Here is a 57,671-nt window from a genome sequence, read left to right on the forward strand (position 1 = left end):
ACTGTGGTAGCTCGCGGTCTTGATCTCCAGGATGCCCTGCCCCCGTTCCGGACAACGCACCTCGCGATCGAGGTTGGCCAGCATATGCCGGTGTTCGGCATGCTGAAGTACTGCGTTGACCCGGCGCACTCGCCGGCCGGTCTGTTCGGCATAGACATTGGCCAACACCGGTTCCAGCACCGTGCCCCACAGCACCGCCTGCTTGCCGGACAGGTCTTCCGGTTCGCGGCGACCAGTCTTCTCCAGCCACAATGTCAGCGCGCTCTTGTACGGTGACAGCCCTACGGCAGAGGCGGCATCAGACGAACCAATGCCCAGCCCGCGAATTGCCAGCCATTGCTGACGGGACAGCTCTAAAGTGGATGCCAGGCGCAGGGCCTGGCCGTAACGTTCTCGCATCTCACACCTCCAGAACGGCATAAGGCCCGGCGGGTTACCCCGACCGGGCCTTGCATAGTGGGAAAGTAAAATCAGATAGCGGAAGCTGACAGCGCTTCACGCCAGCAAGAGCATGGCCTGCTGCAGCGCCTTGTCTTTCAGCTGCGCCCCCTGGCCGAACCAGGCGGAATCCAGCCGGTAGTCCTGGCTACGGGCGCGACGGCGATGATCCACATACTCGGTGACGGCATTCACCAAGCCCCAGGCGGTGTTTCGGCTACTGGACAGCAGCGAACCCATACCACCGCCGGCATACAGTACCGACAGCTGCTGCATGGCACGGGAGGTGACCATGTCCTCGCCCTCCTCCTGCAGAGGTTCCTCCAATACCTCGGCAAAGTAACGGCGCACTTCTTCCGGTGATACTGGCCGGCGACTGAGGGCCTTGATGTTGCCAATGAAGCGATCCCATGCCGACAGCCCAAGACCCAGTGACTCTTTCACCGCCTGCGGGTCGAACACCGTTGAGTGCGGCACCTTCACCGCTCCCCGGCTTTCGCCGACCGCCATCTGCAGGGTGTTGTTGCACACCACGCGGATGGAGGTGAACTGGGCAGTGGTACACAGCGTGCCGTCGCAGCTGGTGGCCAGTAACAGATAGGCTTTGACCCGGTCGCCCCCCTTGAGCAGCGTTTCCTGCCCGGTACGCGCCAGTGCCCACAGCTTGCGTCCACCCTTCAACACCCCGGCGGTTTCCAGCTCGAAGCCACCGGCATGTACCAGGTCGTTATAGAAATGCAGCACCTCGTGCGGCTGCACCACCTTGTACCGTGGTGACACCACCGACAACGGCGCCAGCGTATCGGAGCGATACAGCACCTTGGCATCACGGTGCAGCCGGATGTGCATGCCATCCCTGGACACATTGAACAGCACATCGCCCTGCTCGATGGTCCAGTCCATCCCTGCCTCGTGCTGCCACACGTCCAGCGGTTGTTGTTCGGTCAGTTGATTGCCCAACCCATGCCAGGGTGTGCCTCCCACATAGGCCATGGTTTCTACCAGATGTGACATATCACCTTCTCCATGAAAAATGCCCCGGACAGTGTCGGGGCAGATCGAGATTGCCGAGCGTCATCACAGACTTCGACATAGTTCATGGGTGTGATATGTGACTGAATATTTCTAGGTTTCTATTGCCCTATTGCCTACGTATGAAAAATATCAACTTTGGTCTCTAGGCACTTACGTAGGCTGAGATCATTCGCCCCCACCTCAAACCAGCCACCTGGCTTTTGGTAAAAATCCAGACCTCGTCCGATTTTGATGACCCAACCATTGTCCAGGCGGATTTCCCGATCGTGCATGTTCGGGTTGAGTTTTACCTCAAGCTCCACGTCCATCTCGAGCAGACTTTGCTTTAATTCTTCCAGCTTTTCTGCAATATCGGCCAACTGCGTGTTGTCATCGTATCCGGTTATGAGGTTAATTTTCTTCACCGTTCCGGCCTTTAAGACACACTCACAAAAGCGAACGAAATTCTGGATCTGGTGCTGAAGGCGAATGTACGGGTCTTCTATGACAACCGTCTTTGCTCCTCGCAGGTAGGGACCAATGATCGACTCGTAACTGTAACCGACATCACCGTACATGATTGTGAAGTGCCGCTCTACCAACTCATCTTGCACAACAACAGGGGTGACGATAGGGGTCGTTGCTTCGATCCTGCTTGGAGCCTCAGGTACTCGTGGCTCTTGAATGCCCTCTGCCGCAACGTCACGTTCAGGTGCAAGCTTGTCGTTGAGCTGTCGCCTCAACGGTTGCTGTGTGGCGGGAGCATCCTTGGACTCAGGGCAATAGACAACAACCTCTTGCCCCTGCGCATTTAGGAATGACAGATCAATGCGCGCAAACTCATCATCGGGTTTGCGTTTATTCATCTGCTCCTTCACACGTCGACGGCACTCGACTGCGTAGGCAACATATTCTTCGAACTCTTCATCGGTCGGAGAACCTGTGGGGTGAAGAATCTTTAGGAAGGCACAGACGGTCTTCTTAATACCTTTTTCATCACGGCCCTCAACGCTCTTGCCAAGTCGGATGCGTTTGCTGACTTCTTCGTACCGATTGGTGTGCTTGAACTGGTAGTGGAATGCTTCCGCCAGGTAGTCAGTGATGAACCCGTAGCTACTGGTTAGAAATTCACTGCTGTTTTTTGGCATTTCCCAGCCAGGTATGTAGGCTGCGAATCGATCCATGATCGCTAGGTCAAATTCAGCGGGCAATGGCTGGAAAAGATCATGCTCAACCGAGTTGACTACTTGGCTGATGGATAGATCGAAGTTGCCAACAAAGCTCAGACTGGCATCAGCGATAACCTCTGCGCCACGTGAGAAGCGACCATTTGCCATGAAATCCTTCATGATCTGAATGGTGTCCGGATCTTTAACTTTGATGCCACCTATCTCATCGAAAGCCACGGTATCCCAAAATCCAACCAGGCCAACCTTACGCCGTGCGTTGTTGTAGAACAGCGCCGATTTGGTCGCTTGCCCACCTGAAATCAACGTGGCGTAGGGCGAAAATTCACTGAAGAAATACGACTTCCCGGTGCCTCGTGGCCCAAGCTCAATGTAGTTGTAATTGGGTTCTACGAGGGCGGCCAGGCGCGCAATAAAGTGCATCTGTACCCGCTTCGACAGCTTTGTTGGCTCCAAGCCAACGGTGCGCAGAATGGCCGCGACCCACTCGTCGCGAGTGAATTGAGTGCGACCTTCGCAGTAGCGGTCAAAATCAAAGCGGCTGATCTGGATGGGGCGCAGGTCTTCAATGTAAAACGCGTAGTCGTCTTCTTCGATCGCGTTATGTGCCAACGTCACTTCAGCCCAGATTCCGCCCTCCAATAGGCGGTCATTGTCTCGGTAGAACTTCTCGCCAATAGCGATGCGCTGTGAATTGAAGTTCTCCAACGATGCCCAGTGGCGTTTTTCCTTCTCGACATACCTAACATGGACCTTGTCAATAAAGCGGTGCTTGCCTTTGGTTGCCACCTTTGACTGCGCGGCATTGGCCTCGTCAGGCTTTACATAGTTGTCTTGCAGGCTGGCGAGCACCGCCTCCATTCCTGAATCCATCTCGGCCTGATCATCACTCGCACAAAAGCGCGCAAGCAAAAACTCCAGCACGAAAGTCGGGACGTTGGTTCCCTTCTTAATCCGATGGAGTAAATCCTTGCGCAGCACCTTGCCATCAAAGGTGGCTGTCAGCTTTTGGTCGAGTTCATTCATAGTTTTTACACCGCATAATCGGTTACCAGGTCAAGTTGGCAGTACACCGTATAAGTCGTTGGATGCAAAGCCTTTATCTTGAATTTCCCCTCGAAATCCATTTGCATCTTGATCGTGACTTGAACCTTGTCACCTGGCTTCAAAGACAAAGTCCCCGTTGCCGGATTCACCACTCCTCCGGCCTTCGCTTCGCCCACAACTTCGCCCTTGCTGTCGTGTGCCTCCAGCAAAATCTCGAACTCGTTTTCAGTTGAGAACATGTCTGCCGTCTCAACCGCAAGGTCAATCACCGGCATACGTGTGGTGATGGCCTTGGCACCGTTCTTGTAGATCATCGCCACAGATGCTTTATGCAATGTCGGTTGATTGGAAGCTTTCAACTGCATCGTTATCACCGGCACTACGCATTCCTGCAAAGAAATGCCGCCGTGGTAATAGAGCAAGCCACTGCGATAGGCCGCCAGCGACTGGGGCGCAGCGAACTTGGCAAAGTCACCGCGAATGCCCATCTTCTCTGCTGAAACGACCAGGTGATTGCCGTCGCCAGCACCATCGCCCAGCGCGCATCGGTCATGAATGCCAATCCAGTTGCCAGCGGGTTTGCTGCAGACATCGCCCGCACCCGCGTGGGTGTTCATGAAAAAGCCGTGATCGGTCGCGATCACCACCTCGTGAAAGCCACGCTCTTTCAGCTTCTGGATTGCGACGCGAATGCGTTTGAGTGCATTGGTAATCTCTGCGGGGGCGGTGTCGGGATGGTTCTCAAAGTGGCTATCAATTTCCACCGCACGCAGCACCAACAAATCGGTTTCAGGCGAGAAATCGAAACGCCCGCGAACGAAGTCTTCCAGACGCCCCTCTTCAAAGCGTTGGCCGTACTTCTTCCGAAACACATCCATGCGCTGCGCAACCGTATCCACCACCTGCTCACCCAGCATTGGCACCAGGCTCTGTGCGTCATTCTTGATGCGAAGCTGCTGGCCAGCCCCGGGCAACAAGCTGGCCATGCCTACTGGAGTGATGCTTGGTAGCTGCGCCATGGCAGCTTGCACTTCAACCTGTCCGTCTTCCGTCAGCTGCCGTTCTAGCGCCACGCCCAATTCATAGCGAAGCGCATCGATCATGAAGTACGCAACCTTGTGGCCGTTCTTTTGCAGCTTGGGCGCGACGATGCGGTCGAACACATCAGCATTCGATAGCTGGCCAGCCAGCGGCCATCCGCTTTGTTCCACATGGCGAGTAAAGATCAACTGCACCTTCTCGACCAGCTTGCCGTACTGCTTACGCACCTGCTGCTTGACCGGCGTCATGACACCTTGCGCGTCTTGCCAGTCGTAATCGCTAACGGCCTGTTCGAACTCGCGATGCAAGCGATCAGCTTCACGCAGGCTGCTCACGTAAAAGGCCAGCAGCACATCAAGATTGCGTGCGTTGTCTGAGAGTTGCCGCTCCATGTCATCGCAGGTTTGCAGCAGTTCTGTGGCCGATCGAATCAAATCCCACTGGGCGCGGCTCTCGCCTTTGCCTGTCCACACCGATTGCTGATGACGCTCTGAGATGCTCCGCACACGGTCGATGTCATCACGCAAGATGCCTTCGATCGCCCGGCTCAAAAACGTGCGTTCCTCAAATGGGAAGGTGTCGCGATCACCCAAGTCAGACCACCCGCCAAAAAGGCTAGCCAGATTGAGATCCTTCTGAATCTCTTCGGCTCGGTCGATATAGATACTCTGCGTGCGGCGGTCATTCCGAAGGCGATCGCACAAGTCTTCAACCAAGGGCTTGGCCACTGCCTCAGCACGAGGCACATCGGCCAAACTGGTCGGCAATGCACCCGGCAGATCAAACACAAACTCGCTGAACAAGACAAAGCGCCACAGCTCATTGGCAACCGAGTCCCATGTTTTACCCCGGGTCTTCAATGACAAGCCCATGCTGTTGCGGAGCAAATCACGCGCCTCTGTCACCCAGCTATCGCTGTTTTTCAAAGCCGCTTGCTGCGCATCGCTTGGCACAAGCAGCGCAAACAGAATGTCCCGGGCAGACTCGACTGCCAGTAACGCACGCAAGTTGGGCCAGCCCAAGCCGCCGCCAATTGCATCCACCACTGCAAAACTAGGTGAAGCATCCTGCTCAAAGATGGCCCGTATGGCCGTTGTGTGATCTGGCTTCGCCTTTAGGCACAAGCTCTCAAAGCTGTCACCATCCCCTTCGGGGAAAATTGCCCCGGCGGCGGCAATAGACGCGAATGGATCAGATTGCCGTTCTTCATCGCTTTCTGGCGGATTGGTTGGTATATAGACCAACAAGCCATCAAGTTGCTGTTCGATCACGGCCTTAAGCCCCTGCATTGCAGCAACCCGACTCTCAATGCTGCTCTTCGATGCATCCACAACCAGCAGCTTTTCGTCAGCCAAGCTGTTGCAGACATCCTGGTAATGCCCGGCAGGGTCGTACACCACCAGACTGCCCATCTTTTGTAAACGGGGGCGGAGGATCTTGTTCTGGATAAATTCAGCAATGCTCACTCGTTTGCTCCTGCTTTCTTTTTCCCGCGCGTTTTCTTAGGTGCCGCCTCCGGCTCCACGTACAGATCTTCAACCCCATGCGCGATGGCCAGGGATTTATCGGTCTTGCATTTCTCCCGCACGCGCTCTGGCCAGTAGGTCATGGCCAGGTGCGCCCAGTCATAGTCGCCTTTTTCCAGTTTGGCCCAGGTATCTTTCAATACCTTTTGCCAGGGCTTGTGGCGGAATAGCGGCCACAGGGGTGCGGCGCTGATTTGCACCCCGTCGTCGTGGTTGGGCTGGTAGGTTGGTGCGATCTTGAGCAAGGTATCGCGCAGGTCAGTCAGCTCTTGTTCGAAGGTTTGCAACGTTTCGTACTGTTTTTCCTCATCTCGAGAGCGACCGCTGCCTTTAGCACGCAACTCCGCGCACTCACGGCTGACTTGCGTCAGTTTCCCGTTGGGGCCGTCGAGGAAATCATTGACTGCTGTAAACAGCGTCTGATTATTCAATGATGGGTAATAGACCCAGAGTGTGTAGCTACCGGAGCCAGTGGATAGCGGCCAGTAGATAGGCGCTTTGCGGCGGCTCTTTGAATAGCCCTGCAGATGGAAGGCAAAAAAATCCTTCTGCAACCAACGACGTACATCGCCCGACAAAGTCACACCAACTCGATCCAATACCGACTCAAGCAGACGCGGCAAATCATGCGAATGGCCAAGATCGTCTACTAGTATGCCGGTATTTTCGTGGAATGGTGAGGCACCATCAGGCAACATGCCTTGACTTTTAGCTGGCAAGGGATCAAACGGGGCAGGCTCAGATTGAAGCTCCCTCTCCCCAGTGCAAAAGCGCCAATCGAATCGCCCGAAAGACACCCCGACTGCCCACGACAAGCGAGAACTATCATCATCAAGGTCCGCAACGCTTTCTTCTGGGTCATCCTCATCCTCATCTGGGTCATCCGCACCGATTTCGCCAGTGACTCGAACCAATGCCTCATTGTGATCTCGCTGCAGTACTTTGAATTCAGATGGAGTCAAACCAAATAAACTAGCTATTCGCTGATCAAGCTCTGCGCCAATAAGCGTTTCCCGATTGATTGGCTGCAGTACTTCGGTTGTGCCACCGAGCGACGGCATGACAAACAAAATTTCCGTCTCATCACGCTTAAACCGCTCCGCCATTTTTTCTCGCACTGAAGCAATGACGCTATCGGCATTTACAATGTCACTAGCCCCAGGCTTGACATAGGGAATTGCGGAAACCATGGAATTTTGGAATTTTGGCTGCCAAAACGCCTCTCCTCGAAATCGAGCGACTGCCGTTGCAAAGTTGGATGACAAAAGCGCGGCCAACCAAGTTTCTTCTCCCTGCTTTGGATAGACCTGGCTTCTGCCTGCTGTCGGAATAACTCCTGACGGGACTAGGTACGGAACAAGTCGACTTGACCGCAACATGTAGCTAAAGGCAGGAAGAAAATAGAACGCTTCGGAACGAACATACTTAGACGGTGAGTCTCCCTTGCCCACGTGGAAAGCCTTTATTTCGCTTCCATCATTTAGCCAGTTCACACACATGTGAATTGACGAAAGCATTGGAGAAGCCGCTTCAGTCTTTGAATACCATGCCCACTTCGTAGGAATGCAAAGCGTCAAACACTGCTGACGTACCTCATCCAGTTCGCTCGACTTATCTGGAACGACGATATCCTTTGACTTTACTTCCCACCATAGTCGTAAAAAACGAAAATCGTCCCCTGTTTGTAGGCCAACTCTTATTGAGCTCGCCAGTGGATCGACTGTTGGATGAGCGGCAATTTTCCTGGCTATCGAATCATCAATCCAATAGACATATGGTGCATCATTGAATGCGAGGAACTGCGATGCTTGCCTTTTGAAATAATTGACTCCTGGAATTCCTTTTTTTACAAGTTCTATTGAATCAAGCAGGCCGTCGTTTTTATTGGTTCTATTGAGCTCTCTGAAAAAGATAGCGTCATTTGTGTGGCTCCCACCTCTCTCCCAGGTAACCGCAGCGGTTTCTACCATCGCGTCAAGCACTCCCTGTCCCAGATCGGCAAAGCTTTCGAGTGAAAGTTCGTTTGCGAGCACCGATGTGCGGAACTCTGAAAAGCTCTGTAGAAAGAAACATGTTCTGCTGACAATTGCTCCGATGCGCCCGCCAGGCCTAACAATTTCGGTAGCTCTCTCAATGAAATTTGCGAGAATGTTCCCCTTAGACCTAGGCAAACTTTCTTCAAGATATGACTTGGTTGATCTTGCAGGCTCCCCAAAAGGTGGATTCATGACTAGCACGTCAAATTTTTCACGTGATAAATCAATTAGGCGCAATCCATCCAATGCATCTTGCGCAAAGAGTCGCCCTTGGTAGGTTGCTTTAGTGGCGTGCGAAAAGTTAGAAAGTGCCTTACGCAGACGTATTTCGGCCCCTTGCCAGTTCTCTTGCTCCTGGTCGGCAAACAAGCCTGTGTCCTTACCTACATAAACTTGACGGATAAGGGACCGCAACTCCTTTTCCACCTGAAGTAACACCCCCAACTCGGGCAAGTGTTTCAGCATTTGCAGTGTTTTCTCGAACAACTCAGCATCGTGTTGATCAAGCTGGGCAGCAAACTGCAAGCGCAGTTCGCGCTCGGCGGGTGGGGCGACTGCGGCCACCACATGGCCTTGACCAATACGCGGACGCTCTTTGGCCTTTACGTTTGTGTCGTGCCAGGCACGCTGCGCACGCAACCACAGCGCCAGCGTGGCGATCTGTGCAGCGCGCGGGTCGATATCAACGCCATAGATGTTGTGTTCGATGACAAGTCGAGGTACATCGAGGAGGAATGCGTCGTAGTTAGAATAGGTCTGACTGAGCGGTTTAAAGCCCGACTGGGGATGCGTAGACCCATCCAAAGAACCTGGACCGTTCTGCTGCTCCCATGCCCAGGCTTCGCGGTAAATCTCCAGAAACAGATCGAAGGAGTACAGACCAAAGTGCATGGAACCACAGGCCGGGTCCAGCAGCTTCAGGGTGCGCGGGTCGCGCAGTTTGACGGCTGACTGTGGTTGCTCATCGGGCTTGACCAGCAAGTATTGGCAGCGGTCGCGTAGATCCGTTTGCCCGGCAGTGGCGTTAAACCAGAGACGCCCCAGTGTGTTATCGACCAAAAACTCCACCACGTAGCGTGGCGTGAAGAACTGGTTGCGCACGGCCAGCTCGCGACTATTGCGTGGAGCCTGGCTGGCATCACGCATGGCTTTGCGCTCTTCTTTGGAATTGAAATATTGGTAGATCCAACCGATGGTTTCGTCCGCAGCCCAAAGCGGTTCAATCTCAAAGTGGTTGAGCTCGTCCAGCAGCGCACGTAGGGCGGTCTCGCGTGGGAACAGCAAGCCATTGGCGGCATAGCGATCAAACAGAGCGGACAGCTCTTGTGCCAGCTCATCAAACACGCTGAACAGATACACCTGGTACGCCTGGCCGGTTTCACCCAGGGCAGTACCAGCGATCTTGCTGTACAGCTGGTAGCCACGCGATTGATAGCCTTTGCTGACCGACTCGATCAGTTGTCCACGTGCTTCCATCATCAACAGTGCAGCCAAACGATTGAGCACGGTAAAAGCTTGCTCGCGCACCATACGGTCGAGCACCGCGATGCGATGATCGGTGTCGTCGGCATCTGCGCCTAGATAGTGCGCCAGGGTTTGGCGCAGCACTTCAGCCGTGTGGCGTTGCCGATCATCCAGATGAGTGAGTCGGGCCATGGGCGTGACTTCACCGGTCTTGGGGTCTAGGCCATAGGTCTGCTGAAGCTGGATGCTGAATTCATCGGACAGCAGGCCGCGACAACTGTTAACCAGCTTTTGCAGGCGGCCCCGTGTGGATTGATCGAAAGCCATTTATTCGTCCTGCAGTTCGAGGTTGACGGCAAAAGCGTGGGCATATTTCAGTTCGCCACGCAGTTGTTGCAGTTGCGTGATCAGCGCATCCAAGTCGTCCATCGAGGTGATCTTGGTGCGCGCTTTGATGCTGCGCGCGACGGGCTGCTTGATCTCGGGTGTCTCACCGGGCGGCACTTCAGCCTGAGCGCGTTCCAGCTCTTCCTTGATGCGCTGCTGCCCCAAGCGCTCAATGCGGTGTTTGAGCGATTGCACCTGCGACTGCAGCTCGTAGTCTTTGTTGAGCATGGTGGTGAGGCCCGCCAGGTCGGGGGCCACCTCCACAATCAGGCGCTCAAGGTTGCCCAGTAGCTCGGTCTGCTCTTGCTGGGTGAGCTTGATCCATTCCGGCACGCGCTTGAGGTCAACCTCGGCCTCTTTGATGCGTGTTTTGAGCAGGTCTTGCATCGCAATCACCGTATCGCGAATGCGGGCGCGAATGGTGGTGAGGCTGGTGCTGAAGTCGGCCGCAAAGCGATAGAAGTCGGCCTGCTGCAGGCGTTCCTCGATAAGGCTAAGCGCCTCGGCCAACTCGTCTTTCAGCGTGGCCAGCAAGGCCACGTTCGGCAGGTTGGCAATGGCCGTGCAGTGCTGGCGCAGATCGCGCAGCGTTTGCTCCAGGCCTTGCTCCAACTTGAGTTTGATTTCGGCAGCCCATTTGAGACTTTCGAAGAGCTCGGATTGCTCGTTGCCCAAGCGGCGCGGCGCATCGGAAGCATCAGTGAGCAACACGTCGTTAATTTCGTGCGTGAGATTTTGCAGACGGTCTACACCTGGCAGGTTCAGGCCGCGCAGCTTTTCCGTGAGCGGGCCGTATTGGTGCTGCAGTTGTGGAAAGAGCTTGGTGGTGACCTTGCTAATGTCGTCTTCTAGCGGAACAACGGTATCGCCAGTGAGTTCGGTCAACCGAGTTGCAGCGCGTGCCAATACATCGTTGGACGGACGATCTCCACCACGCAACGAAATACCGATGCTCTTGAAGGTGTTGTTGGTCTTGATGGCGTCGATAGCTTGCTGGCCGTTGACGGTGACTTCGCGTCCCGCCACCTTGAGCTTGATCTCACCAGCCAGCAGCATGGCCGCCACCAGGTAGCGCAGAGTGTCTGCTGACCAACCAAAGGGCGCATCGGCAAAGACGTCGGTGAGGCGTTTGCCATCTACAGTGCCGTTGCGGTCAATGTAGTCACGGATGCTCACCATGGCCAGATGGTCGGTGCGAATGCTGTGCCGTCCACTTTGGGTTTGTACAAGGTTCAGCGGATCGAGCACGCTGGTGATGCCCGACAAATTGCCGACCCGAAGGAATTTCTCAGCAAGTTCGGTTCCGGCGCGCACTGGGGCTTCTGCGTAGCGATCGAAAACTTGTTCAGCGACTTCGCTCAGGTGCTTGCGTGCTGCATCCAGCAATTCGGTCGCCAGCGTATCGACCGCAACAACCTGGCCCCGGAAGATGAACGAGCCTTGCAACAGGCTGCGCTGAATCTGCGCCCGCAGTTTGGTGCAAAGGTGTTCAGCTCGGTCGGCCTGGCCGTTGCAGTATTCGCGGATTTCTTGGTCTGGATCGCTGCGGTAGCGGTTGGCGATTTCTCGGCAGCGGTAGATGTCGGCCGTCAGTTCATCCATTTCCGGCGTGGTGCGGCCCACCAGGTAGATGTTGAACTTGGACGAGTTGTGACGCGACTCGTCAGTGAGGCGAGTACGTGCGTTGTCGATTTCTTTGGGGTCGACCAGCTCCACAATGGTTTGGATCTGGTTGCGCTCACCCGCCAACGATGCGGGCACGTTGCCTGCCGATTGTGCCTTGAGTCCGGTAGATACGGCGTAGGAGCCGTGCAATTGTGTCGCAGGCAATGGCGCGTAGACACTGGTTAATACTTCGTTAACGATGCGACGCAGCTCAACGCCGCGCAGTGCGACTTGGCTGCGCTCCTGCTCAATGTCGTTGAGCTTTTCGCTGAAGAAGCAAAGGTTGCCGTCTTGTTCGCCAAAGGGAACGATGGGGTCGTTAATCAGGTCTTCGACCGCCTTGGACACGGCATCCGCTTGAGAAGCCCCGGCGATGCTGACATGCATCAGGCTGGTGACGTTTTGCCGCGTGATGGGCAGGTTTCCCAGAATTTGCAGAACAGCGACTGTCTTGGCAATGTTTTGATGCAGCTCGGAATGCGAGAAGCGGATCTTGGTGGCTTTCTCCACCGATACGTGCAACGAGGCGAAGGCGCGTTTAATGTCTTTGTCCAGTGCATCAAACAGCGTGACCGTGGTCGCCAGCCATCCAACGGCTTGCTCTGCCACAGCGGGCTTGCCTTCAGAGCCGTCAATCAGAATGTCTTGCACCACCTTGATCGCCGAGCGCAGGCCGATGCCACCCGTGGACTTCGCCAGTGCACCGAGCAAGTGCAGCAGGATGTCGAAGTGCGCAGGCAGGAACGGGTAGAGATCGACAAAGGTCTTGCGATCGAAATCGACGCCATAGACGCGCGCGTCGACAAGCTTGGTGTTCTGACGCAGCTGCTGGCCATACTGGTCAAACAACCCGCCCAATTCGGCTTCCGCTGCTGACGACTTGCCCAACAGCCGCGTGTAGCAAATTTCCTTGATGTCGTTGGATTCAAGAGCAATTTGAATCGGAAAGCGGTCATTGAGCTTGAAGAGCTCCGGCGAGTTGAGGGCGGCCTTCGCGTCATCAGCGGTAAGCGTTTGCTGCGCCGTACCAACGATCCAGACCTTGCCGTCACCGATGTTTTTCAGGTTCTTGGCCAGACCATCGAGGTTAAGAATCAGGTTGGGCCGTGGGCCAACGTACTGACCCACTTCATCGATGATGAAGATGATGTATTCCTTGCCCGATGCCTCGCGGGCAATCTCCAGCATTTCACGCACACGGTCGTTTTCGAAAACGACGATCTCACTGGATTCGGTGGTGAACGAGGTGGGCGTCTTGAAAAGCGTTGGGTACAGCTTATGTGCAATCTCAGGGATGAGGCTGTCTACCACCAACTCGTCATTGCGGTAGTTGTTCCAGTCTTCACCGCCCGCAGCTTCTTTGAATGCGTCCAGGAATTCGTTGTAGCGGCCTTCCTTCTTAAGCCTACGTTCCAGCGCAGCAACCTTTAGATTGCGCGAGTAGCCCGCCCATTGCAGAACCTTGTAGAACAGGACCGTCGACACCTCTTCCATAGTCGCACCGGCGACCTGTTCGCTGGCCAGGTCCAACATCAGCACTGCAGCTGGAAAGCGCTTGGCTACGTTCGACAGCAATGATTTGGTTTGCTGGCGCTTGAGACGATCTTGAAGGTGCTGGATGAATGGGACGCCGTCAATGGTGATGCGATCGTCAAATGCCAAGCCCAGATACTTGGTGAACGAGCTCTTACCGGAGCCATAGAAGCCTGACACCCAGACACCGACTTCATTTTCACCACCAATATCCATGGCGGCTTCCATCTTGAGCAGGAGATTCTCGAACTGCTGATCGATGCTGTCGGTGACCACATATTCGGAGATTTCCGATTTCAGGCGCGCTTCTTGTGACACGCCATAGGTGATGACCTTTTCAATGCTGCGATTGATATTCTTGCCGGGGTCGAAGAGTTTTTTGATCGTCATGTTTTGCCTCAATGATTAGCCGCCGACGTGGACAGAGCGGTAGTTACCATCGTCGGGGTAGAACCCCAGGAATTTGAGTCGGGTCTTGCCGGTGCGCACGCCAGGGTAGAAGAACACCGTGGGCACATGGAATTTGCCTTGCAACTTGCCTTCGATCACACCGATACGTGTGTAGGGATGCAGCGCCTCAAGATCGGTGACCAGCAAAATGGCCTTCGGCTTGCCTTCAAGCTCAGCCAGCTTGGCTTCGATGCGTGCCTGCAACGCGCCATTACTGATGGCATTGGCGAGCGACGCATTGGTCTTGTCCCAAGCCAGCGGCGCTTTCTGATCGGCTGCGAGCCAGATCTTGCGAAGCGGTGCTTTCTCGATAATGTCTGCAACATGCTCGGCGATCGAAAAGGTTTCGACTTCCCAGCCTTCGTTGCGCAAGCGGTGCATCCACGCGGGTGTTTCGCGTTTCACATTGAGGATCTGATTCGGCGGGAAAACCAAGTAGAAAATAGGCTCGAAGCTGGCATGGCCAAACTCGCGCCCCTGCTTGATTCGCTCCATCAACTCATTGAAATCAGCTTTGAGCGATGACATCGATCAGTTCCTCCATGCTTTTATAGGTCCACCCGATATGCACGACATCGGAGGCGGCCTGGAATATGAGCAGGCCTTGTAATGACAAACGTTTCAGTTGGTCTCGGACGTCGGAACGTTCCAGCCCGAAGAGATCCCAGTCGGAGCTTGAAACAATTTGGTTGTCGCCTAGACCACTGAACTTCAAGTCGTAGGCCAAGTAGGCGGCGACCTTTGGCAAGATGCGATACACCGAAATCGAGCGCTGGTTGCGGCCTGTGGTGGTGAGCAATCCATAGTCGGCGCAGCATCCCATCAAATACGATGAGATGCGCTTGATCGTGGTCTCAGACCATGGCTTTTGCGTTTTTCCTTCGCGCACGCTGTTGGCAACGAAAATGCGTGCGTCTTCCAGTTGAAGGTCATTTCGCCCGGCTGCATAGCGAGCCCAGTAAACCTCTCGGACAAAGTCTGCCAACACAAGATTGGCGCGCGTCGTATAGATAAAGAGCAGCTGATTGAGCTCGGCGGTCGTGAAACGATCAACCAGGGACTTGAGGCGCGCGGCAACCTGCGGGTCGCGCATGAAGCGTGGGGCAAAGCACTCGGCAACAATATTACGTAGGCGTCTTGCCGTTACCAAAGGGAAGCGACCCGAAGCCAGCGCCGCCTCATAGAGCTGTGACGCACTCATACCAGGCTGATAAACCTGGAGCAGTTGCCTTGTTTCTTCTAGGAGACCCAGCCCGGCTTGTAGCTGAGTGGTGTAGTAGCGCTGCTGACTCACTCAACCTCCCGAACGTAGGGGAACGTCTGAATTCCGGAGGTGAAGGCGGCACAATAAAAGCCCGCGGCACGTTGTAGTTCGGCTTTGAAGTCTTGACTCATCTGCCCCATCGAAACGGGACCCGGCGATTTGAATTCCGCTTTTCCCGCCAGTTCAGCCAGGCGCGCCAGCGCCAAATCACGATTCGCCAATCTGGCTTGCACTGTTTGAACAAACGCGGCGTCGTTAAGCGCATCGGCCGATGCTTGCTCAAGTCCGATGGGCAAGCGGAAGAGATGGTAGATACGACCAACACCAATGGCTTCGTCATGGACCTTTGCCGCCGCTGCCGTTGCCCCTTGGTATTGGGCCAGGAACAAAGAGCGATTGAATATCGGTGCCAAAAAAGCAGTGGCTGTGGCGCTAAAGAACTCGCTGCCCCACCAATTGGCTTGGCTTTTCTCTCCCAGGTAGCCTACTAGCACTCTAAGTTCAGCAATTGTTTTTGCAGCAGAATTCATCCAATTGTCCTAAATCTCAAGATTGTCTACATTGGAATTGGGCTTGGCTCCAATGGATGTAACATCACTCATGCCTATAGATCCGTAGCCAGGCGCCAACTGCGCACTTTCTGTGCCTTCAAGCACAGAGTAATTTTTAAGCCACAGCCTAAATTGATGCCCGCGCATTGAGTGATTCGCTGAAACGTCGACATTCCAGCGCTGAAGAATGTACCCGGCAAGAGCCGCACGAACAGACAGCGTTAAGCGATCCCCTTGCATCTGGTAATCCATCTGAACAATTTCAGTCTGTCCCTGACATGGATGTGCAACTAGCTCGAGTGCTAGCACTTTGTTCCATTGAACATCTTCAGCAGGGGCTTCATGCTTTTCTGGCCTGTCATTAAGCAGTGAGAATGATTTAATACGAGTTATTACAAAGTCCCTGAAGTCTCCTCGCAATCTGTCGTATGCGCGTACATGTAAGCGGAGGCCACTATCAACTAATGCATGTGGGGCGATCACACGCTCCAGTTCACCACTGCTGGTGCTATGGTAGTGCACCCGCAGACAGCGCTGCTGGTGAATGGCACGACTAACGGCGGCAAGGATCGGCATCGCCGGGCGGTTGAGCAAGGCGGGGGAATCACCCGGTAGCAAGGGACAGCCGAGGGTTTCGATGCTGTAGGGCTCACCCTGCATCAGTGCGGCCATGACCTGCTCCAGCCGGTGCTCGAACAGCGGCACAAACCCTGGGAGGATCTGGTAAGCCTTGCTGGAAGGGTCTAGTTCCAGATTGGCCGGTGCCAACTGGCGGTACAGTGCGATATCGCGGGTGACCACTGCCGGCGCGCAGTCAAACCGAGCCATCATGTCGGCTCGGCGCACCTCACCCAGAAAGTACAGACAGAACTCCAGAAAGCTCAGGCGTTGGCGCTGGTTATAGGTGAGCCGGTACAGCTCGTCAGGCGATTGGGGCATGGGTCACACAGCAAGTTTCAATACATGCGCATGATGCCACAGACAACAAATAACATCATCTTTTTGATTACAATATACCGATGCACTGTGTGCATAGCGTAATCCAAGCAGCCCACAACCACACATTGGTGATCAACGATTGCCAGCAATTCACCGCCAGATTCACCTGTCTTGGCGTCAAGTAATGTCACCGATACACCGCCTCAGTTGCAACGCTGTATCAGCTCTGCTTGGTGCACTTCAGCTCTACTAACTTGGCAATGCTGGCACGACTATCCAGGAGAAAAGTCTCTCTGACTACACCTTATTTCAAGCCGCCTACTTGTCCAACGCCACTATGCGAACGATACCGTCAAACTCGCCCAATACATCGGGGCAGCGCCTCGTCAAATAGCGCAAAATGGCTTCGTTGGCCATGAGCTTGGCGAGATAACCCTTGGCCAACACTAGGTTGAGAATGTCCTGGCCATAAGTCTGCTCGGCCAGCTTGAACTGCTCTTGGAGATTCCCCATTTCCCGTTCCATCTTGGCCATCTGATCGGCGCTGACGCCGGTCATTTTCTTGGGCTTGGTCTCACCGACTAGCAGGTTGCCGGGGGTCGCTGCGACCAAAGCCTGTGCGTAGGCCACAGTGATGTTGTTGGCACTGACCATCAGTTCGACGCATTCGACCTGCCGTGTTGGTTTGAGCTTGCGCAATACCGCACCAAGGTTGGCCGAGAAGGTTTGGTCACGCAGCAGCTCCGCCGCCTCCGGACAAATACCATCGAGTAGGTTCAGTTTTTTGATGATGTGGCTGATGTCCACGTCCAAAGCCTTCGCGAGCTTTTCAGGAGAAACGCCACGCTCGACGGCACGGCGGATCATCAGGTGTTCCTGAATACTGGAGAGACGATTGATCCGATTGTTGTAGGTGTAGCTTTCATCATCCTTGGCCACGAGGCATGGAGCCTTATCGAAGCCCAATTGTTTCAACGCCACCAGTCGCGTGTGGCCATCCAGCAGGATGTGCTGCCCCTCGCGATCAGCCTTTCCCACCGACAAGGGTTCGATCAAGCCGACCGCTTCAATAGATGCGGTGATCTGTTTAAATTTCCGGGAGGCAAACAGCCCGTCCGGTATTTTGCGCGATGGCAAAACCACCGAGAGTGAGAGAATCAATGGTTCCAGAACAAAGCCCAACGCAGCTTGGCTCATGTTCCGCCTCCTCGTGACCAGACCCTATCTGCCAAATACTGCGGCAGCGTATCCAGCCCCTCAGCACGCAGCAGGTTGGTGAAATTTTCGTCTGTAAGCAACTGTCGCAGCGCACCAACGATGAACAGCAGATTGCGTTGAGCAGTTTCAGCCTTTCTGACAAGCAGCTTCTGCCGCTCGACTTCACGCTGGTAGTTGCGCACAAGGCTCGATGTGGTTACGTCCGCATTAGGTTTGCGTGATGGCATTTTGCCGCCGACAGCCCTACCTTGTGTGCGGCGACGCTCGATGACCCGCCGTGCCTGGATCAGTTGACTGCCGCGCAACTTGCCGGATTCATAGGCCTCCTGCAGGGCAGCCTGGATCGCCCTATCATCCGAGCCCGCGCCAGCAATGGTGATCGCCGCATTGAGCGGGATGCGTCCACTGCCAACCGCAATTAACAGGCGCTCTTCACCATTCTGGAGCAGGTACAGGATAGCGTGGACATACTCCGGGCTCAGGCCCGTCTTCAGGGCGATGTCCTTCTTGTCGTAGCCCTGATCCCTCAGTTGCTCGATACCAACCAGCAGCTCCAGAGGACTGAATTTGCGCCGTGCAATGTTTTCCGTCAGGCTCATGATGAAAGCCGACTCATCGTCGACGTTCACCACCATCGCCGGAATTTCCTGGTGGCCAAGCGTCTTGAAAGCCCTGAAACGCCCCTCACCACAGATAAGCAGGTAATACTCACCTGCACTGCCTGGACGCGGCGTCACAATGATGGGTTTTTTCAGACCGATGCTCTGGATGTTGCCAACGATCTGCTCAAAAACACGGTTGTTGCGTTCGCGCGGATTGAGAACCTCGATCCGGTTCAACGGGATCATCCGCAACTCCGCATGCCTATGTTCTTTTCCCTGACTCATGCGGTCCTCCGTATGCGAATGCGCCGGGCCATACCGTACAGGTAGTCCAGGCTGTCGAAGCGGTAACACTCGAACTCGATGCCATTGTGGTCTGCCAGATGAATGCGGGGTTGGCCGAAGTCCAGTCGAGGCAAGAGGTAGTAATCCAGCGCAGTCTGATTGCCGTCGTCCAGACGCACTGCCACCGTGATGTCGGGCGCAAGGCTGGTGTCGAAGCGCACTTTCCAACGGCGTCGTCCGTTGTCGAGTAATTGGCAACGTGCCAACACCAGCGAGACGGTGAACTCATGGTTGACGGTGAGGAGATCGTTTGCCGGATCACGTTCGACCATGCCTCCGACTTCGGAGATCATTCGTTCGGTCTGCCCGACGATTTCCGGATGCAGTCGACGTAGAAACTGATTCACCTCCAGATACTGGTAGTCTCGATCCGGAGTGAAGCCGACAGTCTTGTACGCGCGGATCAGGCTGCCGAAACGATGCGCGTAGGCCGCCGACGAGGGCATCCCTTCAGCCTCGTCGATGATCAGGCCCGATAGATAGCCGTGGCGCTGGTACAGGTTTCGCAGCTTTTCGATGAGCTCCTCGTCGCTGTAACGGTGTGACCGTGCGCGCAGGATGCCTTGTGCGGTGTAGAAGAGCTCCGGCGCCACGATCCCTTCGAAGGCGCCTTCCTTCTTGATCCACATTTCTGGGCTGTTGACCACCCGATGCTTCTTGAGTTTGAAGGAGCGCCTGTTGTAAACGTTGTTGCCGATGTATTTTTCGTTGGACAACACCTCGCGAATGGTCGCCCGCGTCCAGGCCCGCCCAAGATCTGTGCGGATATTTTGCTTGTTGAGCCGTTCGGCAATCTCCAACTCAGCCAGGTTGCCGGTGACGAACCAGCGGTATATCTGGTTGACGGTGGCGACCTCATCATCCGGCCCCGGCTGCAGGATGACACGGTCGGTTTGCAGGCTCTTGTGTTCACCACGAGCCAGTTCACCTTTGAGCGTGCCAGCCTGATCGATCAGTACACGTCGCAAACCATAGCCAGCAGGCCCACCTTGCCGAAAGCCCAACTCGATCAGGCGGCACTGCCCGGCAAAGACCTTCGCCGACAACTCCCGGCTGTATTCTCCAGCCATCGCACGCTTGACGCCCTTGACGATGGTGGAAACGGGCGAGCCGTCGTTCTCGAACTGCTCGGCACAGTAAGCGACCTGGATTCCAGCACGGCGGCAGATGTATTCGTAATAGGCGCTTTCATCGGCATCCTGAAACCGCCCCCAGCGGCTGACGTCGTAGACCAAGATGATCTCGAAATCTGCCGTGCCTGCCTCGACATCCTTGAGCAACTGCTGCAGGGCCTGACGTCCATCAATGCGCAGGCCACTCTTACCCTCGTCGGCATAAGTGCGAACGATCTCGATGTTGCGTCGGGCTGCGTACTCGTTGATCTTGTCTGCTTGGTTTTCCGTCGAGTATTGCTGATGCTCGGTGGACATGCGCACATACTGTGCTGCTCGATATGCCGGTGCCTGACCAGCCCCTTCCAATGAGAATTGTTCTACTTGCATAGACCTGATCTCTCATGTTGTAGGCAATTGCTCTCGGGTCCGCCTTTCCCCTGATTAACCTTGCTACGCCTGACGTGATGCCGGTCAGGGCAAACGTGGATTAATTTGTTGCCATCCAGGATGATCGAAAGCCCACTTAAAATTGAACTTACCCAACGGCTAGTCGAGTGACCATCACGTCCTATCTTTGCAAGCGTCCTTTTTGCACAAACAACCGATACACATGGGAGTGATTTCAACAAGCACTCGCCCATCCGGATCGGCAACCGTCCCCGGTATAAGCGAGATTTGGTAAAGGCCAGGCAACAGTCCAAGTGGCGCTGACGCATCCATCTTTGCAAGATCCGCTTCCCGCCCTAGTGCATCTCTCCCCCGTTGACGAGCCCTGTTGCGTTCCACGTATTCCGGATTGATGTCGCGGTAGTGGCGCCAGTAGTCCGGGTGCCGTTCAAGCCATGCACGCTGGCTGCGTAGCTGATTTTCCCGGTAGTCTGGATCGGTCTGCATTTTGTCCCGTTGCCAGCGCTGTCGACGTGCCTGCTGACAAACACGGGAAGAGCAGTAAGACTGATTGGGCACTTGGGGACGGGACTCAAAGGCGTGGCCACAGCACGCACAAATCTTTGTTGCCATCAGTTGTCTCCATACGAAAAGTCATATGAAAAACTGACTGACAGCAGAATGTCGCGCCTGGCTCTCCAATCTTGCCCCCCTCGACGAGCAGGAAGCCGGCGGTTACTGGGCACCGTGACGGGGTCTGTTCGACTCTGACAATTGGCAGCGCACTGGTGCACGGGCACAGAACAATCACGCCAGGTCCTACCCGACGCTTGCTGGCTCGTGTGTGCGACCGGCAACCAGTTTCTGGATGATAGACGGCTCCTGCGACCCCAGCTTCACCGGGATCAGCCCTCGCGGATCACCGACCAGATCAGCGCATAGGGCAGTTTTATATTGCCTGAACTAGGCAGCATGAGCGTGCCGCGGCGTCAGTGCCAGCTTAAGATCAAGTGCGTTGAATACCGCCAGCAGCGTGGTCAGCGTTGGATTGCCGCGTGGCGACAGCGCTCGGTACAGTGCCTCACGGCGCATGCCGGTTTGCTCGGCAAGTTGGGTCATCCCACCGTGTGCTTCAGTGAGTTGACGAAGTGCCAGTAGTAGCGCTTCACGGCCGCCAGGCTCCTCCGCTTCATCCAGTGCCGCAGCCAGGTAGGCGCTGGCAAAATCCGGGGCGTCGCGCAGTTCTTGAATCAGCTTGTCGTGATGGCTGACAGAGACATGGTGTGTCATGCGTTGCTTGTCATCTGATGGAGTAGGAAGAGATGGCTGCTAGCATGAGTGTGAACAGCACCAAAACTCACGACTTAGCTGCGAATCAGCACCTCTGCTGGGATATGCAGGCCATCGTGCAATCGGCGGATCATGGCGAGACTGAGTGGCCGTTTCCGATTCAATACCTCGTATACGCGGTTGCGGTTTCCCAGGTACGCCTGCATGTCGGCGATGGTCAACCCCCCCTGCTCCATGCGGAATTTGATGGCTTCGATTGGGTCAGGCAAATCAATCGGGAAGTGCTTAGCCTCATAGGCCTCGGCCAGCGTTGCCAGTACATCCAGCCGCTCTCCCTCAGGAGATTCCAGCGCCGGATCGAGATCGACCAAGGCAGAGATTTCTTTGAGTACCGCCTGATAGTCCGCTTCTGACCGGATTGGACGAATTTCCATGATTACTCCATTTCCACTGTGGCAGCATCGATAGCGTCGTACTGCGCATGGGTGCCGATAAATTTGATGTACACGATGCCCACGCGATAGGCGATGGCCACGATCAAGCGATAGTCATTGCCCTTGATGTTGAACACCACCCGGTTATTTTTGATGAAGCTCGCGCTACGGTAGCGGTCCTTGATGTCCTGCGGACTCGACCAAGTCGCCTTATTGGCTTCATCCACCCATGCTTTTAGCGGCTGTTCCGCGTTAGGGTGCTGTTCCCAGAACAACTTGAGGGTACGCGTGGCAATGATTTTCATGAGCGCATAGTAGTCCCAAATTGGGATCAAAACAAGTTAGCCATCATTGCCACCAATAACGTTCATAGGTCTGGCAATGGCGGACGAAAGAAGTAGTACAGCGCAAGCGGTCACCTAGCAGCACGCCGATACACCCTAGTCACCATCCTGTTTACGACATGGCACGCCAGCAATAATCAGCGGATGTGCCGCACTCCCCATCGATAGCAGCAGACTGTGACACTTCCAGCGCATGGTCGTCAGGCTGATGACACCACAACCACTGCTCAGGTCCATCTGCCGGTAACGGTTGTAATTGACGTAGCGTCCCTGTCCTTCCGTAATGATGTTGGCCCAGTAGCGGCCAACCTCGTCGCCACACTGGATATCACGCCGTACCTGCTCACCGTCAAAGAGCAGTACACACTGGATACGGTACTGGCCCTCTTCCTGGATCGGTGGCGTCCTGATGAGCCCCAGGCAATGTGCAAAGACCCCCTGCTGCCAACGAGCCTCCAAGCGCAGATGCGTCAAACATGCATCGACTTGCTCTCTCGTCGCCATCCCCTCTACCAGCAAATCCAGACGGAGACAGGCTACCTTGCTTGTTCCTCTCTCACGCAATACATCAATAAAGCCCATTGCAGCCAGCAGTGAATCACTTAATGCAAGGATTCCCGCTTCTTTCAGTTCAGCCAAGTCCATTTCATGTTCTTTCTCAGCAGAATCTCATCTTTAGTCAAAGGCGAAATTATTTGAATAGCCAAAGGTACGTATATGGCTGACATCAAAGCCGAGTGCGGCCCCATCACGTTGCATAGCAGCACGTATCAGCAGATCTTCCTTGGCTAGGTACGGGATGACATAGTGCTGCAGATTGGCTAGCTTTTCAGCATCGTTGACATGCACCTTACCAATACCGTTATAACGGTAATCATCTTTATACCGGTTGCAGTTGTGATAACAGCCCTTCCCTTGGGTAATCGTGTTCACCCAGTAATTACCGATCAGATCGCCATAGGTAATGTCCTGTTGTACCGCCCTGCCATTGAAAATAAAAAGGCAATGCAGGTGATAACCACAATCCATCGTCCATTCCAATCCCCATATCCAGCCTAAGCAATGCTGAAAAATAGAGGACTTACTCCGACGGTTATTCCATAACCGGGCACGATACGCATGAATGTCAAAGATGGATGTCTGCTGTTGATATTCCTCACGCATCAAGAAATCTACACGTACGATCATCAGCTGCCTGTAGAGCTGCTGCAGTTGATGAATCAAGCCGTTTGCTCCTAGTACGAGTGGACTAGGTAGCACTGCGGTGCTCATGGCATGCATGGTCTTTTCCTCTGGTGGAGATGTCCTCATGAGATTGTGGTCAGTGATAAAAAATGTTGTTACCCTCTACGGATTTCGATTACCCAGCTGTCAGTGCTTGCTACTCCACTGCATCCGGTTTAGCTACCTTTGTCAAAATAGCCTCCCTCTCGCTCTACTTAATCGATTGCAGAGAAGATATTGGCACTACACAGTTTGTAGGTAAGGATTTAATTGATCAGGTTGATAGCGATAATGATCCTTTACTGAGTAAGGCTTGAGTATATCTATTTGGATGGATAGCGTTATCAGCCAGTTAGCACTGATTGATACAACAATTTCCCTTATTGATTAGAAAGACAGTTAGATCAATCTCCAGTATCAAATACTGTTAGATACTAAGATTGAATAATGATAATAAACAATACCCTACGCTACCCTCGCACAATACAGGTTAATCCTAAGCAGAATGCCAGGCATAAAGCCAGAAATGGCATACAGCCCCACTGTTATATGGCATATCGGACATACGGAGTTATTTCCGTTGCCTTACAGAAAGCACGTAACACAGACGATTTTATTTACCATGCTAGGGACCGTCAAACCAGAAATTGGCGCACAGAACGGGCATGGAGTCCAAATCAACGTATTTAATCTATGAATCGCCTTTAATCGCGGTGTGTGTTTTTTGTCACTCGTCGCGTTAAACCCCATGGCAGTAAGCTTGGCGCTAGCTAAGAGCTACAGAGCACTCAGGAAGCCACCACATGCATAACTCTGAAATAGAGGGTCCCTAGTGCATCTGAAGCAGCAGCATGAAACATCGCTTAATGGAGGGCCCCACCAACCAGCCTCTGGTCAAAGTGGCTAGGGACAGCCACGAATCAGCAGCACCAACCAATGGCCCAACCTGATGCAGACAGCGTCGATCCCCCAGCGCTACTTGCGCCACCTGCTACGAATAGCAATTGCCGCAGAAATAGCTACCGATTGAATCGACCAGTCCGGTATATCCAGTGTGCAAACTACCGACGGATGCAACCACATGGGAGAAACAGATGGTGGCGACAGGGCGCGCGCAGCTCACGCAAATATCGGGCAAGCCGGGGGCGGACGGCTGAAACCCATATGAGCAGCTAGGTACTGCTTCCCACCAGTAGTCCTGCGGAGTACGCTAATTGAATATCCATTCTTGCTGGCAAGGAGAAGAACCTGATTGATTCCTGACCAAATTGGGATTAGAGACGGACCTATCGACCCTCCCTCCCACACTCCCCGGCATGTGCTCATGCCCAAACCAGCCCAAGATGAGAAAGGGCCACATCACGAAGATATGGCCCACAAACGCACCTCGGTTCTTGCAATTGGTGCAGGTATTTTTACTGCCTGAAAGACGTTTTTTTCATGCGGTACTGGTTAATGGCAACTTCGAGCGCATACTGATCAGCAGGAAGCGATGGAAACAGGTCGAGGAACTGCATCTTCCCCTGGTACAGGAAATGCCAACCAACCCGCCCCTGTTGCTGCAGCACCTGCAATGCCTCCTCTAACCGTTGCTTGTTACGCAGTGCACTAGGCGCATGCTTGAGCACATCGTTTTTCATCACGTAGCGTGGCGTACGGGTTTGGCTGAAATTGTGCAACCAAGCGCACAGCAGATTGGCGTCGACGAATGGCTGGGGCAATTCAGCCGGCTTGGCAAAGACAAGGCGATACTCATCCGCATGCCAATAGATCAACCGAGTAGCGCGCTGCAACATGTCCAGGCTGATGACATAGCTATCATTCACCACAATTTCCATGATGGCAGCCAACTTGGCCACATGCCTGCCTGCCTTGGCAGCAAAGTCTTTGATATGCTCGGCAGCACCGCCCGGCATTTGCTGTTGTTCAATGTATTGGCGCACCCCCACGTAAGCCTCCGCAGCCTCAGGACTGAACACCACAACTTTCTTCTGCCTGATAGGTTCACCATCGGGAGCAATGCCCTGTTGCAGCAGTGATGTTACCCGTTCGTGCAACGCGGCAAGGAATTGTGGATCAACATCAACTGGCTGAACGTTGCGCGTCCCAGGTAGCACAAGTGGTTTGCATACCAGCATCCGAGCCATGAAACCGATATCAAGAGCATCATCACCCGTACGCTTGAAGTACTTTTCGAGCTGTCCTGGCTGCAGGGCAAGCACTGCGGTCAACCGAGGATGCTGCACAATAATGGGGTCGGGCTCCCCTTTGCGTTCCATGCTGACCTTTGCGCCATCCAGCATGGAATTTAGCAAAGCCAGCACTTGTGTCACGCGCCCATTGAGGATTGCAGAAGCTTCGTCACTAACCAACGCCGCATTTTGCCAGTAGTTGGCCAGCCCATTCACCAATGCCTCAATCGTTGGGTTCGCATAAGTCAAAATTGGGTGCCGTGGTTTTTTCGGCTTAGCCTGCTGGTGCGCAAGCAAACGATTTTGCACGTCAGTAAGATCAAGCGATTTCGCTACTGCTTTACGCAATGCCTTCTCATACTCAGCGTTAGTTAGCTGCCAAATTTTCAGTTCGGCTTCATAGCTCTTCAGCGCCCCCGCATATTTCAGCTGTAGCGCATTTTCAAACTCAACAACCGCTTTACGCAGCATGTTAAGTGCAGGTGTCTTACCTCCACCACTTTCAACGATTGCCAACACAGCAAGCGACAAGGAACACAATGGACCAGATGGAATCTGAACATTAGCCACACCCTGCACTGCCTCTGCCATCAGACTCAAGGCAAAAGTTCCGATCATAGGCAAAGGAGATTGTGTGTAGCAATGTACTGCATATACTGCATTCTGAACCAAAGCAGGCAATGCGTCATATGGGTATTCTCCTGTCGGCATAGGAGAAGGCGACTGCGTAATCAATGGTATGCTTGAAGGCATAACTGGCGAAAAAATAGCCGGAAGCGAATGCATATTCATGTTCACTTCTCCCCCAGCAATTTGACGACTTGTTCATAAGGCCAAGCGAGCCGACCATTTGGCAACTTGATTGGGGTCGCACCAAAATATGAGCCAGTTTGAGAGTAACGCTTTCGAATAGATTGCGCACGCAGCGTCAAGAAGTTGGCCAACTCTTCGGTGCTCCACAGCTTCTTTACCGCAGATTGCTGATTATTGAATTGCATAATGATGTACTCGCCGATTCTTGTTGAAGAAAATCGCGACTGCCACTGCCGACATCACCGCTGTCATTTGTTGCCGTGATGTGTGTGGCGTCGCTGGAGTGCAGATTAGGGACGGCTCGTCGACGCGGATATTCCTGCGTCGTTCAGCGTCGGGTGCCGTCGTCGAGCGTCGTTCCGTAACGTTTGTCAACGCGCTAGGCATGACGTACAGGCGTACAAACACCGTAAATGCACTGCACGCGGCAGCCACGCAGTACCGGCGAACGGCATGCCAATCAGGCAAGGTGTGAGTAGAAGAGAGAGGAAGCGGAGGCGCCTGGCCGTGGCCATTAGGCACGGATCAGCGTAAGGGTTGGCACGAGATATACGCCACGCGTCCGACGCGACATACGTCGTACAAGGGGTAGGCCGGAGATATAGCCGACTGCGCGTAGGAAGAATGGCACAGGTAGTAATCGTACGATCACTACCCACGAGCCCAATGGGAAGACTTACAAATTATGCTTTTTTTTGAAGCGTCGAATTCGCGCCCCCAGAGAATCCATGTTAATCCCGCGCTTGGTGAAATTGCCATCGGTATAATTGATTTTTTTATTGTCATTGTCTAAGCCGGTAAATGGGGACCGCTCTTCCAGCGCCCACTCCTTCAACTTATCAAAGATCACGGCTGGTTGATAACTTCCGGTTTCCTCAATGGCTTCACGGATACGCACACTAAGAATATCTACTTTTTCCATTTCAAAGCGTACGGTAGTTTTTTTCGTAGCAATGCCGCCATCCACACCACTCGCAGCACTGAGACCCGCAAGGTCTCCGGCTATCTGCGCTTGTTTATATGGCAGCGAACAATCACCTTGTGCGCCATTCGATAGCGGCATATCAGACTGCAAATTCGCAATGAGTATCTGATTCGTTTGAAGTAACTTATTGATCAACTCATGGTCAACACCAGGCTGTTGCAATGAATCATCGCAAACGGTTTCACTCCCCAAAATGTACAGCGGAGGATCATCCACCTCTACACCTACAAGAGGGTTCATCATTTTTCGCACAGCAAAAAACTCATCCAGCTGCTGACGCGAAAAGCCAACATCACTTAGAAAACGAATATTTTCGCTATTTTTACTTGGCAAAAGCGGATCTGGAAATGGTTTCTCACCAAGCCTCGCTAGTCGATACGCATCGTCAAAATTTTTTGCAACATCTCCTAAAGTAGAAATTATTTTAGCCATTACTGCATCACTAATCAAAGCTTGCCCTGAACTCCTAGTGTCGTAACAACGTATATTCCCTTGTGCATTATGAAATAATGCGTGCAATTTGGATGCAGCCTCCGATCGGCAGAAGTACAGCGCGAACTGCTTGCGGCTCAGACCGTTCAGAAAACGATTAATACCTACATTGAACTTGTCGCCCTCTTCGCTGTTAAACACATGCGTGTTGGCTTGCAGAGCTTGCATGGCGCCTTCCCATCCAGTCGGAAGAGCGATTTGCTTTGCCACCGCGTTCAACACCTGCAAAGCTGAGATAAAGGTTTCCATATTGTCCTGTGACACTAACTGATCGGAGGTGAACAAGTTACGCTGTCAGACAGATAGTACTGGCTGACGGTCCAGGGCAAAAGTTGGCGGAAGCACCATCCGACTGCGGAATGCCATCAATTTGTCGAGCACGAAGCAGGGGCACATGACGTTCAACCACTAGGCTTGAGCATACTGACGCAAAGCGCTCGACCAATGAGCCATGGCACACGTAACTTTTAGGGAGATTCTGTCCACATGCTTCGTTTACAGCAAGTCCCATAGAGGAATCCAAACAAGGGCATAGACATGAAGTGGTCAGGCCAGTCAGATCGGTCAGGGACTCGCAACACGAAATCTCAGACCAATCCATTGGAGGGGGGCCGAAGATAAAGAAGTGCAGCGGAATCGGCACAGAACAAGACGGGAGGGGGAGTGTAACCCGGCATTGCGTTGATCCAGCTGGAGTGACGCTGACCAAATTCGCTTACATAGCGGTTACACGGCAGCAGAAAAGCAAAAGGCCAATCTCGAAAGATTGGCCTAAGTGCTTGATATATTTGGTTGCGGGGGCAGGATTCGAACCTACGACCTTCGGGTTATGAGCCCGACGAGCTACCAGACTGCTCCACCCCGCGTCAGAGAGAACACATCATAGCCAACCATCAGTTTGGCGTCAAGCGTTTTATGTGGACCAATCCACAAAATTCCAATGCCATGTTGCCAGAATCACCAAGCCGAAAGCGATACGGTACCAGGCGAACACCTCGAAACTGTGTTTGCCGACAAAGCTGACCAGGGTACGCACTGCCAGCAGGGCACTGAGAAAGGCCGCCACGAAGCCGATGGCAAACATCGGCAGCTCTGCCAGCGACAGCAGGTCGCGATGCTTGTAGAGGTCGTACACCGTGGCGGCAAACATGGTGGGCACCGCCAGAAAGAACGAGAACTCGGCGGCCACCTTGCGATCCAGCCCGAAGAACATGCCGCCGATGATGGTGGCCCCGGAGCGCGAGGTGCCGGGAATCATCGCCAGCACCTGTGCGCAGCCGATCTTCAGCGCATCGCGCCAGGCAATGGCATCGACATCATGCACCGTTACCACGTGCCGGCGCCGCTCGGCATACAGAATCACCAGCCCGCCGACAATCAGCGCCGCCGCCACGCTGACGGGGTTGAACAGGTAGTGCTTGATCTGCTTGATGAACAGCAGGCCGATCACCGCCGCCGGCAGGAAGGCCAGCAACAGGTTGGCCGCAAAGCGCTGCGCGCCGGCATCGCTGCCCAGCCCCTTCGCCACCGCCAGGAAACGTTCGCGATACAACACCAGCACCGCCAGGATGGCGCCGAACTGGATCGCGATCTCGAATACCTTGCCGGCATTCTGAAAGCCGATCAGGTCGCCCACCACGATCAGATGGCCGGTACTGGATACCGGCAGAAACTCGGTGAGGCCCTCGACAATGCCCAGCAGCAATGCCTGGGCAAGCAGCAGTGTGTCCATATCCGCTCCATAAAAATTCAGGCCGCACTTGGCGGCCTGAACAACAACGGGCTGGCAGCGCTTACTTGCCGCTGCGCGCTTTCACGATCAGCTCATCCACCACCTTCAGCAACTGCGCCGGCTCGGCAGCCACGGTAGCGTACTTGCCGGCCACCACGATGGTGGGCGTGCCCTGGATGGCGTAGTCGCGGGTGATCTGGGTGGAGCGGGCCACCTGCGCGTTCACGCCAAACGACTTGTACGCCTGCATGAACGCCTTGGTGTTCACGCCCGGCTGGGTCGCCAGCCACTTGGTGGTAGCGGCTTCGTCAGTCAGATCCACGTGCTGCTGCACCATGGCGGTAATGGCCGGGCCGTGCAGGCGCTCCAGTGTGTTGGTTACCTTGAAGGTGGCGAACAGGCGTGCCAGCGGTTCCATCTGCTTGCCCCACACGATCTGCTCGCGGCGGAAGCTCACATCCTTGGCCAGTTTCTTGGACCACGGCGTAATGAAGGGCTCAAGGTGGAAACAGTGAACGCAGTGGTAGGAGAAGAACTCGATCACCTCTACCTTGCCCGGCGTGCTAACCGGCTGCGGGGTAGCCAGTACGACATAATCCTTGCCTTCCACAATGGCGGCATTGGCCAGACCACTCACCATCATCAGCACTGCAAACAGCCATTTCTTCATGGTTTTCTTTCGTTACCTTACTTTACAGGGAGTTTCACGATGGAGACTTCGATGCCTTCCTGCCGCAAGCGGGCACGCATGGCATCCATATCTTCCTGGCGCTCGAACGGCCCGATGCGCACACGGTGCAGCAGGCCCTTGTCCGCCATGTTCAGCGATTGAATCTTGGCTTCCACCCCCATCAGGGCGAGGCGTGCCTTCATATTGTCAGCATCGCTTTCCGACTGGAAAGCCCCGGCCTGCAGGAAAAAGCGCTGGCTGGCCGCATTGGAGCCGGAAGCCGTGTCCGCAGTTCCCTTGTCGGTGCTGGGCACCGCTTCCTGTTGCCCCGGCAGGATCTTGTAGAAGTCGAAACGCTGGCCATCGACATCCGCCGGCGCCTGGGTGGTCTTGCCAGCCGTGGCCGGTTTGCCGTTGACGGCGGGGGCCGAGGCAGGCTGCGGGTTGGCCGCGGGGCTTGCAGGGTTGGTTGCTGGCTTGGCCGGTGGGGTGGCGGTTGACAGCTTGGCGCCCGGCTCCAGCAGCTCGGCCTCGGGCACTGAAGCCGTCTGCTTGCCCTGCAGGCGCTCCATATTGGTGAACGGCGTCGCCGAGCGGCTCAGGTACATCGACACGCCGATGGCAATGCCCACGCCGACGATCAGGCCCACCAGGATGCCTGCCATCATGCCGCCACCGCCGCCCTTGCGGGAACCGGTAGAACTGCGGCTGCTGCGCGTATTTTTATGATCTTTATTACTCATGAGACCCACTGATTCGAGCCACTGCGACTCTGTCATTCATTACTGCCGAACCCGGCCAGCCCGCGGCGGAATTGCACCGCCTGCAGCAGGTGTGTCCGACTCAGCACGTTTTCTTACTGCAAATCCGCCAGGGTACGCGCCACCCGCAATACGCGGTGGTACGCCCTGGCAGACAATGCCAGTTTTTCCAGCAACAGGTTGAGATTATCGCGTTCCCCCTGCGACAACGCACATACCTCGTCCAGCTCGGCCACGCTCAAGCCGGCATTCGGCTTGCCCTGGCGCTGCCACTGCCGTTCGCGGGCACGGTGTACCCGCTGGCGGACATCGGCGCTGCGCTCCCCTGCCGGCAGCTGCTGCAACTCCGCCAGTGGCAAACTGCCCACCTCCACCATTAAATCAAAACGATCCAGCAATGGGCCAGATATTTTAGCGCGATATCGCAGCACTTGTTCAGGCGTGCAGCGGCAAGGCTTGCGGGGATGCCCCAGATAACCACACGGGCAGGGATTCATGGCGGCGAGCAACTGGAAGCGCGCCGGAAACGTCACCTGCCGTGCGGCGCGAGAGATATGGATTTCCCCGGTCTCCAGTGGTTCCCGTAATACCTCCAGCACTTTGCGGTCGAACTCCGGCAATTCGTCCAGAAACAGCACGCCGTGATGCGCCAGGGTGATTTCCCCCGGGCGGGGGTCGGAACCGCCACCCACCAGGGCGACAGCGGAAGCGGTGTGGTGCGGATGACGAAACGGGCGCCGCCCCCAGTTGGCCGCATCGAAACCGGCCACCGTCAGCGACAACGCCGCGGCGCTTTGCAGCGCTTCCTCGGTTGCCATGGCTGGCAGCAAGCCCGGCAGGCGCGCCGCCAGCATGGATTTGCCGGTGCCGGGCGGCCCCTGCATCAGCAGGCTATGCCCGCCAGCGGCGGCAATCTCCAGTGCCAGCTTGGCGGCGCCCTGACCACGCACATCGCTCAGGTCAGGATAATCGGTCATTAGCGCACCGGCGGCCTGCTCGGCGTTACAGCGCGACAACGCTGCCAGGCCGGCCAGGTGGGCGCAGACTTCCGACAAGGTGCTTGCACCGTAGATTTCCACCCCCGGCACCAGTGCCGCTTCCTGCGCACTGGATGCCGGCAGAATGAACTTGCGCCCGCTGCCTCTGGCCGCCGCCACCATGGCCAGCGCGCCACGGATGGGGCGCAGTTCGCCACTCAGCGCCAGCTCACCAGCGAATTCGTAAGCGGGCAGCTGCTCCGCCGGTACCTGCCCGGCGGCAGCCAGCAGGGCGATGGCGATCGGCAGGTCGAAACGGCCGGATTCCTTGGGTAAATCGGCCGGCGCCAGGTTCACCGTGATCCGGCGTGCCGGAAACTCAAAACCGGATTGCTGCAAGGCGGCACGTACCCGCTCGCGGCTTTCCTTTACCTCGATATCCGGCAGCCCCACCAGGGTGAATGCCGGCAGGCCGTTGGCCAGATGCGCTTCGACCGCCACCTCCAGCGCTTGCACACCGGCCAGCGCCCGGCTGAGGCAGACGGCGAAGCTCATGCTCAGTCGTGCTGGGCCGGGTCGTTGTCTGCAGCGGCCTCAACGGCAGGTGCCGGGTTGAGCTGCGCTTCCAGTTGCGCCAGACGGGACTCCATGGCGGTCAGCTGGGCACGGGTCTGTGCCAGCACTTCCTGCTGGATATCGAATTCCTCGCGGGTTACCAGATCCATGCGGCTGAAAGTGGCTGCCATCATGGCCTTGATGTTCTTTTCCAGGTCCTTGGCCGGGCTGGCGGCGATGGTTTCGCTGATCTTGTTGCTGATTTCGTCAAACAGTTTCTGGCTGAACATGGCGCGACCTTGACTTTGTCATGATGATGGTCTTTGAGTTTAGCAAAAACCCCTTCCGACTGCACAAACCACCCATGCACCATTCCGGCGCAGCGCGGGCCACCGGCTTGGTGCATCGGCTTCGCAAAAGCCAGCAGCTTGCACCAAAAAACACTAGCCAATTGAAAATTAAAGAAAATTCAAACTGGCACGGTTCGTGCATTGGCTGACCTGTCTCTCCAACCATGCGCCATCAGGCATCTATCTCAAGGAGTCGCCATGAAACTGGTCAGTGCCATTATCAAGCCGTTCAAGCTTGACGAAGTGCGGGAAGCGCTTTCCGCCATCGGTGTTCAAGGGATTACCGTTACCGAGGTGAAAGGCTTTGGTCGTCAAAAGGGTCATACCGAGCTCTATCGCGGCGCCGAATACGTGGTGGACTTTCTGCCCAAGGTAAAGCTTGAAATCGCCATTGCCAACGAGCTGCTGGACCAGGTGGTGGAAGCCATCGAAAGCGCAGCCCGCACCGGCAAGATCGGCGACGGCAAGATTTTCGTCTTCGATGTGGAACAGGTGGTCCGCATCCGTACCGGTGAAACCGGTGCCGATGCCGTCTGAGCGCCAACAATAACAATGCGATAGAGAGGGAACCGAACATGAAAAAGCAATTGCTTGCCGCCGCCAGCCTGCCCTGGCTGCTGACCGCACTGCCGGCACTGGCCGACAATACCGCCCCGACCCTGGTTGCGGCCAACACCATCAGCGCCGGCGACACCGCCTGGATGCTGACTTCCACCGCGCTGGTGCTGTTCATGACCATTCCGGGCCTGGCGCTGTTCTACGGCGGCATGGTACGCAAGAAGAACGTGCTGGCCACGCTGATGCAAAGCTTCGCCATCTGTGCCGCCATCACCGTACTGTGGGCCGTGGTGGGCTACAGCCTGACCTTCATGCCCGGCAACAGCCTGATCGGTGGTCTGGATCGCCTGTTCCTTGATGGCATGCTGTACCTGAAGGATGCCGGCAAGCTGACCGTGCACCCGCTGGCGACGACCATCCCGGAAGGGGTGTTCATGATGTTCCAGATGACCTTCGCCATCATCACCCCGGCACTGATCGCCGGTGCCTTTGCCGAACGCATGAAGTTCTCCTCCATGCTGGTATTCATGGTGCTGTGGTCGCTGGCGGTGTATGTGCCGGTAGCCCACTGGGTATGGGCACCGGGCGGCTGGATGGGCGACAAGGGCGTGCTGGACTTCGCCGGCGGTACCGTGGTGCACATCAACGCCGGTGTGGCAGGCCTGATCTGCGCCCTGGTGCTGGGCAAGCGCGTGGGCTTCGGCAAGGAAGCGATGCCGCCGCACAACCTGGTGCTGACCCTGATCGGCGGCTCCATGCTGTGGGTGGGCTGGTTCGGCTTCAACGCCGGCTCTGCCGCCGCTGCTGACGGCCGTGCCGCCATGGCCATGGTAACCACCCAGGTAGCTACCGGTATTGCCGCGCTGGGCTGGATGGCTGCGGAATGGATCGCCAAGGGCAAACCGTCCGTACTCGGCATCGTGTCCGGTGCCGTAGCCGGCCTGGTGGCCATCACCCCGGCTGCCGGTTTCGTCGATCCGAAGGGCGCGCTGGCCATCGGCCTGATCGCCGGTGTGGTGTGCTACTGGAGCGCCACCAGCCTCAAGCACATGCTGGGCTATGACGATTCGCTGGATGCCTTCGGCGTACACGGCGTGGGCGGTATCATCGGCGCACTGCTGACCGGCGTGTTCGCAGTCAAGAACATCGGCGGCGTGGAAGGCAGCCTGTCCACCCAGGCACTCGGTGTCGGCGTTACCGCGGTGTACTGCGCCACCGTCACTTTCGTGCTGCTGAAGGCCGTAGACGCCATCATGGGTCTGCGTGTCAGCGAGGAAGAAGAACGCGAAGGCCTGGACGTGGTGCTGCACGGCGAACGCATCGAGTAAACCTGCCTTGCGGCCAACTACAGGTTGGCCGCAGCAAAACAAAACCCCCGCGATGCGGGGGTTTTGTTTTGCTGCGGGACGTCAGCGCCGGCCAGGAAAGGTAATCACCTTTGCGCCCTTGCTCTCTTCCACCGGCTCGGCCGCCACAGGTGCGACAGCCTCTGCCGGACGCGCCGGCGGCTCTGCACGCTTGGGCAGCGCTTCCAGTTCGAAGCCCATGCCCTCGCCGGATTCACGGGCAAAGATCGACAGCACATTACCTATCGGAATCCAGATCTCGCGCGACACCCCGCCGAAGCGGGCAGAAAACGACAGCCACTCGTTGTCGATCTGCAGCCCCTGGGTGGCGCCATAGCCGACGTTCAGCACGATTTCGTTATTTTTCACATACTCCATCGGTACCTGCACGTTTTCGTCGACCCACACCACGATATAGGGCGTCTGCCCCTGGTCGGTACACCACTGGTGAAGGGCGCGGATGAGATACGGTCTGGTGCTGACAGTCATGGCCGCTCCTTACTTGCGCATGGCCTTCTCGGCCGGGGTCAGCGAGTCGATGAAGGACTGGCGCTGGAACAGGCGCTCGGCATACTTCAGGATCGGTGCGGCATTCTTGCCCAGGTCGATGCTGTAGTGCTCCAGGCGCCACATCAGCGGGGCGATGGCCACATCGATCATGGAGAACTCTTCACCCAGCATGAACTTCTGCTTGGAGAAGATCGGCGCGATGGTTACCAGGCCGTCGCGGATGGCATCGCGCGCCTTGCTGGCTTCCTTGCCGGTAGCGCCGGCTTCCATCGTCTTCACGTGCGCAAACAGTTCCTGCTCGAAGCGGAACAGGAACAGGCGGGCACGGGCGCGCATCACCGGGTCGGCAGGCATCAGCTGCGGGTGCGGGAAACGCTCATCGATGTATTCGTTGATGATGTTGGATTCGTGCAGGATCAGGTCGCGCTCCACCAGCACCGGTACCTCGTTGTACGGGTTCATCACGGCGAGGTCTTCCGGCTTGTTCAGCACGTCCACATCGATAATCTCGAAATCCATGCCTTTTTCGTACAACACGATGCGGCAACGCTGGCTGAACGGGCAAGTGGTTCCGGAATAAAGAGTCATCATGGCGAACGGATTTCCTTCTTTTGGCGACAATTGATGAAATAACAGGCAATTTTAGCACTTTTGCCGTGGCAATAGCCAATAAAATTGCATAAGTCAATGATTATAAAAAGAAAAAGCGGAGCAATCGCTCCGCTTTGTACCGGCCTGCAACAGCAGGTTTAGTGCACGTCTTCCCAGTAGGCTTTCTTCAGGAAGTAGGCAAACGGCAACAGCAACAGCAACAGGTACATCAGTACCACGTAACCCACCTGCTGACGTTTTACCTGTGCCGGCTCGGACACATACACCAGGAAGTTGGTCAGGTCGGCCATGCGCTTGTCGAACTCGACAGTGTTGGCCTTGCCGTTTTCCAGCTTGGTCAGGGTACCGGCCTTCACCAGTTCCAGCTTGTGCTCTTCCTGGCCATCGGCGCCCTTCTCGGTTTTCAGCACCTGCTCGCCCTGCCACTGCCACAGGATGTGCGGCATGCCCACCTTGTCGAACACCATGTTGTTCCAGCCGGTCGGACGGGTGTCGTCACGGTAGAAGCCACGCAGGTAGCCGTACAGGTAGTCGGCGCCGCGGGAGCGGGCGATGATGGACAGGTCCGGCGGTGTTGCACCGAACCAGGCCTTGGCGTCCTTCTTGTCCATCGCCACGTTCATCTGGTCACCGATCTTGTCGGTAGCGAACATCAGGTTGTTCTTGATCTGCTCTTCGGACAGCCCGATGTCGGTCAGACGGTTGTAGCGCATGGCGCTGGCCGAGTGGCAGGACAGACAGTAGTTGACGAAAATCTGCGCACCACGTTGCAGGCTTTCGGTGTCCTGCACGTTGATCGGCGCCTTCTCCAGGGCCGGGCCTTCCGATGCCATGGCAGCGGAAACCGGCAGCAAGAGGGCAGCGGCAGCAATCAGTTGACGGATAGTCTTGTTCATTTTGCCCCCTCTATCAGATGAATTTGGCAAACAGCGTGGCTGCCACCACGGTCACGACCACCAGCACCAGGAAGCGCATCTGGCGCGCCGGGGTGCTGTCGGTTACGCGGGTCGGCACCGGGGTGCTGCCCACGTCGTTCTTGGTGTAGAACGGCATGCCCAGGAAGAAGGCGAAGTAGATGGCAGAGAACACCTGTGCCACCAGGGTACGCAGGTTGGTGGACGGCGCCGCCCCCAGGATACCCAGACCAATGAAGGCGATGATGAACAGCACCAGCATGAACTTGAACTTGGGACCACGGTAACGGATCGACTTCACCGGCGACTTGTCCAGCCACGGCAGGAAAGCAATCAGCACCACGGCGGCACCCATGGCCAGCACACCCCATACCTGGGTACCGGCAAAGGACGGAATGGCGCGCAGGATGGCGTAGAACGGGGTGAAGTACCAAACCGGTGCAATGTGCGGCGGGGTCTTCAGCGGGTCAGCCTGGTCGAAGTTCGGGTGCTCCAGGAAGAAGCCGCCCATTTCCGGCGCAAAGAACACGATGGCGGAGAACACGATCAGGAACACGGCCACACCCAGCACATCCTTCACGGTGTAGTACGGGTGGAACGGGATGCCGTCCAGCGGCTTGCCGTCCTCGCCCTTCAGCTTCTTGATTTCCACGCCGTCCGGGTTGTTGGAACCCACTTCGTGCAGTGCGATCAGGTGAGCCACCACCAGTGCCAGCAGGATCAGCGGAATGGCGATCACGTGCAGCGCGAAGAAGCGGTTGAGGGTGGCATCGCCAACGACGAAGTCGCCGCGGATGAACACCGACAGGTCCGGGCCGATGACCGGAATGGAAGAGAACAGGTTCACGATCACCTGCGCGCCCCAGAACGACATCTGCCCCCACGGCAGCAGGTAGCCCATGAAGGCTTCGGCCATCAGGCACAGGAAGATCAGCGTGCCGAAGATCCACACCAGCTCACGCGGCTGCTTGTAGGAGCCGTAGATCAGGCCGCGGAACATATGCAGGTACACCACCACGAAGAACATGGAGGCGCCGGTGGAGTGCATGTAGCGGATGATCCAGCCGCCCGCCACGTCGCGCATGATGTATTCGACCGAGGCGAACGCCACCGGGATGCCCGCAGCGTTCAGCGAGGCATCCGGTTTGTAGTTCATGGTCAGGAAGATACCGGTAACGATCTGGATCACCAGCACCAGCATGGCCAGCGAACCGAAGAAGTACCAGAAGTTGAAGTTCTTGGGTGCGTAATACTCGGTGACGTGCTCCTTCATCATCGAAGACAGCGGGAAGCGATCGTCTACCCAGTTCAGCAGTTTTTGCCCTTTGCTCATGGTCTCGCCCTCGCTTATTTGTCTTCGCCGATCAACAGACGGTTGTCAGCCAGATATTTGTGCGGCGGAATTACCAGGTTCTTCGGTGCCGGCACGCCACTGAATACGCGGGCAGCCAGGTCAAACTTGGAACCGTGGCACGGACAGTAGAAGCCACCTACCCATTTCGGGCCCAGGTCGGCCGGGGCGAGGTCGGGACGGTAAGTCGGGGAACAGCCCAGGTGGGTACAGATGCCCACTGCAACCAGCAGGCCGGGCTTGATGGAGCGATGCTTGTTCTTGCAGTACTCCGGTTGCTCGGAAGCTTCGGAGTTCGGGTCAACCAGGTCCGGCTCGACAGAAGCCAGGTTCTTCAGCTGCTCCGGCGTACGGCTTAGCAGCCATACCGGTTTGCCACGCCATTCAACGTTGATCTTCTGGCCCGGCTCCAGCTTGCTGATATCAACTTCGACCGGCGCACCTGCCGCCTTGGCGCGCTCGGACGGCGCAAAACTCATCAAAAACGGCACGGCCACACCGGCCGCCGCTACACCACCAACCGCGCTGGTGGCCACCGTCAGGAAACGACGGCGCCCCGCATCAACGTGTTGTTCACTCATTACAGTCATCCTCAAACGTGGAAACCGAGCTCTAAACTTGAAACTTTACGATTCTACCCGAATACAACTTGCAACTTGAAGCGCATAAGCAACAAATTGCCTTAATGCCAGTGGGGGCATGTTGTTAAACCGGATTGAACAGATCGACAAAGCTAACCTGCAGTGCATGTTCCGCAGCTAGCCACTCACCCAAGGCTTTTACACCATATCGCTCGGTCGCATGATGACCTGCCGCAATAAATGTAACGCCGTACTCTTGCGCCAGGTGATGATTCTGTTCCGAGACCTCTCCGGTCAGAAACGCATCCCCCCCCATCGCAATCGCCTGTTCAAAGTAACCCTGGGCACCGCCAGTGCACCAGGCAAGCCGTCGCAATTTGCGATCGGCCGGCCCCAGCACCAGGGGCTCCCGCTCAAGTCTCATCGAAAGCTGAGTTGCAAACGCCGCCACCTCCATTTCTTGTGACAACTGCCCCTGCCACAACAGCGGCTCGTCTGCCGACGGCGCCGCATCCACAATCCCCAACAGCCTGCCCAGTTGGGCGTTATTGCCCAGCTCCGGGTGCGCATCCAGTGGCAAGTGATAGGCCAGCAAGCTGATGTCACTTTGCAACAGCGTGGCGATACGCTGCCGCTTGATGCCGGTAATCGCCGCCGACTCACTTTTCCAGAAATAGCCGTGATGCACCAGGATGGCGTCCGCCTTCAAGCGTACCGCCTCATCCAGCAAAGCCTGCGAAGCAGTCACCCCGGCCACCACGTGACGCACCTGGCTGCGCCCTTCCACCTGCAGCCCGTTGGGGGCGTAGTCCTTGAAGCGCCAGGGCTCCAGCTTCTGGTTAAGAATAGCTACCAGCTGCTGCAATTCCATAGCTCGCTCTCCTTGAATCATCTTGCACCCATTGTGCCAGAGCCACCACAACAATGCGGCCAACCCTGCAAAAGGTTGGCCGCAAAGAAAAACCCCGCAGCAAGCTGCGGGGTTTTTTGCTCGGTGAGGGAGCAGGCAGATTACATCATGCCGCCCATGCCACCCATGCCGCCCATGTCCGGCATGGCCGCGGCCGGCTTGTCTTCCGGCAGCTCGGCGATCATGCAGTCGGTGGTCAGCATCAGGCCGGCTACGGATGCAGCGTGCTGCAGCGCGGAGCGGGTTACCTTGGCCGGATCCAGCACGCCCATTTCGATCATGTCGCCGTATTCGCCGCTGGCAGCGTTGTAACCGAAGTTACCTTTGCCTTCCAGCACCTTGTTCACCACCACGGACGGCTCGTCGCCGGCGTTCTGCACGATCTGGCGCAGCGGCGCTTCGATCGCCTTCAGGACGATCTTCACACCGGCAGCCTGGTCGGCGTTGATGGTTTCAACAGCATCAACGGCAGCGCGAGCGCGCAGCAGGGCAACGCCACCGCCAGGTACCACGCCTTCTTCAACGGCAGCGCGGGTAGCGTGCAGCGCGTCTTCAACGCGAGCCTTCTTCTCTTTCATTTCCACTTCGGTGGCAGCGCCAACCTTGATCACGGCAACGCCGCCAGCCAGCTTGGCTACGCGCTCTTGCAGTTTTTCACGGTCGTAGTCGGAAGTAGCGGCTTCGATCTGCTGACGCACTTCGGTCACGCGAGCCTGGATGGCAGCAACGTCGCCGGCGCCGTCGATGATGGTGGAGTTTTCCTTGCCCACTTCAACGCGCTTGGCTTGGCCCAGCATTTCCAGGGTAACTTTTTCCAGGGTCAGGCCAACTTCTTCAGCGATAACGGTACCGCCGGTCAGCACAGCGATATCCTGCAGCATGGCCTTGCGACGATCGCCAAAGCCCGGAGCCTTGACAGCAACAACCTTCAGGATGCCGCGGATGGTGTTCACCACCAGGGTAGCCAGCGCTTCGCCTTCAACATCTTCGGCGATGATCAGCAGCGGACGACCGGACTTGGCCACTTGCTCCAGTACCGGCAGCAGGTCGCGGATGTTGGAGATCTTCTTGTCGAACAGCAGGATGAACGGATTGTCCAGTGCGGCAATCTGCTTTTCCGGGTTGTTGATGAAGTACGGGGACAGGTAGCCGCGGTCGAACTGCATGCCTTCCACTACGTCCAGCTCGTTGTGCAGGCTCTTGCCATCTTCAACGGTGATCACGCCTTCCTTGCCCACTTTTTCCATGGCGTTGGCGATGATTTCACCGATATCGGAATCGGAGTTGGCGGAGATGGAGCCAACCTGGGCGATTTCCTTGGTGGTAGCGCACGGCTTGGCGATCTTGGCGATCTCGCCCACCAGGGCAACCACGGCCTTGTCGATGCCGCGCTTCAGATCCATCGGGTTCATGCCGGCGGTAACGAACTTCATGCCTTCGTGCACGATGGCCTGAGCCAGCACGGTAGCGGTGGTGGTACCGTCACCGGCCACGTCGGAAGTCTTGGAAGCCACTTCCTTCACCATCTGCGCGCCCATGTTCTCGAACTTGTCCTTCAGTTCAATTTCCTTGGCAACGGAAACACCATCCTTGGTGATGGTCGGTGCGCCGAAGGAGCGATCCAGTACCACGTTGCGGCCTTTCGGGCCCAGAGTCACTTTAACGGCATCAGCCAGAATGTTGACACCCACTACCATCTTGGCGCGGGCGGAATCACCAAAGCGTACGTCTTTAGCAGCCATTCTCATTAATCTCCAGAATCTGTATTAAACGGTTGTAATGGGTCGGATTACTCGACGATGCCCATTACGTCTTCTTCACGCATTACCAGCAGCTCCTCGCCGTCAACCTTTACGGTCTGGCCGGAGTACTTGCCGAACAGCACCTTGTCGCCTACCTTCAGCTCCAGGGCACGGCGCTCGCCGTTTTCCAGGATCTTGCCGTGGCCCACGGCCACAACTTCGCCCATGTCCGGCTTCTCGGCAGCAGCGCCCGGCAGAACGATGCCGGAAGCAGTCTTCTCTTCAGCTTCAAGGCGCTTGATAACAACACGGTCGTGCAGAGGGCGGATTGCCATTGATCTCTCCTGATGAATCAGTAGCTATGTAAACGATGATCTAGCTTGTGGGTGGGCAGGGATGCATCGATTAGCACTCCCTGCTTGCGAGTGCTAATCATATGGGAGGGGACACCGGCTTTCAAGGGGCACTCTACAACTTACCTCCCTCCTCCAGACATGCTACGGCGTATGGCATAATGAGCTCTTGCCAGCCGTGTATTCTCCATCGAAGAAATTTCGCGCCATGAAGCCCACCTCTCTACCACCACAGTTCCACCTCATACCACATCGCTCACATGCTCACCTTAGTCACGCCACACCAAAGAAAGTAGAAAGGCTTGAAACACAAACGGCACGTGGAGAGAAATCATGATCCTTGTAACAGGCGGTGCAGGCTACATTGGTACTCACACATGTGTACAACTACTGGAGGCCGGCTACGATGTACTAGTGTTGGACAACTTCTCGAACAGCACACCGGAAGCGCTAAGGCGGGTAGAGCTGATTACCGGACGCCAAGTACACCTCATGGAGGGTGATCTGCTCAACCCGCAACTACTGGATCTGGTATTTCAATCCCCGATCAAGGCAGTCATCCATTTTGCAGGACTCAAGGCAGTTGGTGAGTCTGTAGAACAGCCACTCGCCTATTACAATAACAATGTTGCTGCCACACTCATGTTGCTGCAGACAATGCAACAACATGGCGTAAAGAACCTAGTGTTTTCATCCAGCGCTACCGTATACGGCGAGCCTGCAAGTGTCCCCATACGCGAAGACTTTCCCTTATCTGCAACCAACCCGTACGGCCGCAGCAAGTTAATGGTTGAAGATATACTGCGTGACCTTGCCCACGCTAGTCCCGAATGGAATATCGCAATACTGCGCTATTTCAACCCAGTAGGTGCACATGTAAGTGGAATGATTGGGGAGGATCCCAATAGCACTCCAAACAATCTACTGCCTTTTATCAGTCAGGTTGCCATTGGCAGGCAGGCAAGTCTCAATGTGTTCGGCGCCGACTATACTACACCTGATGGAACAGGCATAAGGGACTACATCCACGTAGTTGACTTGGCAGAGGGTCACCTCAAGGCCCTGCAAGCTTTGCAAGACAAAGGAGGGATAATTACTGTCAACCTAGGAACTGGCAAAGGCTATTCGGTACTCGACGTGGTAAAGACCTTTGAAGCAGTAAGTGGCAAAACAGTACCGTATGAAATTGTACCCCGTCGTCCCGGCGACGTCGCAGCGGCATGGGCAGATCCCTCTGGGGCATATGAAATACTAGGTTGGTACGCACAGAGAACTCTCCAAGAAATGTGTGAAGATGCATGGCGTTGGCAATGTCAGAATCCTATCGGTTACTCTTAAATTTTATTTATGAGCCCCCAGCAATATGACAATTGATACCACACTACGCTCGTCGAAACAGGAACAGGGACATTGCCTCTCTTGACCGGCCCCAATGTCACTGATTCGAATCAGTCCATTACCAAGAGAATTTGTCACGGAAAACGGAAAATTTCGCAGACAAGAAATAAATATCCAACCTCACGGCATAAAATGGAATAGGCATGCTCAAAAAAATACTCATTGCTTTTGGCACACGACCTGAAGCCATTAAAATGGCCCCACTGATCCGCACTCTAAAAAAAGACCCACGCTTTGAAATTAAAGTTTGTGTAACTGCACAACATCGCCAAATGCTCGATCAAGCTTTAGAGCTATTTCAGATTCGGCCAGACTTTGATTTAAATATCATGCAACCGGGCCAGGATCTAACCGATATAACCAATTGTGTCCTACAAGGTATGAAGGGTGTTTTAACACAATGGCGACCGCATATTGTTCTGGTCCATGGCGATACTTCGACCACCATGGCAGTAAGCCTTGCCGCATATTACCAGCAGATTGCCGTAGGACATGTAGAAGCAGGCCTGCGAACAGGGGAAATTTACTCTCCCTGGCCAGAAGAAATGAATAGAAAAATTGCCAGCTGCATCAGCACACTTCATTTCGCACCAACAGAAACAGCCAAGAATAATTTACTTAAAGAAAATATTAAGCCATCATCTATTCACGTCACAGGCAACACGGTGATAGATGCATTGCTTGATGTAGATAGCGTCGTTCGAAATGATAAAAAAATCAACCAACTCCTCACAAAGCAATTTTCGTTTCTTGACCCTCAAAAAAAACTCATACTAGTCACCGGGCATCGTCGAGAAAATTTCGGGGAAGGATTCGATAAAATATGTAAAGCACTTTCCACAATAGCAAAAAGAGCTGACATACAGATTTTATATCCAGTCCACTTGAACCCAAACGTTCAAAATCCAGTAAAAAAAACATTGGGAGCCCAATCAAATATCCACTTGATTGAGCCACAAGATTATTTACCATTCGTGTATCTTATGGGTCGAAGCTATTTAATTTTAACTGATAGCGGCGGCATTCAAGAGGAGGCTCCAGCATTAGGCAAACCCGTCCTTGTGATGCGAGAAACTACTGAGCGTCCAGAGGCGGTTGCTGCAGGGACTGTCAAGCTAGTCGGGACCGAGCCTGAATTAATTTTACACGAAGCAATTAGGCTTATTGATAGTCCCGTTGCATATACAGAAATGTCTCGTGCACACAACCCGTATGGCGATGGGAAAAGCTCTCTTTACATTAGAGATATCTTAGTGAAAACACAACTTGAATGACGCTGAAATCTCACCCATGACTATCACCATCCTCACACCAACATTCAACGATGAAGTTCATTTATCTTCACTAATACATTCTGTTCTATCACAAGACTACACCGAATGGCAGTGGATCATCATCAATGACGGCTCAACAGATAATACGCATTTCCGATTAAATAAATTAGCGGACTCACGCATAAAGGTCATCCACCAGAGTAATACTGATCAACTTAATGCCCTGCTTGCTGCCGTACCATTTATTATGGGTGAATTTATTTGTTTAATGCACTCAGATGATTACTTTGTCAGCAACACAACACTGCGAGAAGTGGCTGACAGGCTACATCACCTGAAGTGCGACGGAGTATATGCCGATTATAAATTAATAGATAAAAATGGTAACGACAGCGGATTCTTACATGTGCCAACGCAATTAAACACAAAAATTTCTCGAAAAATTATGATAGGAATGGGAGGAAATCCAATAGGCGACCCATTCTTTGTGCGGCGCAATGCATTTTTTAGCCATGTATTACCAAACTATATAAAACAAAACACCATTTATTATCTAAATTATTTTAACTTGAAACCGCTATATTTACAGAAAATTGAGCCTTGGTACTGTTATCGAGTTTTTGATGAAAATTACATTCACTCAGACATCGGCAAATTTGTTGCACTATCCGGCCAATTCCGAACCACATCGCGCATCCTGGCCGCTGGCTTTGATTTTTCAGGCAACACTGCTTGGGGTTATTGTTTTTTTAGGATATTTAGGAAAATCTCGATAACCCCACCAAATATACTGAAAGTCCCTTGCGAACTTGGTGCTTTCCAATATTTCATATATTGGGCCAAAGACCTGGAAAGATATGGCTATCCCGAAATACTAATAGACATGGCACGAGCAATTGGAAAATCATTCAAATCAAAAAATAAAAAACAGCATAAATGTCTCAAAATAGTGCTATCACGTGAACTAGAGTACACCCCAGCAGATGCAAGACAATTTTACAAGGATCATATAAAAGGAAATGTGCCAGAAATATATTATTCATTAATTAAAAGCGACTATGATTATATAGAAGTAAAATCATACGAAGAAAAAATTAAACTACAAAAAATCCTTGATTTTCTATCACTACAGTATTTTATTGCAATAAACTCACCATGAAAATTCTATTAGTTTCCCAAGACAACTCCGAAAAGCTAAATATAGGCGGAAAGCACATTCACCAAAATTTGTTAATAGCGGCTTGGCGAAAACAGGGACATGAAGTTCGCACCATTTTCCCTCGCCCTCAAAAAATCACAATGCCAATATGGACACGTATTATATTTCGAATTAGTCGAACATGGTCGACTTTCCCTGTATTTTTTTTCAAAAAATATCTAAGAAAAATAAAAAATGAACTGATTCATAATTTACATCAGTCCATGACGGATTTTTCACCCGATTTAATTAGCGCTCAAGACCCCATGGCAGCCGTTGCTTGCTCGGCTGCTTTACAGCCACATAAGGGAGCACTCCCACGTATAGCACTCACTCTACATGGATATTATACGTGGGAAATGATAAATTATGGCTATTATGGTGAACATAACAAACCTACAATAGAAAAAATCGGCTTTGAATTGGAACGTGAGGCTTTAGAGAAAGCGAATTCTGTTATCACTGTAGATAGTCGAATTCGGGATTACCTACAAACGCAACATGGCTTTACGGAGCCTGTGGATGTAATTTTTAATGCCATAAATATTGAGCCGTTTCAACAGCCTATAAATCAAGAAGTAATGCACCTGCAAAAGAGACTCGCACCGAATGGAGAAAAAATAATTTTAATAGCCCGTCGTCTAGTATTAAAAAATGGTGTACATGTAGCCATCTCTGCCATTGCGCTTTTGATACCACTGAAAAAAAATATTCGCCTCATAGTTGTCGGAGACGGGCCAGAAAGTTTTAATTTACAGTCTCAAGCAAAAACATTAGGCATTGAATCTTACATCGACTTTATCGGTAACATCGACCATAGCGACATTCACAATTATTATAGAGCTGCAGATATTTTATTGATGCCATCAATTCCTTCCGATGGAATTGAAGAGGCCACATCGCTTAGCATGCTTGAAGGAATGGCCGCAGGAAAACTGGTAATTTGCAGTGCCATAGGAGGAATGAAAGAAATTATCATTCACAAAAAAAATGGATACCTTGTTAAATCTAACAACCCACAAAATCTATCAGAACTTCTAAATGATTTATTAGAAACCCCCCCCGATCAGCTAGATGAAGTGTGTACGCAAGCTAGACAGTTTGCTTTTGACAACCATGACTACAACAGCCATGCCCGGAAAATACTTTCCAAGATGAGCCAAAATTGAATTTCTTATTTTCATATCGACAGGGTCAAGGTACGGCTAGAAAAATATTATTTTTTAGCGAGAACGCCAATAAAGGCTTAGGGTATTTGCGTAACCTTATCATTAGTTGGAGCATTGGCTTCTCTAATCTCAGCGATCTATACTTTTTTATTTTTGGGATAGCCACATCAGTTTCAAGTATTTTGAGTGGCGCATTGAGTGCAACATTTATTCCCTATTCCCAACGATTAGGCAGTCGGAACAAGCGAAGATTGCTAGGAGTGATAATAATAGCATTTACTATTATCTATCTGGCAATCACAATATTTGCATGCATTTTAATGATTGCTTTCTCTCCGAACCGATCATTACAGGCACTATCCACTCACTCAATGGGCGTAATGATAATATCAGGTGTAATCCTCACCTTCTTATTTTTCCAATTAATTCAAATTGCCGACGAATACTTCAAATCTAGAAGAAATTTTCTTTTCGGAGCTTTAAGTTATTTAACCATCAACGGCATAGCAATCATTATTCTATATTGCTACTTAAACAAAAATATATGGCTCATAGGATGGGCATCCATTCCTCCAGCTGCCTTTATTTGCATAACTATCTACAGCAAACTTAATCTAGTACTTTTTAATGGGAAAGACAATATAGCACCTTATTTGCGGCAAACTTTTCCATTAATAATTAGTGGGTCGATGGGAATGATTAACGTTTTCATCGATAGATGGTTTGCAGCAGGCTTTCCGGAGGGTCGTCTCAGTATTTTGCAAACAGCTCTACTTTTAGTTACCCAGCTAGGAGGGGTTCCTATTAATCCATCAATTAATTCCGCCTATCCATTCATATCCTCCCTTTATAAAAAAAACGACATGGAGAAGGCCATTATCACGATTAGAACGGTAGAGAAACGAATTATATCTTGGCTTACTATTTTTACTATTGGGTATGTCCTTCTAGGCGAAAAAATTATTCGTATTTTCTATCATCACGGCCAAGTAAATCTCAGCAATATTCATGACATTCATCGTATCGGAATTGTATACTTACCAGTACTATGGTATTCAAGCTTAGTTAGCCTCTATTTACGAATATTATATTGCAATCAGATTATCCGATTTCCAGCAATTTGCAGCGCTGCTGTCATTATTTTCAATATTGCTCTCAACTGGTTATTTTCTGAATGGCTTGGTTGGCAAGGTCTAGCATTGGCAGCAGCGGTATCTGCCGGAGTCTACTATCTTTGTCTCGCCGCTTTTTTACGCAAAATAAATCTATACAATGCCAGCACTTTGCATGTCATATTAATTAATATTCCACCTATTTTAATGTTTATTCCTTTTATTGAGAAATTCAATATATGAAAGTTGGCCTAGCTCGGTACCCATACATCACCCCATCCCTCCGAGGTGGAGACAGTACACTGTTTGATCGTATTCAGCAGCTCTATGAAGAACATGGCCATGATGTAAAAAACATTACGTACAGAAGGCCCGGCCATTTTTTAATAAACGGTCTCCCCCCCCCAATAAGGCGAGCATTACTCTGGCTAATAGATCTAATGCTTCCTGCATTTTTTTCTTTTCAAATCAAAAAACTACACTCCGCCTATGACATTATATTGGCCGATAGTTCTATTATAACCAACGTCGGTGACATGAATGTTATTTCTATCGTTAACATTGATTATCAAGCCTATGAGGATGCATTGAAACAGCATCTTCCATTGCGCAGCCGAATAAAATTAAAATTCTCAAAATTTTTCCAAAACTCTGGTGCTAAGCATTATCCATCTATAGCGGTTTCCAATTTTGTCACATCAACTTACAAAAAAAAAGGGATCAATGTACTAACAACGATCAGTAATTCGATACAAGAAAGCAACCGCATTAATCATGCACCAACATGGAACGGTCGTTTTATTTATGCAGGAAGTGGTTCATTTTTTGGAAAAGGAATAGATATATTAATTCAGTTAGCCAAACGTGGGCTTGAGATAGATTGTTATACTGATGCAGTATATGATGGTTTAAAATCATTCCCACCTCTACCGCGTAAAATTCTACTAGATCGTTACCGGGATTACTGTATGCTAATTTTCCCAAGCCGTTATGAAAGTTTTGGGTTTGTTCCACTAGAAGCGATGTCTGCTGGTCTCCCAGTTCTGTTAAGGCGAACAGGTATCGGCTGTGATTTAGAAAATGAAATCCCTGAGTTTATATTATCATCAACAGATGAAAAAATCGCTGATGAAATAATGGAAAAAATAGCTCTTATTAAAAATGATTATGAAAATTTTTCTCGCCGCGCCCAAGAATTTTCTAAAAATTTCTGCGAACACGCTAATTTTGATAGTGCTTGGTTGAGATTACTTCAATATCATGCCAAAGGCCAAAAATAGCAATGACTGACAAGATTATTTTTTTACGTAGTCAACTCCCAAAAACTGATAGTCGCCTACAACGCTATTTGCAGGCAGTTGAACTGCTTGCTGGTGAGAGTATCATCGTGGGCTGGGATCGAAGCAATAGTACGCGGCCAGGACTTAACGAGTTTCTTTATAAAAGAAAGACTCGTATAGGAGGTGGATGGGCTAATCTTATGTCACTACTCTGCTGGAACTACTTTATTGTCTGTAAACTATGGCAGCTCCGTAAAAAGTATCATACCATTCATGCAATTGACCTTGATACTGCTATCCCAGCACTAATTTTTGCCAATATTCTTCATAAAAGATTAATTTTCGACATTTATGACAAATACACTGATTCTCGGCATTTTCCTGCAGTTCTGAGATTTTTTGCTGATAAAATTGAGCGCACATGTGCGAATCGCGCTAGCAGCTTAATTCTGGCAGATGAATGCCGCCGGGAGCAGCTAGAGCTTCCTCATCGGGAAAGCATTGTAATATTAGAAAATATACCGGCCCCCATTCAAGTACAGCCCATGCATATACATAAACCCGGCAACATTAAAATTACACTGGCATATGTTGGCATACTAGAGCCTCAACATCGGGGGCTTGAAGATTTATTGCGGGTAGTGGCTAATCGAGACAGTGTCCAATTACTTATCGCTGGGGATGGAGGATTAAGAAAATTCATTGAAGAATATGCAAGCAAATACGAGCACATCCGCTATTTTGGACCAGTCGGCCGCGAAAAAGCGATGGGAATTCTTGCAAGCTGTGATATACAGGTGGGGCTATATTATAAAACCATTCGCAACCACTACTTCGCCGCCCCTAATAAATATTATGAACATTTAATGATGGGAAAGCCGCTAGTCACAACAGTCGGTACTCCACCGGGTGTAAAAGTGCAATTATTTAATACAGGATACGCGCTAAATGAAGGGCAGCTGCCATTATCCAGTTGGTTAAACACCATAAATCCAAACGAAATAAAACTAAAAGGAAGTAATGCATTAAATTTATGGCAGAGCAATTATTCAGATTATTTCAACACAACTTTTTTATTAAATTATAAAAAATGCCTTGGCTATGATATCGACAAAATCTCAATCAACCAGAAAAAATAGACATGCCTATAAACATATATTATACAATTCTTCAAAATTACCAGCGCTCTTTACCCTATTTACACTGCGAAAATTAATTTCCCAAATTTCAACATGCAAATAATTTATGTCATAACAAAAGCAGAGCGAGGTGGAGCACAATTGCATGTACTCAACCTTATCCAACATCAACTCAAGCAAGGGCATAATGTATTTTTATTATGTGGCACAGAAGGCTTTCTTACAGAAAAGGCTACAGTTTTGGGAGCACAGGTTATTTTATGCCCGGAAATAATTCACCCAATTCATCCATTACATGACATTAAGGCACTTTTTGTAATTAGACAGCACCTTAGACGCCTCGCGCCAAACCTTGTCCATGCGCATTCATCCAAGGCGGGCATACTGACTCGCTTGGCTTGTTATATTGAAAAAATCCCATGTGTTTTTACTGCTCACGGCTGGGCATTCAGTGAAGGAGCCTCACTTGGGCAAAGATTACTCGGCAAGGCACTTGAAAAGTGGATTGCCCGCCTTGGCCAATCGATCATCACAGTTTCCGAGTACGACCGGCAGCTGGCAATCTCCAAAAAAGTTGCCAAACCAAGTCAACTTTTTACGATACACAATGGCATAGAAAGTATTACTTTTCCATCTCAATCCGAAAATGTAAGGCCCAAAAATACCTTAATTATGGTGGCACGTTTTGCCAAACCTAAGAATCCAAAGCTTTTGCTAGAGGCAATGCCATTACTTCCAAAGAATGTCCATTGCATTTTAGTTGGTGATGGCCCCAGTCAATCTCAGTGTAAAAAACTAACGACTAAGTTAAATATTGAATCCCGCATTGAATTTACGGGAGAAAGTGATAATATCCCTGCCTTACTGGGGTCAGCTTCAATATTTATTCTTTTATCTCATCATGAAGGACTTCCCCTCGCGATAATAGAAGCAATGCGCTCCGGGCTCCCAGTGGTCGCCAGTGATGTTGGGGGCATTCCAGAACTAGTTGAAGATGGAGTGACTGGCTTTCTAGTACCACGTTATGCCAAGCCAAAAACAGTAGCATCCCTTGTACTAAAAATTCTGAATGACTCTGAATTACTAGAAGATATGGGGAAAGCAGCTAGAAAACGTTACCTAATGCACTTTACCGAGAAAATTATGTTGGACAAAATTAATAACGTTTACCAAAATGTAATCGATAATTATTAGTCTTCCACTATTGACAATACAACTTCACTTCATACGGGCGTGTACTGAATTTTGTGTAAATGGACTATTGGCAGGAAACTGCCGTCTTATTCGGAGACACAATGAACATGTAAGGAGCACAACGAACCGGAAGTGTTACTAGCCGCCTGCTAGCCGACTACCAGAAACCCGAAAGTCTGATTGGCGAGAGCGACCTACTCAAGCAGTTGACTAAGCTATTGGTCGAGAAGCCACGGGATGCCGAAATGGTCACGCAACGAGCGCCACAGCAAACACGAGTCGTATGGTAAATGCCAGCCGCAATACCCGCAGCGGCAAGAGTAGGATACGGATTAGCAACCCATCGACCAGTTTTGGCGCCAAGCTTCAACTATCTTCCGGAGATTAGTAAGGTGATCTACACCGCCAAAGCCATCGAGTCGGTAAACATGAGCCAAGCAGACCATGAAGCGCAGTTCATTCCCGAATGGAGGGGCGTTACAGAAGCTATTCTACCTGGCGCTGAAAACATCAGCTGAAAGTGGAGCATGTCGATTCGGAATTGGACGGCTGCGCTGACTCGCTTTTACAACTAGTTCAAGGAACACATCCTCAAGCATAACCCTAACCCCATTTACATAAAAATTCTGACATGTCTTTCATACCATTACCATAGCTGGGTATAACACCGAATATGGTTATGTCTGCATTAAAAAATTTCATTTTATTTTCGATACACCCCTCGCCCCAACTTAACATTAGAGAGATTTTTCCGTAGTACCAGTGCACGAGGGGCTCGGAATGTAACTAATCGGCGATATACCCACACATAGCCAATGACAAATAAAATTGCACTCACTTGCAGCGCCCACTCTACTTTCCATAGCAGTAATGCCGGTGTAATCGAGAACAATGCTACACCCCATAAATATGGTGCTGTCAAACTATTACGTCGCGTAAGGTGAGAGACCTCACGACTACCTACCATCCAACGCACCAGTCGTTTGTATACCAACATATGAAAATGCAGCCCATCAGGTAGGCCGGGGGACATTTTACGCAAAAATTTTTTCCGCCATATTGAGAAAATTGTTTCAAATACAGGGTAAATTAGTACCAGAAATGGAAACCATGGGGAAACAACTCCTGGATGGCGAGCAACCAATAATACGGCAAGTTCTGCAAGCATAAAGCCTGCTAAATATGCCCCTGCATCGCCTGCAAATATCATGCCCTTAGGAAAATTCCAGACTAAAAAACCAAGTATCCCTCCAGCCAGAGCAAGACAAACTGCCAATAATGGTAGGTCACCTACTGCCAGTGAAACATAGGCAAGTGCACCAGTCACCGATAAGACAACCCCCCCCATAAGGCCATTGTATCCATCAATTATATTGATGGAATGGCATACCCCCCCCACGGCAAACACTGTAAAGAGCACAGCAACGGCGGGAAATATCTGCAGCAAATAGTCCACTCCAATTATTCCCAGCTTGGGCAATATGCACCCGCTAAGCCATGCGGCCAACCCTGCTGAGGTAAAAGCAGCCAGTAACCGCCACAATGGGGACACCCGCTTGGTCATGTCCTCTGTTAGACCAGCTAAAAACACGGGTATACTCGCCAACAACAGGTTCCCAAACAGCTTACCCACATGGTCATGGGCCAGTTGTGATACTAGCGCGGCCAACAATACTCCCAAAAACAGCGGAACCCCCCCGATACGAGGGGTCGGGTTGACATGAAATTTTTGCACACCACTACTGTTATCCATACTCAGCCGGGCATGAAGATGTTGAGTACGGATAAGGGCGATGCACACCAGAAGACTGACAACTAGAGCAGCGATGAATATGGAAAGCAGCATAGCGAATAAAGTAGATAGAATTACCACTTGTCGTGGGAGCTACAGGGACAGGACGAATTGTATCTCATCATTTCTACATCAACGTATTTCGTGATGATTACCTGTAAATAAAAATGGCACTTGCTTTAGCAAGTGCCGGTTTAACGCATCACCGCTAGCGGCTACCACACCTGCAGGTAGCTCAACATCCCCTCCGCCGCCTGGCGGCCTTCGAACACGGCGCGCACCACCAGGTCGGCTCCGCGAACCTGGTCGCCGCCGGCGAAGATTTTCGGGTTGCTGGTCTGGTAGTGGAACGCACCGTTGCCCTTGGCTACGGTGCGGCCGTTGGCCGCAACGTTGATGCCCTGCCGTTCGAACCAGCTGGCGGCCTCGGCCTGGAAGCCGAAGGCGATGATGACGTGATCGCACTCGATCACTTCTTCGCTGCCCGGCACGATTTCGGCGTTGCGGCGGCCCTTGGCATCCGGTGCGCCCAGACGGGTTTCCGCCAGTTTCAGGCGCAGGCTGCCGTCAGCGGCCTGTTCGATGCCCATCGGCTGGCGGTTCCACAGGAATTCCACGCCTTCTTCGCGCGCGTTGCCCACTTCGCGCTTGGAGCCCGGCATGTTGGCTTCGTCGCGGCGGTAGGCGCAGATCACCTTGCTGGCGCCCTGGCGGATGGAGGTGCGGTTGCAGTCCATGGCAGTGTCGCCACCGCCCAGTACCACCACGCGCTTGCCTTCCATCGATACTGCGGCTTCGCCGGCCGGCAGGGTATCCAGGCACTGGCGCACGTTGTTGATCAGGAACGGCAGCGCTTCCAGCACGCCCGGCAGGCTTTCGCCTTCAAAGCCGCCTTTCATGTACTTGTAGGCGCCCATGCCCATGAACACGGCGTCGTAGTCTTCCAGCAGCGTTTCGATCTCGATGTCGCGGCCGATCTCGGTGTTGAGGCGGAACTCCACGCCCATGCCTTCCATGATCTCGCGGCGGCGTTTCACCACTGCCTTTTCCAGCTTGAACTCGGGAATGCCGAAAGTGAGCAGGCCGCCGATTTCCTCGTAGCGGTCGAACACCACCGGGCGCACGCCGTTGCGCACCAGCACGTCGGCACAGGCGAGGCCGGCCGGGCCGGCGCCGATCACTGCCACCTTCTTGCTGCTCCACACCACTTTGGACATGTCCGGACGCCAGCCGGCCTTGTAGGCCTCGTCGGTGATGAATTTCTCGATGCTACCGATGGTTACCGCGCCAAAACCGCCCTGCTCCAGGGTGCAGGCGCCTTCGCACAGGCGATCCTGCGGGCAGACGCGGCCGCAGATCTCCGGCAGGCTATTGGTCTTGTGCGACATTTCCGCCGCTTCGAACAGCTTGCCTTCCTTCACCAGCTTCAGCCAGTTGGGGATGTAGTTGTGTACCGGGCACTCCCACTCGCAGTAGGGGTTGCCACAGGACAGGCAGCGCCCCGCCTGCTCGCCGGCATCCACCGCATGCAGCGGCGTGTAGATTTCTTTGAATTCGATCTTGCGCACCGCGACTTCCACCTTGTCGCCGGGGTTGCGCGAGAGCTTCATGAACTGGAAAACGTCACCCATGATTCCGTTCCTCCGGCATGCGGCCAACGTTGGCCGCAAACCGTTTCCTTTTTAGTCGAGCGCCCGACCGTTCAGCCTTGCTGCCGCAGCGCAGCAGCAGGGTCGAGCGGACGCATTAGGGGGCGGACATCCCGCCCGTCCCTTTTAGAGCCTATTCACGATCTGCTGCGCGTCGGCGATACGGCGTTAAAAACGTCTTCGGATTGCTCATTTACCACTTGTAAACTCCGCTTCCTCAGCCGTTTTCGCCTTGTCTCGCCCTAGCTCGCTAGATCGTGAACACGCTCTTAGTCCTTCAGCAGGCTGTCGAGCTTGGCCGCCTTCGGCTTCACCAGCCAGAAGTAATCGACGTAGTCGTCGAAGTTCTCCAGCATGGCGCGGCCGGTTTCCGAACCGGTGAGCTCCACGTGCTTGGCAATCTTCTCCAGCAGGTAGGCACGATACATACCCATGGCTTCGCCGTTGATCAGGTGGATGTCGATCAGCTCGTTGTTGTAGCGGTAGGCGAAGCGCTCTTCCGGGTCGTAGACGAAGGCGAAGCCACCGGTCATGCCGGCACCGAAGTTGTAGCCGGTTTCGCCCAGCACGATCACGCTACCGCCGGTCATGTATTCGCAGCAGTGGTCACCCGCGCCCTCGATCACCGCCAGCGCGCCGGAGTTGCGCACCGCGAAGCGCTCGCCGGCCACACCGGCAGCGAACAGCTGGCCGCCGGTGGCGCCGTACAGGCAGGTGTTGCCGACGATGATGGACTCATCCGGCTTGTAGGCGGCGTTCTTCGGCGGGTAGATCACCACGCGGCCACCGGCCATGCCCTTGCCCACGTAATCGTTGGCATCGCCTTCCAGCTCCAGGTGCAGGCCCGGGGCGTTCCACACGCCAAAGCTCTGGCCGGCGGCACCCTGGAACTTCACCTTCAGGCAGCCGAACGGCAGGCCGGCCGCGCCGTGCACGCGGGCGATCTCGCCGGACAGGCGGGCACCGATGGAGCGGTGGGTGTTCTCGATGCGGTAGGACAACTCCAGCATCTGCTTGTTGTTGATCGCTGGCAGCGCATCCTGCAGCACCTGCTCGGCAAACTCACCCTTGTCGAACGAGGGGTTGGAGTCGCTTACGCAGAAGCGCGGCACACTGTCCGGCACACTGCCTTGCGACAGCAGCGGGGAGAGGTCCAGCTTCTGCTGGCGGCCGGTGGCGCCGTCACGCAGGGCCAGCAGATCCATGCGGCCGATCAGCTCTTCCATATTGCGCACGCCGAGCTTGGCCATCCACTCGCGGGTTTCCTGGGCGATGAACAGGAAGTAGTTCATCACCATTTCCGGCAGGCCGATGAAGTACTTGGAGCGCAGCTTCACTTCCTGGGTGGCCACGCCGGTGGCGCAGTTGTTCAGGTGGCAGATACGCAGGAACTTGCAGCCCAGCGCAATCATCGGGCCGGTGCCGAAGCCGAAGCTCTCGGCGCCCATCAGCGCGGCCTTGATCACATCGAGGCCGGTCTTCAGGCCGCCGTCGGTCTGCACGCGCACGCGGCCACGCAGGCCGTTGGCACGCAGCACCTGCTGTGCTTCGGTGAGGCCCAGCTCCCACGGGCTGCCGGCATATTTCACGCTGGTCAGCGGGCTGGCACCGGTACCGCCATCGTAGCCGGAGATGGTGATCAGGTCGGCATAGGCCTTGGCCACGCCGGCGGCAATGGTGCCCACACCCGGCTCTGCCACCAGTTTCACCGATACCAGCGCCTTGGGGTTCACCTGCTTCAGGTCGAAGATCAGCTGTGCCAGATCCTCGATGGAGTAAATGTCGTGGTGCGGCGGCGGCGAAATCAGGCTGATGCCCGGCTTGGAGCAGCGCAGCTTGGCGATCAGCGGCGATACCTTGTCGCCCGGCAGCTGGCCGCCCTCGCCCGGCTTGGCGCCCTGCGCCACCTTGATCTGCAGCACTTCGGCGTTCACCAGGTAATGCGGGGTGACGCCAAAGCGGCCGGAGGCCACCTGCTTGATCTTGGACATCTTCTCGGTGCCGTAGCGCACCGGGTCTTCACCGCCTTCACCGGAGTTGGAACGGCCGCCGAGGCGGTTCATGGCGGTAGCCATCGCCTCGTGCGCTTCCGGCGACAGCGCGCCCAGCGACATGCCGGCGGAGTCGAAACGCTTGAGGATGCTTTCCACCGGTTCCACTTCGTCGATGGAGATCGGGGTGATGCCGTCCAGCTTCACTTCCATCAGGTCGCGGAACATGGCCACCGGGCGGGTGTTTACCAGCTCGGCGTACTGCTTGTAAGCGTCGTAGTCGGTGTTCTGCACGGCCTTCTGCAGCATCTGCACCACGTCCGGGTTGTAGGCGTGGTACTCCTCGCCATGCACGTACTTGAGCAGGCCGCCGTGGGTAACCGGGCGCATCGGATTGAACGCCAGCTTGGACAGCTTCTTCTGGTCGTCCTCGAAGTCCTCGAAGCCGGCGCCGGAGATGCGCGATACGGTGCCCTTCAGGCACAGTGCCACCACGCTCTCATGCAGGCCGATACCTTCGAATAGCTGAGCGCCGCGGTAGCTGGCGATGGTGGAGATGCCCATCTTGGA

At 53.6% G+C, this 57,671-nt stretch carries 46 protein-coding genes, 1 tRNA gene and 1 pseudogene (2 of these 48 running past the window's edge); 11 read left to right on the forward strand and 37 right to left on the reverse strand.

The window, feature by feature from the left end; translation table 11 throughout:
- From PSELUDRAFT_RS02875 to PSELUDRAFT_RS03015, 26 genes are all read right to left on the reverse strand, one after another.
- Positions 1–399, reverse strand: partial view of a YqaJ viral recombinase family protein gene (locus tag PSELUDRAFT_RS02875; protein ID WP_088965418.1) — the 5' end (the start) only. Its footprint begins 585 nt before the window's first position; only the first 399 of its 984 coding nucleotides appear in the window; the start codon lies at positions 397–399; the stop codon falls past the left edge of the window.
- Between the two features lie 96 nt (positions 400–495).
- On the reverse strand, positions 496–1,452 hold the full coding sequence (locus tag PSELUDRAFT_RS02880; RefSeq protein WP_088965419.1) for a DUF932 domain-containing protein: 957 nt from the start codon (positions 1,450–1,452) through the stop codon (positions 496–498).
- A gap of 134 nt (positions 1,453–1,586) precedes the next feature.
- The gene (gene brxL / locus PSELUDRAFT_RS02885; RefSeq protein ID WP_088965420.1) at positions 1,587–3,665 is read right to left on the reverse strand and encodes a BREX system Lon protease-like protein BrxL; all 2,079 of its coding nucleotides are present in this window, start codon (positions 3,663–3,665) and stop codon (positions 1,587–1,589) included.
- A gap of 5 nt (positions 3,666–3,670) precedes the next feature.
- A complete protein-coding gene (locus PSELUDRAFT_RS02890) occupies positions 3,671–6,193 on the reverse strand; it encodes a PglZ domain-containing protein (RefSeq protein WP_088965421.1) in 2,523 nt (840 codons plus the stop codon).
- On the reverse strand, positions 6,190–10,080 hold the full coding sequence (gene pglX / locus PSELUDRAFT_RS19210) for a BREX-1 system adenine-specific DNA-methyltransferase PglX (protein ID WP_157725005.1): 3,891 nt from the start codon (positions 10,078–10,080) through the stop codon (positions 6,190–6,192). Before pglX ends, PSELUDRAFT_RS02890 begins: the two co-directional genes overlap by 4 nt.
- Positions 10,081–13,728, reverse strand: coding sequence for a BREX system P-loop protein BrxC (brxC, locus tag PSELUDRAFT_RS02905; RefSeq protein WP_088965422.1), 3,648 nt, complete (start codon positions 13,726–13,728; stop codon positions 10,081–10,083).
- Between the two features lie 15 nt (positions 13,729–13,743).
- A complete protein-coding gene (locus PSELUDRAFT_RS02910) occupies positions 13,744–14,316 on the reverse strand; it encodes a BREX protein BrxB domain-containing protein (protein ID WP_013692224.1) in 573 nt (190 codons plus the stop codon).
- On the reverse strand, positions 14,297–15,082 hold the full coding sequence (locus tag PSELUDRAFT_RS02915; RefSeq protein ID WP_088965423.1) for a DUF1819 family protein: 786 nt from the start codon (positions 15,080–15,082) through the stop codon (positions 14,297–14,299). The genes PSELUDRAFT_RS02910 and PSELUDRAFT_RS02915 overlap by 20 nt, the downstream gene beginning before the upstream one ends.
- Positions 15,079–15,582: a BrxE family protein gene (locus PSELUDRAFT_RS02920; protein WP_088965424.1), complete on the reverse strand. Its 504-nt coding sequence runs from the start codon at positions 15,580–15,582 to the stop codon at positions 15,079–15,081. The genes PSELUDRAFT_RS02915 and PSELUDRAFT_RS02920 overlap by 4 nt, the downstream gene beginning before the upstream one ends.
- 9 nt (positions 15,583–15,591) lie before the next feature.
- The gene (locus PSELUDRAFT_RS02925; protein WP_088965425.1) at positions 15,592–16,542 is read right to left on the reverse strand and encodes a YafY family protein; all 951 of its coding nucleotides are present in this window, start codon (positions 16,540–16,542) and stop codon (positions 15,592–15,594) included.
- Positions 16,543–16,860: 318 nt separating this feature from the next.
- Positions 16,861–17,739, reverse strand: coding sequence for a plasmid partitioning protein RepB C-terminal domain-containing protein (locus PSELUDRAFT_RS02930; RefSeq protein WP_088965426.1), 879 nt, complete (start codon positions 17,737–17,739; stop codon positions 16,861–16,863).
- A complete protein-coding gene (locus PSELUDRAFT_RS02935) occupies positions 17,736–18,647 on the reverse strand; it encodes a ParB/RepB/Spo0J family partition protein (RefSeq protein WP_088965427.1) in 912 nt (303 codons plus the stop codon). Before PSELUDRAFT_RS02935 ends, PSELUDRAFT_RS02930 begins: the two co-directional genes overlap by 4 nt.
- Positions 18,644–20,209, reverse strand: coding sequence for a recombinase family protein (locus PSELUDRAFT_RS02940; RefSeq protein WP_088965428.1), 1,566 nt, complete (start codon positions 20,207–20,209; stop codon positions 18,644–18,646). The genes PSELUDRAFT_RS02935 and PSELUDRAFT_RS02940 overlap by 4 nt, the downstream gene beginning before the upstream one ends.
- 963 nt (positions 20,210–21,172) lie before the next feature.
- Positions 21,173–21,499: an addiction module antidote protein gene (locus tag PSELUDRAFT_RS02950; protein WP_088965430.1), complete on the reverse strand. Its 327-nt coding sequence runs from the start codon at positions 21,497–21,499 to the stop codon at positions 21,173–21,175.
- Between the two features lie 74 nt (positions 21,500–21,573).
- Positions 21,574–21,933 (reverse strand): type II toxin-antitoxin system HigA family antitoxin, encoded by a 360-nt coding sequence (locus PSELUDRAFT_RS02955; RefSeq protein ID WP_088965431.1) that lies wholly within the window; start codon positions 21,931–21,933, stop codon positions 21,574–21,576.
- Positions 21,934–21,935: 2 nt separating this feature from the next.
- A complete protein-coding gene (locus PSELUDRAFT_RS02960; RefSeq protein WP_088965432.1) occupies positions 21,936–22,238 on the reverse strand; it encodes a type II toxin-antitoxin system HigB family toxin in 303 nt (100 codons plus the stop codon).
- Between the two features lie 135 nt (positions 22,239–22,373).
- Positions 22,374–22,916 carry a hypothetical protein gene (locus tag PSELUDRAFT_RS02965; protein WP_157725006.1) on the reverse strand — a complete coding sequence of 181 codons (543 nt, stop codon included), beginning with the start codon at positions 22,914–22,916 and terminating at the stop codon, positions 22,374–22,376.
- 36 nt (positions 22,917–22,952) lie between these two features.
- A complete protein-coding gene (locus PSELUDRAFT_RS02970) occupies positions 22,953–23,558 on the reverse strand; it encodes an inovirus-type Gp2 protein (RefSeq protein ID WP_157725007.1) in 606 nt (201 codons plus the stop codon).
- A 1,358-nt stretch (positions 23,559–24,916) separates the two neighbouring features.
- Entirely contained in the window at positions 24,917–26,485 is a 1,569-nt protein-coding gene (locus PSELUDRAFT_RS02975; RefSeq protein WP_088965435.1) for a YfjI family protein, read from the reverse strand.
- Between the two features lie 697 nt (positions 26,486–27,182).
- Entirely contained in the window at positions 27,183–28,232 is a 1,050-nt protein-coding gene (locus tag PSELUDRAFT_RS19215) for a hypothetical protein (RefSeq protein WP_157725008.1), read from the reverse strand.
- Positions 28,233–28,772: 540 nt separating this feature from the next.
- Positions 28,773–28,849: transfer RNA gene (locus PSELUDRAFT_RS02990), tRNA-Met, on the reverse strand.
- Positions 28,850–28,896: 47 nt separating this feature from the next.
- Entirely contained in the window at positions 28,897–29,715 is an 819-nt protein-coding gene (locus PSELUDRAFT_RS02995) for an undecaprenyl-diphosphate phosphatase (RefSeq protein ID WP_088965438.1), read from the reverse strand.
- Between the two features lie 61 nt (positions 29,716–29,776).
- The gene (locus tag PSELUDRAFT_RS03000; RefSeq protein ID WP_088965439.1) at positions 29,777–30,385 is read right to left on the reverse strand and encodes a thiol:disulfide interchange protein DsbA/DsbL; all 609 of its coding nucleotides are present in this window, start codon (positions 30,383–30,385) and stop codon (positions 29,777–29,779) included.
- A gap of 17 nt (positions 30,386–30,402) precedes the next feature.
- On the reverse strand, positions 30,403–31,128 hold the full coding sequence (locus PSELUDRAFT_RS03005) for an SPOR domain-containing protein (protein ID WP_197693930.1): 726 nt from the start codon (positions 31,126–31,128) through the stop codon (positions 30,403–30,405).
- Positions 31,129–31,241: 113 nt separating this feature from the next.
- A complete protein-coding gene (locus PSELUDRAFT_RS03010) occupies positions 31,242–32,678 on the reverse strand; it encodes a YifB family Mg chelatase-like AAA ATPase (RefSeq protein ID WP_088965441.1) in 1,437 nt (478 codons plus the stop codon).
- Positions 32,679–32,680: 2 nt separating this feature from the next.
- Positions 32,681–32,968 carry an accessory factor UbiK family protein gene (locus PSELUDRAFT_RS03015; protein WP_088965442.1) on the reverse strand — a complete coding sequence of 96 codons (288 nt, stop codon included), beginning with the start codon at positions 32,966–32,968 and terminating at the stop codon, positions 32,681–32,683.
- A 258-nt stretch (positions 32,969–33,226) separates the two neighbouring features.
- Between PSELUDRAFT_RS03015 and glnK the strand changes: the two genes are divergently transcribed.
- Both glnK and PSELUDRAFT_RS03025 read left to right on the forward strand, forming a co-directional pair.
- Entirely contained in the window at positions 33,227–33,565 is a 339-nt protein-coding gene (gene glnK / locus PSELUDRAFT_RS03020) for a P-II family nitrogen regulator (RefSeq protein ID WP_088965443.1), read from the forward strand.
- Between the two features lie 38 nt (positions 33,566–33,603).
- Positions 33,604–34,914 carry an ammonium transporter gene (locus PSELUDRAFT_RS03025; RefSeq protein WP_088965444.1) on the forward strand — a complete coding sequence of 437 codons (1,311 nt, stop codon included), beginning with the start codon at positions 33,604–33,606 and terminating at the stop codon, positions 34,912–34,914.
- Positions 34,915–34,995: 81 nt separating this feature from the next.
- Here PSELUDRAFT_RS03025 and PSELUDRAFT_RS03030 read toward each other — a convergent pair whose 3' ends face one another.
- The 8 genes from PSELUDRAFT_RS03030 to groES form a co-directional block, all read right to left on the reverse strand.
- Positions 34,996–35,421 carry a ClpXP protease specificity-enhancing factor gene (locus PSELUDRAFT_RS03030; protein ID WP_088965445.1) on the reverse strand — a complete coding sequence of 142 codons (426 nt, stop codon included), beginning with the start codon at positions 35,419–35,421 and terminating at the stop codon, positions 34,996–34,998.
- 9 nt (positions 35,422–35,430) lie between these two features.
- Positions 35,431–36,033: a glutathione S-transferase N-terminal domain-containing protein gene (locus PSELUDRAFT_RS03035; RefSeq protein WP_088965446.1), complete on the reverse strand. Its 603-nt coding sequence runs from the start codon at positions 36,031–36,033 to the stop codon at positions 35,431–35,433.
- Positions 36,034–36,191: 158 nt separating this feature from the next.
- A complete protein-coding gene (locus tag PSELUDRAFT_RS03040) occupies positions 36,192–36,950 on the reverse strand; it encodes a cytochrome c1 (protein ID WP_088965447.1) in 759 nt (252 codons plus the stop codon).
- 13 nt (positions 36,951–36,963) lie between these two features.
- Positions 36,964–38,301, reverse strand: coding sequence for a cytochrome bc complex cytochrome b subunit (locus tag PSELUDRAFT_RS03045; RefSeq protein ID WP_088965448.1), 1,338 nt, complete (start codon positions 38,299–38,301; stop codon positions 36,964–36,966).
- Between the two features lie 14 nt (positions 38,302–38,315).
- A complete protein-coding gene (petA, locus tag PSELUDRAFT_RS03050; RefSeq protein WP_088965449.1) occupies positions 38,316–38,900 on the reverse strand; it encodes a ubiquinol-cytochrome c reductase iron-sulfur subunit in 585 nt (194 codons plus the stop codon).
- Positions 38,901–39,024: 124 nt separating this feature from the next.
- Complete coding sequence (locus PSELUDRAFT_RS03055) at positions 39,025–39,771, reverse strand: Nif3-like dinuclear metal center hexameric protein (protein ID WP_088965450.1); 747 nt, start codon at positions 39,769–39,771, stop codon at positions 39,025–39,027.
- Positions 39,772–39,911: 140 nt separating this feature from the next.
- A complete protein-coding gene (gene groL, locus PSELUDRAFT_RS03060) occupies positions 39,912–41,552 on the reverse strand; it encodes a chaperonin GroEL (RefSeq protein WP_088965451.1) in 1,641 nt (546 codons plus the stop codon).
- 47 nt (positions 41,553–41,599) lie between these two features.
- On the reverse strand, positions 41,600–41,887 hold the full coding sequence (gene groES / locus PSELUDRAFT_RS03065; protein ID WP_088965452.1) for a co-chaperone GroES: 288 nt from the start codon (positions 41,885–41,887) through the stop codon (positions 41,600–41,602).
- A 348-nt stretch (positions 41,888–42,235) separates the two neighbouring features.
- Between groES and galE the strand changes: the two genes are divergently transcribed.
- From galE to PSELUDRAFT_RS19720, 9 genes and pseudogenes are all read left to right on the forward strand, one after another.
- Positions 42,236–43,243 (forward strand): UDP-glucose 4-epimerase GalE, encoded by a 1,008-nt coding sequence (gene galE, locus PSELUDRAFT_RS03070; protein ID WP_088965453.1) that lies wholly within the window; start codon positions 42,236–42,238, stop codon positions 43,241–43,243.
- A gap of 203 nt (positions 43,244–43,446) precedes the next feature.
- On the forward strand, positions 43,447–44,577 hold the full coding sequence (gene wecB, locus PSELUDRAFT_RS03075; protein WP_088965454.1) for a non-hydrolyzing UDP-N-acetylglucosamine 2-epimerase: 1,131 nt from the start codon (positions 43,447–43,449) through the stop codon (positions 44,575–44,577).
- Positions 44,578–44,593: 16 nt separating this feature from the next.
- The gene (locus PSELUDRAFT_RS03080; protein ID WP_088965455.1) at positions 44,594–45,736 is read left to right on the forward strand and encodes a glycosyltransferase; all 1,143 of its coding nucleotides are present in this window, start codon (positions 44,594–44,596) and stop codon (positions 45,734–45,736) included.
- Complete coding sequence (locus tag PSELUDRAFT_RS03085; protein WP_088965456.1) at positions 45,733–46,944, forward strand: glycosyltransferase family 4 protein; 1,212 nt, start codon at positions 45,733–45,735, stop codon at positions 46,942–46,944. Before PSELUDRAFT_RS03080 ends, PSELUDRAFT_RS03085 begins: the two co-directional genes overlap by 4 nt.
- Positions 46,941–48,299, forward strand: a complete 1,359-nt coding sequence (locus PSELUDRAFT_RS03090; RefSeq protein ID WP_088965457.1) for a lipid II flippase MurJ — start codon at positions 46,941–46,943, stop codon at positions 48,297–48,299. The genes PSELUDRAFT_RS03085 and PSELUDRAFT_RS03090 overlap by 4 nt, the downstream gene beginning before the upstream one ends.
- A 293-nt stretch (positions 48,300–48,592) precedes the next feature.
- The gene (locus tag PSELUDRAFT_RS03095) at positions 48,593–49,336 is read left to right on the forward strand and encodes a glycosyltransferase (RefSeq protein WP_157725009.1); all 744 of its coding nucleotides are present in this window, start codon (positions 48,593–48,595) and stop codon (positions 49,334–49,336) included.
- Between the two features lie 2 nt (positions 49,337–49,338).
- Positions 49,339–50,475 carry a glycosyltransferase gene (locus tag PSELUDRAFT_RS03100; RefSeq protein ID WP_088965459.1) on the forward strand — a complete coding sequence of 379 codons (1,137 nt, stop codon included), beginning with the start codon at positions 49,339–49,341 and terminating at the stop codon, positions 50,473–50,475.
- 93 nt (positions 50,476–50,568) lie between these two features.
- Positions 50,569–51,669: a glycosyltransferase family 4 protein gene (locus PSELUDRAFT_RS03105; protein WP_088965460.1), complete on the forward strand. Its 1,101-nt coding sequence runs from the start codon at positions 50,569–50,571 to the stop codon at positions 51,667–51,669.
- 353 nt (positions 51,670–52,022) lie between these two features.
- Positions 52,023–52,244, forward strand: a pseudogene (locus PSELUDRAFT_RS19720) (IS256 family transposase); the annotation flags it as partial.
- A 128-nt stretch (positions 52,245–52,372) separates the two neighbouring features.
- Here PSELUDRAFT_RS19720 and PSELUDRAFT_RS03110 read toward each other — a convergent pair.
- The 3 genes from PSELUDRAFT_RS03110 to gltB all read right to left on the reverse strand — a co-directional run.
- Positions 52,373–53,542: a glycosyltransferase gene (locus PSELUDRAFT_RS03110; protein ID WP_231895293.1), complete on the reverse strand. Its 1,170-nt coding sequence runs from the start codon at positions 53,540–53,542 to the stop codon at positions 52,373–52,375.
- A gap of 134 nt (positions 53,543–53,676) precedes the next feature.
- Positions 53,677–55,092: an FAD-dependent oxidoreductase gene (locus PSELUDRAFT_RS03115; protein ID WP_088965462.1), complete on the reverse strand. Its 1,416-nt coding sequence runs from the start codon at positions 55,090–55,092 to the stop codon at positions 53,677–53,679.
- Positions 55,093–55,379: 287 nt separating this feature from the next.
- Positions 55,380–57,671, reverse strand: partial view of a glutamate synthase large subunit gene (gltB, locus tag PSELUDRAFT_RS03125; protein WP_088965464.1) — the 3' portion only. The gene runs 2,154 nt beyond the window's last position; only the last 2,292 of its 4,446 coding nucleotides appear in the window; its start codon lies off the right edge, out of view; its stop codon occupies positions 55,380–55,382.

Origin of the sequence: Vogesella sp. LIG4, from assembly GCF_900090205.1 — a bacterium.
GTDB lineage: Bacteria > Pseudomonadota > Gammaproteobacteria > Burkholderiales > Chromobacteriaceae > Vogesella.

Coding starts and splice junctions, on each gene's coding strand:
- PSELUDRAFT_RS03000 (WP_088965439.1), bottom strand. CDS start 30,385: ATGAAGAAATGGCTGTTTGCAGTGCTGATGATGGTGAGTGGTCTGGCC.
- PSELUDRAFT_RS02920 (WP_088965424.1), bottom strand. CDS start 15,582: ATGAATTCTGCTGCAAAAACAATTGCTGAACTTAGAGTGCTAGTAGGC.
- PSELUDRAFT_RS02950 (WP_088965430.1), bottom strand. CDS start 21,499: ATGACACACCATGTCTCTGTCAGCCATCACGACAAGCTGATTCAAGAA.
- brxC (WP_088965422.1), bottom strand. CDS start 13,728: ATGACGATCAAAAAACTCTTCGACCCCGGCAAGAATATCAATCGCAGC.
- PSELUDRAFT_RS03005 (WP_197693930.1), bottom strand. CDS start 31,128: ATGAGTAATAAAGATCATAAAAATACGCGCAGCAGCCGCAGTTCTACC.
- pglX (WP_157725005.1), bottom strand. CDS start 10,080: ATGGCTTTCGATCAATCCACACGGGGCCGCCTGCAAAAGCTGGTTAAC.
- PSELUDRAFT_RS03025 (WP_088965444.1), top strand. CDS start 33,604: ATGAAAAAGCAATTGCTTGCCGCCGCCAGCCTGCCCTGGCTGCTGACC.
- PSELUDRAFT_RS03010 (WP_088965441.1), bottom strand. CDS start 32,678: ATGAGCTTCGCCGTCTGCCTCAGCCGGGCGCTGGCCGGTGTGCAAGCG.
- PSELUDRAFT_RS02970 (WP_157725007.1), bottom strand. CDS start 23,558: ATGCATGCCATGAGCACCGCAGTGCTACCTAGTCCACTCGTACTAGGA.
- PSELUDRAFT_RS03045 (WP_088965448.1), bottom strand. CDS start 38,301: ATGAGCAAAGGGCAAAAACTGCTGAACTGGGTAGACGATCGCTTCCCG.
- PSELUDRAFT_RS03100 (WP_088965459.1), top strand. CDS start 49,339: ATGACTGACAAGATTATTTTTTTACGTAGTCAACTCCCAAAAACTGAT.
- wecB (WP_088965454.1), top strand. CDS start 43,447: ATGCTCAAAAAAATACTCATTGCTTTTGGCACACGACCTGAAGCCATT.
- PSELUDRAFT_RS03015 (WP_088965442.1), bottom strand. CDS start 32,968: ATGTTCAGCCAGAAACTGTTTGACGAAATCAGCAACAAGATCAGCGAA.
- PSELUDRAFT_RS03085 (WP_088965456.1), top strand. CDS start 45,733: ATGAAAATTCTATTAGTTTCCCAAGACAACTCCGAAAAGCTAAATATA.
- PSELUDRAFT_RS02975 (WP_088965435.1), bottom strand. CDS start 26,485: ATGAATATGCATTCGCTTCCGGCTATTTTTTCGCCAGTTATGCCTTCA.
- PSELUDRAFT_RS03105 (WP_088965460.1), top strand. CDS start 50,569: ATGCAAATAATTTATGTCATAACAAAAGCAGAGCGAGGTGGAGCACAA.
- PSELUDRAFT_RS03055 (WP_088965450.1), bottom strand. CDS start 39,771: ATGGAATTGCAGCAGCTGGTAGCTATTCTTAACCAGAAGCTGGAGCCC.
- groL (WP_088965451.1), bottom strand. CDS start 41,552: ATGGCTGCTAAAGACGTACGCTTTGGTGATTCCGCCCGCGCCAAGATG.
- PSELUDRAFT_RS02925 (WP_088965425.1), bottom strand. CDS start 16,542: ATGCCCCAATCGCCTGACGAGCTGTACCGGCTCACCTATAACCAGCGC.
- PSELUDRAFT_RS03030 (WP_088965445.1), bottom strand. CDS start 35,421: ATGACTGTCAGCACCAGACCGTATCTCATCCGCGCCCTTCACCAGTGG.
- groES (WP_088965452.1), bottom strand. CDS start 41,887: ATGGCAATCCGCCCTCTGCACGACCGTGTTGTTATCAAGCGCCTTGAA.
- PSELUDRAFT_RS02960 (WP_088965432.1), bottom strand. CDS start 22,238: ATGAAAATCATTGCCACGCGTACCCTCAAGTTGTTCTGGGAACAGCAC.
- PSELUDRAFT_RS02955 (WP_088965431.1), bottom strand. CDS start 21,933: ATGGAAATTCGTCCAATCCGGTCAGAAGCGGACTATCAGGCGGTACTC.
- glnK (WP_088965443.1), top strand. CDS start 33,227: ATGAAACTGGTCAGTGCCATTATCAAGCCGTTCAAGCTTGACGAAGTG.
- PSELUDRAFT_RS03040 (WP_088965447.1), bottom strand. CDS start 36,950: ATGAACAAGACTATCCGTCAACTGATTGCTGCCGCTGCCCTCTTGCTG.
- PSELUDRAFT_RS03095 (WP_157725009.1), top strand. CDS start 48,593: ATGAATGTTATTTCTATCGTTAACATTGATTATCAAGCCTATGAGGAT.
- PSELUDRAFT_RS03115 (WP_088965462.1), bottom strand. CDS start 55,092: ATGGGTGACGTTTTCCAGTTCATGAAGCTCTCGCGCAACCCCGGCGAC.
- PSELUDRAFT_RS02940 (WP_088965428.1), bottom strand. CDS start 20,209: ATGCAAGTAGAACAATTCTCATTGGAAGGGGCTGGTCAGGCACCGGCA.
- PSELUDRAFT_RS02910 (WP_013692224.1), bottom strand. CDS start 14,316: ATGTCATCGCTCAAAGCTGATTTCAATGAGTTGATGGAGCGAATCAAG.
- brxL (WP_088965420.1), bottom strand. CDS start 3,665: ATGAATGAACTCGACCAAAAGCTGACAGCCACCTTTGATGGCAAGGTG.
- PSELUDRAFT_RS02930 (WP_088965426.1), bottom strand. CDS start 17,739: ATGAGCCAAGCTGCGTTGGGCTTTGTTCTGGAACCATTGATTCTCTCA.
- PSELUDRAFT_RS03080 (WP_088965455.1), top strand. CDS start 44,594: ATGACTATCACCATCCTCACACCAACATTCAACGATGAAGTTCATTTA.
- PSELUDRAFT_RS03035 (WP_088965446.1), bottom strand. CDS start 36,033: ATGATGACTCTTTATTCCGGAACCACTTGCCCGTTCAGCCAGCGTTGC.
- PSELUDRAFT_RS19215 (WP_157725008.1), bottom strand. CDS start 28,232: ATGGAAACCTTTATCTCAGCTTTGCAGGTGTTGAACGCGGTGGCAAAG.
- petA (WP_088965449.1), bottom strand. CDS start 38,900: ATGAGTGAACAACACGTTGATGCGGGGCGCCGTCGTTTCCTGACGGTG.
- PSELUDRAFT_RS02995 (WP_088965438.1), bottom strand. CDS start 29,715: ATGGACACACTGCTGCTTGCCCAGGCATTGCTGCTGGGCATTGTCGAG.
- PSELUDRAFT_RS02880 (WP_088965419.1), bottom strand. CDS start 1,452: ATGTCACATCTGGTAGAAACCATGGCCTATGTGGGAGGCACACCCTGG.
- PSELUDRAFT_RS02935 (WP_088965427.1), bottom strand. CDS start 18,647: ATGAGTCAGGGAAAAGAACATAGGCATGCGGAGTTGCGGATGATCCCG.